This is a genomic window from Bifidobacterium magnum (assembly GCF_000741255.1).
GTDB lineage: Bacteria > Actinomycetota > Actinomycetes > Actinomycetales > Bifidobacteriaceae > Bifidobacterium > Bifidobacterium magnum.
The window spans coordinates 230,686-288,356 of record NZ_JGZB01000004.1 but is presented as its reverse complement, the minus strand read 5'-3'; the positions used below and the strand labels follow the sequence as shown (position 1 = coordinate 288,356).

Sequence of the window (57,671 nt, the reverse complement as noted above, 5' to 3'; positions counted from 1 at the left end):
CGAACAGGCCGGCCACAATCGATGGAATGCCGCTCATCACGTCTACAAGCAGGCGGATCGTTTTCGCCAGCTTGCCGTCTCCCGAATATTCCACGAGATACACGGCGCACAGCAAACCGATCGGAATGGAAATGACCATGGCGCCCAACGTGATTTCGAGCGTGCCGATAATGGCGTGCAAAATGCCGCCGTATCCGCCGCTGGCCGTTTGCTGACCGCCAATCACGTTCGTCATGTTATGGCTCAGGAAATCCCAGTTGAAACGCTGCGCGCCTTTGACCAGCGTGGTCCACAGCACGGAAATCAACGGGATCAACGCCACAATGAACGCCAGAATGATCAGCGCGTGCATCAATCCGTCTTTGCGCTTGCGCGCGGCCAACGAGGAACGTGACGGCTTGAACTTGTCCCAGTCGATCACGGGCGCGTAAGCGATACTGCCGTCGTCTTCGGCGGTTTTTCGCGGCGTACTCATTTCACACTCGCTTTCTGGGTAATCTTACGGGCCAACAAATTCACCAGGAAGGTGAGCACGAACAATACCAGGCCCGTGGCGATAAGCACGGATACGCCCAGACCGTTCGCCTCCGGGTACTGCGCGGCAATATTGGCCGCGATGGTCTGGTTCTGGGAGGCCTTGAGCAACTGGACCGAGTACGTAAGGCCGGGAGAAAGAATCATGAGCACGGCCATCGTCTCACCCAGCGCGCGGCCCAAGCCGAGCATCGAGGCGGAAATCACGCCCGACTTGCCGAACGGAATCACGGCGAGCTTGATCATTTCCCACTTCGTGGCGCCAAGTCCCAGCGCGGCTTCCTGCAACAGACGCGGCGTCTGCTGGAAAATGTCGCGCGAAATCGACGTGATAATCGGCAGGATCATAATGGCGAGCACCACGGAAACACTGGCCACCGTACGGGCCGGGTTCGCGGCGGGACCCGCGAAAATCGGGATCCATCCCAAATATTGCGCCACCCAATTCCAGAACGGATAGATTGCCGGGACCAGGACCAATCCGCCCCACAAACCGTAGATTACGGACGGGATGGCCGCCAGCAGATCCACAATGTAGTTGAGTACGGTAGCCAACTTCTTGGGCGCGTAATGAGAAATGAACAACGCGATGCCCATCGACACGAAGAACGCGACAACCAGCGCGATCGCGGCCACCAACACCGTACCGAACAACAGCGGCCCCACATATCCCCAGAAACTGGTGATCTTGCCGCCCGTAAACTTGCCGATCGTGTCCGCCACATCCTCATGGTTGCCGCCAATCGCGGGCCATGCGCGCACGAACAGGAACACCGTCACCGCCGCGAGCACCACAAGAATCAGGATGCCGCACGCGTACACGATGCCACGAAATACCGTGTCGAAACGTTTGCCGCTCACGGGTTTCGTTAACGAACTCACCTTCACTCCTTTCCCCACATGCTGGGGCGCCCGCACCGGCGCGACGCCCTCTTGTTCAGGGCTAATTCATCGCCTCGATCGAGGCTTCCACGGCGTCCGTAATATTGCTGGGCAAAGGCGCGGAGCCCGTCGCCTTTTGCGCCGCGATCTGTCCGGGCTGGGACGTGATGTAGGTCAGCCACGCCTGGGCGAACCTGCCCGTATTCTCGTCCTTGTATACGGGGCACGCGATGTCGTAGGAAATCATCACGATCGGATAGGCGTTCTCCGCCTTCGTGTTGTGGTTGATGGCCACCACTACGCGGTTGGCGCCCTGCACGGATTCGTCGATTTTGGAGTCGACCAGCGCGTTGGACGCGGATTTTGCGGAAATCGGCACGTAGTCGTCGCCGACTTTCACGGCCACGGTACCAAGTTCGCCCACCTGGGACAGATCAGCGTAGCCGATCGTGCCGTTGGCTTGCGTAATCGTGCTGACCACGCCCGACGTGCCTTTCGCGCCCTGGCCCAGTTCGTTCGGCCAGTTTTCGGAAAGATCGTATTTCCAATCATTTCCAGCGGCCGCCTTCAAATATTCCACAAAGTTGAGCGTGGTGCCCGACTTGTCGGAACGATGCACGATCGTGATCGGCAGATGCGGCAACGTCACGTCCGGATTCTGCTTGGCGATGGCCGGATCGTTCCATTGTGTGATGGAACCGTTGAAAATCTTGGCGATCGTGGAAGCGTCCATGCGCAAATGCTGACCCGTGTCGGACACGCCATTGAGGTTGAACGCCACCGCGATCGGCGTGGCGTATACGGGAACGTCGAAGGCCGTGCCTTCTTTGCACACGGATTTGGACTCGTTGACTTCCTCATGGTCCAACGGCTTGTCGGAACTTGCCCACGCCGTGGCGCCCGTAAGGAACGTCGTTACGCCCGCGCCCGAGCCGGACGGGTTGTAGGAAATCTTGGCTTGGGGATTGACACGCTGGAATCCCGAGATCCACGCTTCCACCGCGGCCTGCTGGGAAGAGGCTCCCGCGCCCGCGAAATTGCCGGAAATCTCGGTTTTCGACGACGGCACGGTATCGGGGTCGTCAATCGCCGCGTTGTCTCCGCACGCGGCCACCGAGCCGAGCAACGCGACACCGGCCACTGCGGCAACGATCCGTCGAATCGTTGATGTGCTCATAGCGTCACGTTCCTCCTACTTCTTCTTACGGTATTCATCGACGTAATGCTTGATGGCGAACACGGCCACCACCACGGCGATCACGGCCACAATACCCCATGAAGGCATGAGGTCGGTGACCATCGACATTACTTCTTCAGTGTTCATCGCTAATCCTTAGCTTGTTCCCGGTCACATGCGGCCGATTGGTCACATGCGCTTGAGAATGGCCACGGCAAGCTTAGCAGCCGTGTCCGCATATTCGGTGACATCGAAGTCCTTGAATTCCTCGTAGTCGGTGTCGGCGTTGTCGCTCATCGCGCGGATCACGAGCGACGGAACGTTGTTGCGCTCGGCGACATGGGCCACGGCGGCGCCTTCCATTTCCACGGCGTCGGCCTGCGTGGTGTCCTTGACTTCCTTGATCTTCGCGGGGCTGTCCACAAAGTAGTTGCCCGAGGCGATCGTGCCCTGCATGTGCTTGATGCCCATGTCTTCGAGCGCTTCCTCGGCCATGTGCATGAGGTTCGGATCGGAATGGAATTCTTCGGTGCCCGTCCACTGGCCCACCAGGCGCATGTCCGTGTCAAGATAGCGCAGCGTGTTGCCCAAAACAATGTCGTTCGTATGCAGTTCCTTGTTGAGGTTGCCCGCAATGCCCGAGAAGATGATCGCGTCGGGCTCCAGCAAGTCCACGAGGTACTGCGTGGTGGCGGCCGCGTTTACGAGGCCCATGCCGCCCACCGTGACGCCGACTTCAAGCGTGCGGCCGGAATCGGCCTTGTAGGTGCCGCGGATCACGTTGAGGCTGGCGGCCTTCGTGACAGTCACGTCGCTCAACGCGTCGGCGATATGCGCGGCTTCCTCGTCCATGGCGCTGATGATGGCTACCGTTGCGTAATAGGTCATAACAAGTTCCTTTGTTCCATAACAATCGTGCTAAAACCCATACTACGGCGCAGTCTCTAACGATACGTTCACTCACGCGTTGAGCGTCAACGCGCGGCTCGGCCCAAAAATCGCCACTTCACACCCACCGGCGCGACTGGACGCTTTCGGCAAGCTCGAACAGCAACTTTTCCGTTTCATCCCATCCGATGCACTTGTCGGTAATGGATTTGCCGTATACGAGCGTGTCCAACGGCCCCTCAGGCTGGTTGCCGGGTTCAATGAAGCTTTCCATCATGATGCCCGCAATACCGCGCTCGCCTTGCGCAATGCGCCCGGCGATATTGCGTACCACGCGCGCCTGCTGGACGTCGTCCTTGCCCGAATTGCCGTGCGAGCAGTCCACAATGAGACCACAGGCCGCGGCGGAATCGGCCGGCATCGTCTTGCGGATAATGGCCAGCGCGTCCGACACGGACTTGGCGTCGTAATTGGGACCATGAATCGAGCCGCGCAACACCACATGGCAGTCGGGATTGCCGAGCGTTTCCACGGCGCACGCCCTGCCCTGATGGTCGATACCGAAGAACGTGTGCTGCTGGGCGCTGGCGAAGCAGCCGTTGACGGCGGCCTTTACCGAACCGTCGGTGGCGTTCTTGAAACCGATGGGCATCGACAGGCCGCTGGCCAGTTGCCGGTGCACCTGACTTTCCGTATTGCGAGCGCCGATCGCGCCCCAGCTGACGGCGTCGGCGATGAACTGCGGACTCGTGGGTTCAAGGAATTCCGTGGCGGCGGCGATGCCGCGGTCGAGCACACCCAGCAATGTTTTGCGCGCGAGCACGAGGCCCTTGGGAATGTTGTGCGAACCGTCGATGTCCGGATCGTTGATCAGGCCTTTCCATCCGACCGTGGTGCGCGGCTTCTCGAAATACACGCGCATCACGATAAGCAGCTCCCCTTCGACCTGCTCTTTGACGCGCGCGAGACGTTCGGCATAGTCGAACGCGGCGGCCGGATCGTGCACGGAGCACGGACCTGTAATAACCAACAGGCGGTCGTCCTGCCCATACAGGCATGCGCGGATTTCGTCGCGCGAATAGAGCACCACGTCGCGCGCTTGCGGGGAAAGCGGATATTGCGACAGCATGGACGCCGGCGTGGGCAGCGGATCAAGCTCGAGCACACGGCGGTTGATAATGCGGTCGATGCCCACTTGGTCTTCCCAGCGCGGCAGGTCGGCGACCTCGGTGAACGGGTCGCCGCCTTCCTGCATCACTTGATGCACGGCATCCAATTGTTCCGCATCCAGACGCAACGAGGCTTCGCTACGCTGTGCGGAGGCTTGCGAGGCGTTGGCATTCTCACGATTCATGCTGCCCAAGCATAACAGGTATGACTATTGGGCGCCGCAAATGGCCGCATAGATCATGTTTCCGTACGCCACCTGTCCTATTGGGGACAAGTGCGTGCCGTCGTCGACGAGATATTCGGGGTGCTGTCCCGACAGTCCGTTCCAGTCGATGATGCCCATGTTCGGATATTTCGGCGCCATTGCGCGCAACGTGGCGATACCCGGATCCACCCAGGCGACAGGCGCTCGCGGAGTGACGAAATAGATGGGAAGGTTTTGCGCGCTGTCCATCATCGCCCTGACTTCGTTCTCTTCAATCAGATCGTTGGCTCCCAGCGCCACAATCACAATTTGCGGATGGTCGGCGGCAATAGAGTTGCGTACGATATCCACGCCGGCCAGGAACGAGCGCGACACTTGGCCGTCCACGATGGCGTTCGGGAAATGCTGTTGGATGGCGGGAGCCGCCCCGACCGTCACCGAATCGCCCACGATCAGCACATGCGCGTCGCATGTGGCGTCTTGCGCATTGCAATTGCGCGGCACTTGCGCCAAGTTCTGCGGAACTTTTTCGGCCTGCGGATGCGGACCGGCCTGTTGCGCGGCCTGCGATTGACCGTCCTTGGGCTGCGACTTAGGCTTGGGCTTGCTCACCGCGGGAGCCGCCAATTCCGGGCGCAACTGTATGGCGCGCGCCTGCACGATCTGGTTCCAATTCAGCGGCGCGAATGTGAGGGCCGCCACGATCACGGCGCCAATCGCACCCAGCACTATGGCGCTCGTGCGCAGGCGGTGCGCGCGGCTCGTGCCGTTGAATGTCGCCGTACGTCTGCCGTGCCACGTCCACATGTCCGGCATGCTCGGCATATTCGGCATGCGCAAACGCGACGCCCAGGCGGGCGCATGGTCACGGGCCATGCCCGCAGTCGTACGCAATTTCGGCACGACCACCGCACGCCACCATTCACGCAACGAAATATGGGACCACGGCAGCACAGGCGTTCCGCGGAACGCTTCGACAAACTGGTAGAAGATCTCCCCCACTATCAAAATCAGCAGGAATTGGAGAATCCACTCCCACCAATGGATCGGAGTCGTACGTGTGGCGGGATGCATCACTTCCAGCAACGGATAATGCACCAAATACAGCGAGAACGAGCGCGAACCCAAATACCGCAACGGTTTGATCGACAATGCGTGCGAGAACCACGAAGGCGTCGTGCAGCAATATACGACCAACGCGCCCAACAACGCGAACACCAGCAGTCCGCCACGGTATAGGCCCGCGGACTGTCCGTCGACGGTAACGAACGCGACCATATAGATCACAATGGCGGCGCAACCGAGCCACGGCAGCACGCGGTTCCATACGGGACGCATGGCGATACGCGCCGTACGCTGCACATTGACCGTCAATAACGCGAGCAGAGCGCCCACCAACAGCTCGGCGGCACGCGTGTCGAGTCCGTAATAAACGCGCGACACATTGGCACCGTTCCCGAACAATACTGCCATTTCTATGGTGGACAGCGCGATCAGCACACCCACGCCGGCAATCAGGCGTTTGCGCGAATGCAACGCGATCATGAGCGCCACAAGCACCACGGGCCACAACACATAGAACTGCATGATCAAGCTCGTGTACCACAAATGGGTTAATGGGCTCGGCAGGCCGGCCGCCGCGAAATACGAATCGTGACGGAAAATGTACACCCAATTGCTTGCGAACAGCGCGCTCGACAGCGCGTCCGACTTGATTTTGAGCAGCAGCGACGGCAACCAGCAGTACATGAGCAGCGCCGCGAACCCGATGGTCGCCAACACGGGCGGCCAAATGCGCGTCAGACGCTTGCGCAAATACGCGACATAACGGAACTTCTGGCGGCCGATCTCGCTATAGACGCTGCGCGTAACGAAAAAGCCCGACACCACGAAGAACAACGTGACGCCCAGCAAACCGCCTGGCAACATGGAAGGACGCGTATGGTAGGCGATTACGCCAATAATCGCGAGCGCACGCAATCCGTCAATGCCATTGAAATGGCGGGATTGCGTGGATCGAATCGTACGCGCCATTATATTTGTGCCCCTTCTGCGTCCCATCATGACTTGCATATCAATATTGGCCAGAAGGCATGACGAGATACGCGCTTGGCGCTCGCGTTTCTCTTGGGGCAGTCGGCACATTATGCTCGGCGCGCGACTCTACTTGCGGCGCTTTACGCGCGAACCTTACTTGCGACGAATCTTACTTGCGACGTTCGGCGACGGCCGCGGCAAGTTTGCGCAGCACACGCTCCGTTTCATCCCATGGCACACACGGATCCGTGACAGACTGGCCGTACACCAGCTGATCAAGAGGGCCGGGCTTCTGGCTGCCGCCCACGAGGAAGCTTTCCATCATGAGACCGAAAATGCCGCGCTCGCCGGCCGCGATACGGTCCGCGATATTCTCCACCACGCGCACTTCCTGCTCAGGATCTTTTCCGCAGTTGCCGTGCGCCGCGTCCACCATAAGCCCCACATTGTTCGGGCCGTCCGCCTTGGACTTGCGCAATGCTTCCAACGCTTCCTTTACGGAAGCCTCGTCATAGTTCGGGCCCTTGTTAGATCCGCGCAGCACGATATGGCAGTCCGGATTGCCCTTCGTCTCCGCGGAAATGACATGGCCGTCGAGGTTGATGGACAGGAAGTGGTGCTCGAAACCGGCAGAATAGCAGGAGTCGGCGGCGGGCTGCACGGAGCCGTCCGTCGCATTCTTGAATCCGATCGGCATGGACATGCCGCTAGCCAGCTCGCGGTGCACCTGGCTTTCCGTATTGCGGGCGCCAATCGCGCCCCAGCTGATCAAATCGCACAGATACTGCGGCGTAATCGGGTCGAGCCACTCGATGGCCGTGGGCAGTCCCTGGCTCAGCACATCGGTAAGTACCTTGCGTGCAAGCCACATGCCCTTGCGGATGTCGAACCGGCCGTCAAGATCGGGATCGTTGATCAGACCTTTCCAACCGATCGTGGTGCGCGGCTTTTCAAAATACACACGCATCACAATAAGCAGCTCGTCACGCACTTCGGCGGACAGCTTCGCCAAGCGTTGCGCGTATTCGTGCGCGGCTTTCGGATCATGAATCGAGCACGGTCCCACGACCACCAGCATGCGGTCGTCGCGGCCGCGAATGATGTCGCGGATCTCCTGGCGCGACGTGAGCACAAGATTGCTCATCTTGGGGGTAAGCGGAAGTTCGCGAATAAAATATCGCGGCGCCGGAATCGGATCGAGCTGGCGGATATTGACGTCGACGGTTTCGGGAACCACCGCGTCCGCACGCAACTGCATATCCTGTGAACTGTCTGGACCGCGCATCGCATTCATCGTCTTGTTCCTCCGCAGCTTCTGTATCCGAGCTTCCGTTTTCGTATATCGTTTTGTTGTCGGTCCGTTCACGCTCACCGTATTTCGGCACCAATCCGCTGTGCCGCCCGCGCGAAGAGACTCTCGAACGTCTAATATAGCCATACGCGGGCGCTATGGATACTCGAATTCCCAATTTCTACGCAATCTACGCGTCTTTTCTTTTTTACTTTCACTTGCGCCTGTTAGATGCAGCTGTACCATCATCGACGCAAACAGAAAATAAAAACGGACGCCCGCGCCATAATGACGCGAACGCCCGCAAATTAAGCTGGAATCAAACCAGGATTAGCCCACAATCAGGCCAAAGCGCCCATTGGATCCCAAGCCGGCAGCATGGTCGCCGGCTCGTCCAGAGCGGCCTGGTACTCGGCCGGCAGCATGGCCTTCGGCACGGCTACTTCGTACACGTACTGGCTGAACCAGTCGTCACCCATCGTGAAGTAGCCGTGGTCGGCAATCTTGCTGCCCCACGAATTCTCCACGCGCCAACGACGCGTCGTCTTGCCGTCGTCGGCCACATCCACGCCCACGAACGCCATCGCGTGGTTCATGGCGGAATCGGCGTAACGCACGCGCTCTTCCTTGTCCATGTCGAAGTCCACGCCATACACGCGGCCGTACTCGAACAGGTCGGTGGCCCACTCGCCGGACTCGCGGTCCATCATCGGGTGGCAGTCGGCGCCGAACCAAACCGGGATGCCCTGCTCCACGAGAATCTGGCGCACGCAATCCTTCATGAACTGCACCGGCACGTTGAGGTACTCGGTCGGGTCTCCACCGGCCACGTTGTTCAGGTGCTCAATGCCGATCTTCTTGCCCTTGGCGTGCTCGGAACGCGGATCGTCCACGAGGCACACGTAGCTTTCCAGATCCGCGTCGCCTACGTACTTGTTCCAGAACTCGACAGGCGTCAGCTCGCCATCGCGGTGGAACTCGCCATCGGCGTCCGTCCACTCCCAGTCAAATGACTTCGGCGGCTCGCCCAAGTGGATCGTCAGGATGCGGTGACCGGCGGCCACAGCTTCCTCAATGATCTCGTCGATGCGGTTCGGCTCCTTCTCCATGTGGGCCACGGCCGTGTGCAGCATGTGGCGCAGCTGCGTGTTGAGTTCGCCCGTGTTCTTGGAGGATTCCGTCTCCGGGTACAGGTCCTTCGGGACGGCGCCGTACTTCTTGTAGATGTTCATGGCCATCGTCCACTGGCCACCGTCGCCCATCACGTCGGACAGCATGTGCTGGAACAGGCGCGAATCGGTCGGCTCGCCCGCGCGAATCAGGTCGGCGATGTCGTGCATAAAGTAGTTCACGCGCTCCAGCTTGTCGAAGTACATGGCGTAGTTCTGCGAGAACTCGAACTCCTTGAGGTTCATGTTCTGCTTGGCCACGAAACGTGCCACGTTCAGCGAGCTGAACAGCCAGCAGCGGCCCGAACGGTCCTGGTGCGTCACTTCGCCGTTGTCCACGATCGTGGAGAAGCGGTGCTGCAGCAGGCGTTCGCGATCGTAGTTGCGCGCCACCTTCTGGATGCCGGCGGCCGTTACCGCGTTCATCACCAAACGGTCGTGCGGGGTGCTGTCGAACTTGTCGCGCAGGTCCTGCAGACGGTCACTGCTCAATGGCGTGATGTCAGACATAGTGCTCCTTGATTCATATCCTTCTCTGCCACCATACAAATCGGCACCTCGCCGTTTCCAGCGGGGTGCCGTTGTTCATGGTTGATTTCAGTGTAATCTCAGGTATGGCTTACACCGCGACGCTCACTCGTTGGGAGTGACCATCTTGAGTACCGTCGTCTCCTGTTCGTGCGAATCCGTTTCCGCAATCTGCTGAATTTCCACGGATTCACCCGTGTCGTCGCTGTCTTCCGGTTCCGGAACTTGCGCGAATTCCTCGGCCGGCTGCTCGTCGGCATGGTCGACGAGTTCCGCCTCGCCCGTGTTGTCCGCTTCCGGATCTCCGTCCACGTCGCCGACGAAGTTCGGCTCATCCTGGGAAGCCGGCGTTTCGACTACGGCCACCGACTCTTCCACTACGGCGTCCGTGTGGCGCTTGTTCGACGGCGGGAACGACACCGGCATGTCGGCGTGCAGATCCGTCGGTTCGTCGTCGTCTTCGTCGGAGGCGACGATCGGCTCGTTCGAAGCGACCGCGCCCATCGATTCCATGACGCTGCCGAGATCTTCCGTGGCGTGCACGGTGGCGGAAGCGTTGGCGTCGTTCGCAACAGCGTTCATGATCGGCAGGTTCATCGGCGTCGGTTCCGGTGCCGGAGCGCCGAATCCGAAGCCGGCGAACGCGTTGGAGAACATGGAGCGCAGTTCGGAAACGCGCTGCGTGATGCTCGCCTCGCGGGCCTGCAGCTCGTCGATGCGGTTCTGCAGTTCGTCAAGCTCGCCCTGGGCCGCCTTGCGGCGATCCTCAATCTGCTCACTAGCCTGCTGCTGCGCCTTCTCCACGATGGTCACGGCCTGATCGTCCGCGTCCTTCTTCTTCGTCTTGGCGTATTCCTCGGCTTCGTCGCGGATCGACTTGGCCTCGTTGACGAGCGACTCGGACTCTTCCTTAGCTGCGGCACGGCGCTCTTCCAAGGATTCGAGCAACTCCGCGACCTTCTTCGTGGCGTCGTCCTGCTGGGCGGCAATGTCGGAGCGGATCTGCTCGACTTCGGCCTTCACCTGGCTCATCGTGCGAGTACGGTCCACTTCGGCGTTGTCGGTGATCTCCTGGGCGTGGCTCTTGGCCGCATCCGTGATCTCACCGGCCTTGCGCTGGGCTTCCGTCATCATCTTGGACACCTGTTCGCGCACATCCGCGAGCTTCTTGTTGGCGTCCGTGAGCGCGGCCTCGATCTGGTCGTTCGTCTCGCTCTTGAGGCGCGTGATCTCCTCGTTGGCGGTCTTGCGCTGTTCGGCGATGGCCTGGGCGGCCTCGGCTTGCTGCTCGGAAAGTTCACGTTCCTGCTGCGAACGCTCGGAAGCCAAACGCTTGTTGTGCTCTTCACGCGTGTTCGTCAGTTCCAGGTCAAGCGCCTGACGCTGGTCGGCAACCATCTTCGAAGTCTGCGTGCGCATACGCTGGGCGTCATCCTGCGCCGTGCGGACGATGGAGTCGGCCTTGGCCTGCGCGTCGTTGACGAGCGTTTCCGATTTCTTCGTCGCCTCTTCCACCATACGCTGGGCGTCCAGCTTGGCGTTGTTGAGCAAGGTCTGCGCCTGGGAAGCGGCTTCCTTGCGCGTGGAAGCGGCGTCCTTCTTGGCGCGTTCGAGCAATTCACCGCTCGTCTGTTCGGCCGACGCGAGCATCTGCTGCGCGTTGGCGCCGAGCGATGCGAACGTGTTGTCCTGGTTGCCGCTGCTGTTCTTCGCCTCCTGCACCTGCGCCTGCAGTTGCAGAATCGTGTCGTCGCTGGCCTTTACTTGTTCGCGAAGGCGGGAGATCGTCGTCTGCGCGACAGACAATGCCTCGTCCACCCTCTCTTTGTCGTAACCGCGCAATACGACAGGGAACCGATCCACCATCGTCTATATCCTTTCGTTCAACCGAGCCCACCGCCCGCAACTGTTTCTATTCATACCATTTTCATGATTATGGCACGGCGCGGTAGCGCCCTCGGCGGATTTATATAAGCAATTCGCCGCCGTTGCCGTTGCGCACGTAATAGCGCACCGTTTCTCGTACCATATCTTGCACCGCCGTGACCTGCGAGCGCAGTGGCAGCCCATGTTGCGGATGCGGTTGCTCGTTAATCAACGGAAGATTCACAAATCCCGCGAGCATGTGGTCGTGGTGCGTCATCCAGTCCTGCAGCCGGTAGAACAGCGCGTTGCACACGAAGGTGCCCGCGTCCGAGCTCAGCGTGGCCGGAATATGGTCGGCCGTGAACGCTTGCAGGATGGCGCGCAACGGCAGCCCCGTCCAGTATGCGGCCGGGCCGTTCTCGTCGATTTTCGGACGCGTGGGAATGATGTTGTCCGCGTCCGGACGACTGGTGTCCTTTTTGTTTTCCGCGCACCGTTCCAGCAGAATGCCGCGCGAGGCGCGTTTGAGTCCCGTGGCGATCACGATCTGCGGTTTGACTTGTTCGATCGTCTCGCGTAACAGCGGCCACGCTTTCGTGAAGCTCACTTCCAGCATGACGCTGTGGATGTGGACGTTCACGTTGTAGAGCGGATCGTTCACATCCGTCGGATCGTAGTCGAGTCCCTGCTGCGCGAGCGTTTGCGGCACGAGTAGCGACGGGTTGTCGTCAACATCGTGGTACGGGTTGAATCCGGACACCAGTACGTTCAGTTCCTGCATAATGTCTGCTCTCCTGTGGCGCGTTCTGCGCGCGCCGTCACTTCTTGAGATTATGCGCGATGAGCTGCGCGAGCGGCAGATCGTCTTGGGTGGTGATCTTCAAGTTTGTCGGAGAGCCGCTGACGATGGCGACAGGAATGTCCGGCAGATATTCGACGACGGCACGCGTGTCGTCGGTCGGCTGGAATCCGTCGTCCAGCGCGGCCAGTTCGTAGGCGCGGCGGATCGTTTCGAAGCGGAAAGCCTGCGGCGTCTGCACGCGGAAGCATTCCTTGCGGTTGGGAACGCTTTTGATGACCTTGCGGTCGCCCAAGTCCTGCGACATCAGAATCGTGTCCGTGGACGGGCAGGCGACGGTCGCGGCCGAGAATTCGCCGAGCGTGTCGATGCAGCCGTCGATCATGCGCTGGGAGACGAACGGACGTACGGAATCGTGGAACAGCAGTTTCGCGTTGGCCGGCACATTATGGTCGGCGAGCATGGCGAGCGCCGTTTCGGTACTGTCCACGCGTTCGGCGCCACCATTGATGATGGCGCGGACTTTGGTGAAGTTGTAGTCTTCCACGAGCTGTTCCATGGCGGGGCGCACGCGTTCGTTGACAACGATCACGATATCGCTGACGCGTTCGTTGCGTTGGAAGGCGTCGATGCTCCACGCCACCACGGGCTTGCCTTCAAGCTTGATGAGCTGCTTGGGGTTGTCCGCGTCGAAGCGCACGCCATGGCCGGCGGCGAGCACAATGGCGATAACTGGTGCTGGGGTTGCTTGTTCCATGCCTGGTTCCATTCCTTATCCGTAAATGCGTGGGTTAGCGGCGCACGATCAACGCGAGCATGCGGCCTTCATGGTCCTTGTGCGCGAGCTGGGCGCGACGGTGGGAGAACCACAGCGGGTTTTCCAGCGTGCACATGCTGTGGCGGATCTTGCCGATGCGCTCGTGCAGGTTCGGATCGCCTTCATTGTCTTCCTGGCACAGTTGGGCCAGTTCTGCGTCTTCGGACAGGTATTGGGTGGCGGCGTTGACGCGTGGGCGCGAAGAGATGATGTGGTCTTCGCTAATGCCGGCCTTCGTAAGCTCTTGCAGCGCGGCGGCGGCCAAATCGATGCCGGGGCCGCCGAAGCGCGTCAGCGTGAACGTGCCCGGGAATTGCGCGTCGAAATCGTCGGCGATGTCGCTGCCCACTTCGTAGCAGTCGCCGCAAATGCACGGGCCGAGCGTGGCCACGATGCGCGCCGGGTCGGCGCCCTTTTCCTGCATCATGTCAAGCGTGGCGCGAATGACGCCCTTCTGCAGGCCGAGGCGTCCGCAATGGGCCGCGGCGATAACTCCGGCCTCATCGTCGGCCAGCAGCACGGGCAGGCAGTCCGCGGCGAACATGCCGAGCGCGATGCCCGTTTTCGTGGTGACTTGGGCGTCGCCGTCCAGCACCTGCACGTCGCCGTTCACCTTGTCCACGCTGTCGACCGTGCTGAGCTTGGGGTTGTAGGTGGCGCCGAGCATGGCGTCCACGCTGCCGGACGCGTCGAAACCGAACGGGCTGTTGTCCGTGTAGACCTCGTCCACGTCGATGGCGTCGCCGGAATGCACTTGCTTGATCAGCGAAAGCTTGGCGCCGAGTTCCTTGGCGAGCGCCTCGCGGTTGGCGCGCACCTTGGCCGGGTCGTCGCCGCCCTTGCCGCCCAGGTTGAAGTGGGCGAAGTCGCCTTCACTCACACCGCCCAAACGCGTCGTGTATACGACGGTGGTGTTCGGCGTGAGCGCCACGGGAATCGTCACGGGAATCGGGTTGCCGTCCTGGTCGGTGGGTGCGATTTCGGTGCTGTTGAGAATCTTGCTGTCTTCAGGCTTCTCTTGGGCGGGAGCCGCCATGGAATCCTGGATCTTCTGGTTCTTGGCCTTCGCGATGGCGTCGTTAATGGCCTGGCCGAGGGCCGCGCTCAAGTCCGCGGCCTTGTTGGCCTCGGACTTGGCGATCTTTTCGGCTTCCTCGTTTACCGTTTCTTCGGCTTCCTGAATGGCCTCTTCGGCCGAGAAGGCTTCAATGTTGTCATCATCGTTCTTGTTCATAATGCACACTGTAGCCTCTCGCCACGGCATGGTCATGCCGTTTTGCTGTCAGACTTAGGCGGCTTTCAGCGTCGGCTTTTTGGTGCGCGAGCGCATGGCGGCGTTGACGGGCACCTCGACCGCGCAAGGCATGGAGAACACATGCGCGGGGTTGTTGATCAGCGCCACGGGGTTGCCGTCTTCGTCCCGGATGCCGTTGTCGGGAACCGTGAATTCCAGCGGCGGCTGGCCCGGCAGCAGGAATTCGACGAGCTGGCCCGGTTCCATCTTGTTGCGGCTCATGACGGTGACACGGCCGCCGTCCTCGGGGCTCCAGGACAGCACTTCGCCCACAACAAGCCATTCGCGGAAGTAGGAGGAACGGTCCGTGTTCTGCGTGACCTTCTGGCGCGGATAGTAGAAGCCTGTGGAATAGTCGCGGTGCGCGACCTTGCCGGGCTCTTCGAGCAGCCAGTCGGGCAACGTGACGGGGGGCGCCGGCACGGTCTGGGCATGGCGGAATCCCGTGGCTTCGGTGTCCTCTTGGGCCGGAATGGATAGGTCCTCGCCGGGGCCTTCCGGATCGACCATACCGTGGAACGACTGGGCGGATTCCTGCATGATGGAATCGACGCGGTTGTCCTCGTAGTTGTCCGCCGAGCGCACCACACGGTCGCGGAACGGCTTGAGTTCGTGGCCTTCCTCGTCCTCAAAACCGCGCTGCACCATGTATTCGTTCACGGCCGTCTTGTAAGCGTTCGTCATGGCCGCGATATAGTACGCGGACTTGGAACGGCCTTCGATTTTCAGGCTCGTGGCGCCCGAATCGATCAGGTCGTCAATGTGCTCCATCATGCACATGTCCTGGGAGTTGAAAATGTAGGTGCCGTCATTCGTCTCGTTGACGGGGAACACCTGCCCCGGGCGCTTCTCTTCCACCAGCGAGTACTTCCAGCGGCACGGCTGGGCGCATTCGCCATGGTTGCCGTCACGGCCCGTCAAATAGTTGGAGATCAGGCAACGGCCCGAGAATGCCATGCACATGCTGCCATGCACAAAAGTTTCGATATCCATGTCGTCGGGAATGTTGGCGCGAATGTCTCGCACGGCCTGCAAGTCCATTTCGCGGGCGAGCACCACACGGCGCGCGCCAAGCTCGTAGAGCGCGTTGGCAGCCAGATAGTTCGTGACTCCCGCCTGCGTGGACACGTGGAGTTCAAGGTTGGGCGCCACACGGCGCGCCATCATGAGCACGCCGATGTCGGTGACAATCAGCGCGTCCACGCCCGTGTCCTTCAAATCGCCCAAATACTGCTCGATGGCTTTGACTTCATCGTTGCGCGGTAAAATATTGCAGGTCACGTATACACGCGCGCCATGCTCATGGGCATAACGGCTGCCCTCTTCAAAATCCTCCAGGCTCAGGTTCTTGGGCGCCGACCGCATACCGAACGCTTTGCCGCCGCAATAGACGGCGTCGGCGCCGTAATCCACGGCGGTGATCAGTCCGCGCAAATTGCCTGCGGGGGCAAGCACTTCCGGCTTTCTGCGATGCTTCATTGTCACGTCTCTTCGTCTCTTCTTGTCACGCTTTTCTGGAAAAACAACGCGTTCCATTCTATAGGCATGCCCGCACAGTAGCGCCTCCACGCGCCGCCCCGCTTTTTCTGCTAAACCTAGGAAGTACCGATTCCTTGAAAGAAAGCGAAACATCATGGTATTGCACCGTAATCTCGGTCCGTTCGACACGACCGCCATCGGATTGGGCGAAATGCCGCTCACCATTGAAAACAACCTTGGCCCGGCCAAAGGCGTCGAGACGATTCACGCGGCGCTTGACGCGGGTTGCCGCCAGATCGACACGGCCTGGGCATACTACTGCTCGGGCGGCGAGGAGCAGACGGGCGAAAAGCTGATCCGCGAAGCCATGAGCAGCTGGAAGGGCCCGAAGGACGAAGTGCTGATCGCCACGAAGGTGGGCCACTACCGCAACTTTACGGACGGCAAGCCCACGTGGGATGTGGACGGCAGCCCCGAGAACCTCATCAAGTGCGCCAAGGAAAGCGCATACGAGCTGGGCGTGGACACGATCGACCTGCTCTACCTCCACCGCCCGGACCCGAAGATCCCCTATGGCGAATCGATTGAGGCCATGAAGGAAATCTACGATGCGGGCATTGCGCAGACGCTGGGCGTATCCAACGCGTCGATCGAGCAGATGGACATCGCCCAGAAAATTCTGGGCGACGCGCTCGTGGCCGTGCAGAACCAGTACTCCCCCATCTATTTGGAAACGCAGGACACGTTGGAACATGCCGCGCGCATCGGCATCTCCTTCGTGTGCTGGAGCCCGTTGGGCGGTTTCCGCAAGCCCAAGGACGAAACGAAGTTCGATCCGTTCCGCAAGATCGCCGAAGCCCATGGCGTCTCCTACCAGCAGGTCGTGCTCGCATGGGAGCTCGCCAAGGACGACCACGTGTTCGTGATTCCGGGCGCCCACCGTCCCGAGACGATTCTTGATTCACTCAAGGCCGGCGATCTGAAGCTCACGCCAGAAGAGCTGCAGATGCTGCCGTAAGGCGCTTGGCGCGGCATTAGGCGTTATATAGAGATATATGAAAGGGCCCGTAATGGCATTGCCATTGCGGGCCCTTCGGTTTGCAATCCAGGAACGTTGGTCAATAAGTCTGAATCAGCGTTCTAGCGGCGCATCACTTGCTGCAGTTGCAGCCGCACTTGCCGGCTTCAGCTTCTTCGTTTTCCACAGCTTCGGCTTCTTCTTCGGCCTCTTCGTCCTCGAGACAGTCAACAGCCTTGGAATTGATCTTGGTCAGCGACATGTAGCTCTGCTCCATGGCCTTGATGGAGTGCAGCTCGCCCGGAGCCATGTAGATCACATCGCCGGCGTGCATGTACTGCACTTCGCCCTGGACGGTGAATTCGATGGAGCCGTACACGAGCGTGGCCACGACGAGCTGGTCGGAAGCGTGCTCAGCGATGCTCTGGCCGGCGTCGAGAATGACGAGGTCGTTCTGCACGAGCGGGTTCTCGATGATGGAGTGGTGCTCAACGGCGTCCTTCTCGATCGGGAACTGTTCCATAAGAGCGGTGTGTGCGGAAGTCATACGAATTGCGTCCATGACGGATCCTTTCCTTAAACGGCTAGCTTGTTGGCCACTTTATACCAACTGAGCTTGGAAAGTCCATGAAAATTCGCCAAACACGTATCTCCAGCATTTGTTCAGCAAACCATGCTTGCGCGTGAATGCGTGAGAATTTTTTGACCTTCCTCCACCCTCCCCATACGCTGGTGATGACAAACGTTAGGAAAGGCAGGAACGGGATATGGCAATGGTATGTGGCATTGTGGCGGCCGTTATCGCAGTGATTTTGATCTTGTGGCTTGTGTTGGCCTACAACAATCTGGTGTCGCTGCGCAACCGCGTCGCCAACGGATGGGCGCAAATCGACGTGGCGCTCAAACAGCGCGCCGACCTGGTTCCCAATCTCGTGGCGACCGTGCAGGGATACGCCACGCATGAATCGAAAGTATTTGAAGAGGTGACCAAGGCGCGCGCCCAGGCTGTGGAGGCGGCGGGCAACGCCAACCTGACGCGCGAGGATCGTGCGGCCATCGAGGCGCGGCTGACGCAAGCGCTTGTCCAGCTTCGCGCCGTGGCCGAAAACTATCCGCAGCTGCAGGCCAGCCAGAACTTCATGAGCTTGCAGCAGCAGCTCGCCTCGCTGGAAGACAAGATCGCCTACGCGCGCCAGTTCTACAACGATGTGACGCTCAAGTACAACAACGCGACGCAGCAGATCCCCAGCAATATTGTCGCCTCGCTGTTCCATTTCGAGGCAGCGCAATATTTCAAGGCCCCCGAGTCGGCCGCCAATGTGCCGACCGTCTCATTCTCGTAACTTCCCTGCCGTCCGGAGCGCGCATGAGGCGCGGCGGACGCGCGGCAAGAAAGGCAGTACGGTCCCATGAAATCGAAATCGCACTTTTTTAAATGTCTCGTGCTGTCCGTGGTGGTTACGGCGGTGGCGTTCAGTTTTATTCTGGGCATCACCGCCGTTATCGCCTACAACCGGCCCGATTTGTCGTACAACGCGCTTGATTATGACGTTACCGTCGAAGAGGACGGCAATTTGCGTATCGTGGAAACGGTCGACGTGCGCCTGGACAAGCGCGAGGATGACGACGAAACGGTACCGTGGCGCCAGCTGTACCAGCAGTACCGTCTGCGCGCGACCGACCTGACCAATATTTCCGACATTTCCGTCAAAGATCTGACGACGGGCGTCACGTATACGCAAATGGATCCCGTGAACGCCGAGTATGTGTCGCCTTCATCATGGGACCAGTACGAAAATCATTGGTATATCGGGGACGTAACGACCTCCGAATCGCATCCTGAGCCGTTCGACTCCGATATTGACGGACTTATTCCCGCCAATGTGGGCGACAGTAACGCCGACCCCGACAAGACGGTGGAAATCGGCTGGAACATTCCGACCACCACCTCCGCACACAGCATGAAATTCGAAATCGGCATGACTTGGCACAATGTGGGCACGTCGTATACGGATGTCGCCACATTCCAATGGGAGCCGCTCGGAGCGACAAACCGTACGCCCATCGAGGAGCTGACGGCGACCGTCAAACTGCCCGATGGCGCAACGAAAGACAATTCATGGGCGTGGCTGCACTATTCGGGACAGTCCACCACCTCACGCGACGGCGACACGTTGCATTTCAGCGCATCCGACATTCACGCGAGCAACTACGTGGATCTGGTGCTTATGGTGGACCATTCGCTCGTCCATGCGAGCCGTATGGAAAATAGCCCGCGTAAACAGTACATTCTTCAGGATGAGGACCAGCAAGAGCGGGCCTGGCGTGCGGCGCAACAGCGTCATGCGCGCCTAGTGGTAGCCATGTGGATCGTGGTACTTGTGCTCGGCGTGGTCTTGAGCGTGTTCGCGTTGCGCAACGCCATCCGTACGCGCAAGCGCGCGCAATACCAAGGCGACATGGAATATTGGCGCGAGCCGCTCGACATGAGTCCCGCGGCCGCCGCGGCGCTCTACGGCATGCTGCGCTCGGAATCGCCCACGAAACTCAGCAACCGGCAGCTGGCCGCAACGCTCATGTCGCTGATTTCCAAAGGCGCCATCGCTGTGTATCCGGGACCGTCCACGCTGTACCGCGGCATCGACATGAGCAATCCGCAGTTGGCGCTGCAGGCGAGCCAACAGTTGGCCGAGCAAAACGAGTCGCGCTCGCGCATGGCCAAGACGAGCACGATCGTGATCCAGCCCGTGGCATACCAGAACCAGCAGTCGCTGCGGCTCTGCGAATCGGAGGAGGCCGAGCTCACGCTGCTGCTCAAAGTAAGCAAACGCCTGAACAACGTTCCCGTCTTCGATTTCGAGCAGATGCAGGGCGCGCTTAAATCGTGGAAGAAAGGCATCACGTACCTGTCGGCGTTCACGGATGCGGCCGCCGACGAGTACAAGGCGCTGGATGCGACGAAACCGTCAGGCGGCGGCACGGTGATGTGCGGCATCCTGCTGTTCATTGTGGCGATTACCAGCCTCATGTTCTTCACGCTGAGCGCGCAGCAGCTCGCGCTGGCCGTGCTGTTCTCGCTGCCGTGCACCTTCATCGCCGTATTCTCGCTGTGTTACGGCAGCTATACGGTACTCACCGTGCCGCGCGGACAGGAATTGGCCGGCAAAACGTTGGGATTGTGCCGGTACCTGGAAGATTTCAGCTCGTTCAAGGACCGTTCGAGCGCCGACCTGCCCATGTGGGGCCGCTATCTCGTATACGCCACGGCCTTCGGCATTTCGGCGCAAGCGTTGCGCGAATTCAAGAAAGCGCAACTGTACGAGCCCGGTGACGGCGCTTCCATTTCTGGCATGGACGTGCTCATGTACTGGTCGATCTCGCGCGCGGTGGACGACCATTTCAGCGGCGGACACGGTGCGGGCGGTGGCGACGCGTTCATGGGCGGATTTGCCGGCGCGGGCGCCATGGACTTCGGCAGCATGTTCAGCGACAGCATGAGCTCGATCAGTTCCACGATCCATGCGGCCGCGCCCTCATCGTCCGGTTCCAGCGGCGGATCGTTCAGTTCCGGCGGATTCGGCGGCGGCGGAGGCGGCGCTGGCGGTGGTTCGTTCGGCGGACGATAGTTCGCGACCGTTCGAGGCCCATCGGTTGGGCGGCTAGCGGTCCCGAATATGACAAGGGCCGGGCTCCATCAGGAGCTCGGCCCTTTCAGTATCTGGCTATGCCGTCACGTCACCTGCGCACCGTATGCCACGCAAGATCGGTACCGGCCGTCATCGCTCAGTCGTCGTACGGATCGAAGTCGCGGCGGATACGGCGGCGCGGACGCTCGGAACGCTCTTCGCGGTCAGCGCGGTACTCGTCGTAGTGGTCGTCTTCCACGTAACGCGGGTTGCGGTCGTCGCGGCGCGAACGGCGGCGCGGACGATCATCACGGCGGTCGTCATCACGGTGCGAACGGCGGCGCGGACGGTCGTCGTAATCGCGCTCGTCACGGTCGTCGTACTCGCGACGACGGCGCGGACGATCTTCGTAGTCACGCTCATCGCGGTCGTCTTCACGACGGTGGCGACGCGGACGATCCTCATAATCGCGATCGTCGCGATCCTCATCGCGGTGGGAACGGCGACGCGGACGGTCGTCGTGACGGCGGTCCTCATGGCGGCGATCGTCATGACGACGGTCATCGTGGCGCTCGGAACGCTCGCGGCGAGCCGGAGCGGAAGATTCCTGGTTCTCGAAGCCCGGAATGGCGAGCGAGATCTTGCCGCGGTCGTCCACGGACTGCACGACTACCTCGACTTCGTCGCCTTCCTTGAGCACGTCTTCCACAGCGTCGATGCGCTCGCCGTCGGCGAGGTTGCGGATCTGGGAGATGTGCAGCAGGCCGTCGGTGCCCGGGGTCAGGTTGACGAACGCGCCGAAGCTCGTGGTCTTGACAACCTTACCCGTGTACGTTTCGCCGGCTTCCGGCACGTGCGGGTTGGCGATCTGGTCGATGATCTTCTTCGCGGCTTCGGCGGCTTCGCCACCTTCGGAAGAGATGTAGACGGTACCGTCATCCTCGATGGCGATTTCAGCGCCCGTGTCTTCCTGGATCTGGTTGATCATCTTGCCCTTCGGGCCAATGACTTCGCCGATCTTGTCCACCGGGATCGTGGTGGTGATGATGCGCGGAGCGTAGTCGCTCATGTCGGCCGGGCCGTCGATGCACTCGTTGATCAGGTCGAGGATCGTGGCGCGGGCTTCGTGGGCCTGCTTCAGGGCGGCGGCCAGCACGTCGGCCGGAATGCCGTCGAGCTTGGTGTCGAGCTGCAGGGCCGTGATGAACTCGGAGGTGCCGGCGACCTTGAAGTCCATGTCGCCGAACGCGTCTTCAGCGCCCAGAATATCGGTCAGCGTCTTGTAGACGTGCTCGCCGTCCACATCGCCCGAGACGAGGCCCATCGCGATGCCCGCCACCGGAGCCTTCAGCGGAACGCCGGCGTCCAGCAGGGACAGCGTCGAAGCGCACACGGAACCCATGGAGGTCGAACCGTTGGAGCCGATGGCTTCGGAGACCTGGCGGATGGCGTACGGGAACTCTTCGCGGCTCGGCAGTACCGGCACGAGAGCCTTCTCGGCGAGGGCGCCGTGGCCGATTTCACGGCGCTTCGGGGAGCCCACGCGGCCCGTCTCACCCGTGGAGTACGGCGGCATCTCGTAGTTGTGCATGTAGCGCTTGGACTGCGGGCCCGACAGCGCGTCAATCTGCTGCTCCATCTTGAGCATGGCGAGCGTGGTCACACCCAGGATCTGGGTTTCACCGCGCTGGAACAGTGCGGAACCGTGCACGCGCGGCACAATGCCGATTTCGGCGGACAGCGTGCGGATGTCGCGCAGGCCGCGGCCGTCGATACGGTAATCCTCGGTCAGGATGCGGCGGCGCACAATCTGGCGCTGCAGCTCCTTGAACGCGTTGCCGAGTTCCTTGTCCTTCTCAGCCTCGTCCATGTCCGTGAATTCCACGGACAGCGTCTCGCGCACCTTCTCCTTGATTTCGTGGATGCGCTCCTGGCGCGGCAGCTTCTCGGCGATGGAGAGCGCCTCGTTCAGGTCGGCGTGGGCGATTTCGTCAATGCGCGCGTACAGTTCGTCGGTGTACTCCGGGAACAGCTGGAAATCGCGCGTTTCCTTGGCGGCCATGGCCTTGAGCTCGTTCTGGGCTTCGCAAATCGTCTTGATGAACGGCTTGGCGGCCTCGAGACCACCGGCGACGACTTCCTCATCCGGCTTCTGCTGGCCTTCGTCGTAAATCAGGTGCCAGGCGTTCTTGCCGGCGCCAGCCTCGATCATGGCGATGGCGACGTCACCGTTCTCGATGACGCGGCCGGCCACGACGATTTCGAACACGGCGCGTTCGCGTTCGCTCCAACGCGGGAACGCGACCCACTGGCCGTCGATCAGGGCCATGCGCACGCCGGAGACCGGGCCGCCGAACGGCAGGCCGGAGATCAGCGTGGACGCCGAAGCGGCGTTCATGGCGATCATGTCGTAAGAGTCTTCAGGGTTGACGGCGAGAATGGTTTCCACAACCTGCACTTCGTTGCGCAGCGTGTGCGGGAACAGCGGGCGCAGCGGGCGGTCGATGATGCGGCAAGCCAGGATGGCTTCGCTGCTCGGACGGCCTTCACGACGGAAGAACGAGCCCGGGATTTTGCCGGCCGCGTACATCTTCTCTTCCACGTCCACCGTCAGCGGGAAGAAATCGTAGTTTTCCTTCGGGCTGGAGCCGGCGGTCGTAGTCGACAGCACCATGGAATCGTCATCCAGGTATGCGGCCACAGCGCCATCGGCCTGCTGGGCCAGACGGCCCGTTTCGAAACGCAACGTGCGCGTACCGAACGAACCATTGTCAATAACGGCCTCTACGGCCTTGATTTCGGGACCCTCCATAGGGTTCCTCCTTTGATTTTTCTTTATCCAACTTCCAAACAAAACGTTGATGCGTGGTCAATTCGGTTCAAGTACGTCTTGTACTGCTTTGCTTTTCCATCAACGTGCGCGGCACCTTGCCGCTTTATCCACCGCAACTGATTCTAGGAGGCGCAATATACAAAGAGCCCGAGCCGAAGCTCGGGCTAAAGCCTCAATTATCGACGCAGGCCGAGGCGTTCCACGATGGAACGGTAACGGTTGATGTCGGTCTTCTTCAGGTAGTCGAGAAGACGACGACGGTGACCAACCATGAGGAGCAGACCACGACGGGAGTGGTGATCGTGCTTGTGATCCTTCAGGTGCTCGGTCAGGTCGGAGATGCGCTTGGACAGCAGGGCGATCTGGACTTCAGGCGAACCCGTGTCACCCTCGTGAGTAGCGTACTCGGAGATAATCTGCTGCTTTTCGTTGACCGTAAGTGCCACGGTTTCCTCCTAATAGTTGCTGCGCGGTGCTGCCAGCCCTATGCTGGCGCGCTCTCTATCCGCGGGCGAAACACGCCAACAAGCAAGCATACCGGAGGGCAAGGATTTCCTGTGTTCCTCGAGCGCCGCCTTCTAGGGGCTGCAAACACTGCAAACCCTACAAATGCGGCAACGCGTTCGCTACAGGCGCGGAATGAAACCGCCGAACAGCACGACGCACAGCGCGGCCACTTCAATGATCATGTAGAACAGGAATGACACCCAAGTACGTGCGAGCACGTTAAGCGGCGAGTTCTTCTTTACTGCGATGAGCAGGCCGATCCAGAGCACGGCGAACACGGCCAGCCCCATCACGGCGGCGATAATGCCGAGATTCGCGGCGTCGGGCACATTGCTCGCCTGCCCGTACATCACATAGGTGGAGCCCCAGAAGTGGAATTTGAGCATGGAAATGCCGGCCATGAACTGTTCGGTCACCAGTCCGCACAGGAACAGTACGAACCACGGGATTTTGTGGCGATCGAGCACCGTCATGCCGAGTCCTATGAAGCCCAGCACCGTCGCGTCCCACGAAAGCATGGCCACGGCGCGCGGCTGGACCATGGAGAACAGCGAGATGAGCTGCTGCGTATAGGCGACGGCGCAGTGGCGTCCGTACCAGTACGGCCCAATGACGGCGGCCAGCACGAGCACCATGAGCACGATCCACATTGCCGGATGGGAGCGGCGGCGTTTGATGTCCGCCAGCGACATGTCCGTTACGGGAATGGACGCCTCGGGATGTTTCGACACTTCAATCTGCGGCACGCCCCGCCCCTTTCTCAAGTTCCGCATGTGCTCCGGGCGCGGGCGAGCGCCATGGAACGTCATGATTTTAGTGAACTTGAGTCAAGTCTAACGTTGTGTGGGAACAGCGGCCGCCTGCAGCACGCGCTCGTCGGCGCAACGGTTGAGCCATTCGTAGCATTGCACGGTCGTTTCCGCACGCGGCAACGCGCGCGCCACGGGAGCGTCGTTCACGGCGCAACGGTTGAGCAGATCTTGGCGCTTGTGGTCCTGGTCGAACAGGGAATGGTCGATTTTCAGAGTGTCGACCTGTTCGTTGGGCGGCATGTGCAGTCCGTTGCGTCGCGCGTTGATCTCAAGGAACGTCCGATCACGGTCGATATAAGGGGACACGAGCGGATCGCAGCCCACGAAATTAAAAAACTGGCGCAGTCCGACTCCGACTTCCGGCTGGCGTTCCAGCGTCTCTTGAGTAAGTCCGGTTTTCTTGACCACGGATTCGGGAATCTGTTGTTCTGGATTGACGAGCATGCTCATTTTGCTGACGGGACGGCCGTTGCGCATACGGACGGCACCGAATTCCATAATCTGGTTTTCCGCGGGATTGTCGCCCGTCGTGACGAGATTGATGGCCGTGTAGTCCTTGGGAAGGCCCGCAAGGTTGCGCGCGAAATGGGGCTGGTAGGAGTCGTTGCAGTGTTCGTCACGCTCATCATCGTCGAGCGGAACGGGAGTAGTCATGGCCACATACAACAGGACGATCGCCACGATCGCCCACGCGACGAACCAAATGAGCATATGCAGAAAGCTGTCTCCAAGCGCCGCCAAGCCAACAATCGATACGAACGCAGCAATGCTTGCAAGTACGTAACACACTGTTCGCTTCATAATGAATCACGCATCCCTTTCACGTGCGCCAGTATTGGGCCGGCTGTATCAGCCTCCGCAACACCTACTGTCCGGTTGTCCGTTTCCTAAACGCATTGCATCGTATGAAACGTTTCCTGAGAATTACTGGGATTTCATCGATAGATGACGCAACCTGAAAGCCCGTGTCGCAAAAATGCGACGAATCGGCGGAAATATGCCAAAAATCAAGTGATTCGAACTTAAAAACAAGCTGAATATTAGATGAATGTCAAGTAACCGTACACTGAACGCAGTGAAATCGGGATTTTCAAAAGGAGGAGAAAGAAGAAGAAAAGATAGAGAGCGGATGACGGGAATCGAAAGCGACTAATGGGTATTTATCACTCTTCACATTCCCAATGATTGCAACGTATTGCTTAACATCATCATTCTTTGATTAAGGTAATACTATTTACAGATGGTACCTTTCTGGTACCATCTAGTTTTTTAATATTAATTAATTTTTTTAATATTTATTTACTGTGGTAAGAGAGTCTAACTTTTTCATCCAGTATTACGACATGAAGAAGTATCTATATGTGTAGTGTCCACCCTGTCCACCCGTCCACCCCCTGAAATTTCAACGTTTCCGGCGTCCACCCTGACTGTCCACCCGCCCTAAAAGTGTCCACCTTCCGTTAATGCCCTTATGAGCCATGAGCCGGATAACGGGACATGAAACGCTCTGCTGCCTTGACGAAGACAAAGGGGTATCCGAAATGGATACCCCCGTAGAAAGACAAGACGTGTAACGATTCATTACACCTCTTGGCAGCAAATAGCGAATTACGACGATCCCAGCAAGGCGCAGACTAGCTCAAATGAGTTAAGGACATAAAGCGTTGCTAGCTCAAATGAGTTAAACGTGATCTCATGCCTTTTCCCGAATGGAACAAACGACGTGACGACAGTCCTCAGCTATGCAAATCTACGGAAGGCCGTCCGTGATCATGTGGGCGAAGGGGATAAGGGGGTATAGCAATTCACTACACCCCTTGGCGGTAAATGGCGGGTTATGACGACCTCAGCAAGCTGCCGGACGAAGAGACCATCAGGGCGCGAACTAACTCAAATGAGCTAGAGAACATGAAGCCTTGCTAGCTCAAATGAGTTAAAGGGGTCTCTTGGCTTGAAGCGGTTCATCGTTGTGTTCGCTCCCAACATTGCCCCTAATCGCTCTCTCCACCGCCACGGACACGGCTAATCGTAGCGCCCATATTGTTTGCCAGGTCATCGAGATCCTTGTCAAAGAGATCCGCATATGTGTCCAATGTCATTGCAGCCGACTGGTGCCCAAGCATGCGCTGCAGAACCTTCACGTTGGCTCCATTGGATACCGCCAGACTTGCGGCGGTATGCCGTAAATCATGCGCTGTAAGGCTTGGAACCGGTTCCATGGTTACTGTCCCGTCCTCATGCACGGTACGCACATGAGCCTTCTTTAACGCCCTTGCATACCATGTTCTTGGGTTTGCCCTACTGCATTCCTGTATAGGCGCACCGTACTTGTTGGTAAAAACAAGGTCATCCGGCTGTTTACGTTCGCAATGCTTTCGCAGCGCGTCCAGCAGCTGTGGCGGTACCGGCACGGTTCGTGGCTTTCCTGTTTTCGGCGTCGTGACTTCCAGCTCTCCGCTAGCAAGCCGCGTCATGCTGGCTGTAATACGGAATCTACCGTTCTCATAATCGATGTCCTTGGCTCTCAGCGCCCGCGCCTCTCCATACCGCAAGCCGCATAAGCCAAGCGTGAGAATAATGAGATGTTCGTCTTCACGGCTTGTGGCGTCTGCTAGGGCGAACAGTTGTTCCGCAGTAAGGTACACTCGCGCCTTATGCCGTTTCTTGGGTGTGACGATGTGGACGTAGGGCGACGTTTTAATAATTTTGTCCGCCACTGCCATGTCAAGCACGCCCTTCAGGATGGTGGCGGCACGCTGCACCACGCTCGCGCTACGTGCCGGTATGCCGCGTTTCTCGTCTCCAGTGCTCATGGCGCTGACCCATGTTTGAATCTCTGAAGGCATGATTGAAGACACAGCTCGTGATCCGAATGCCGGTTCCACATGCGTATGCCATGTGGACGCCAACGTATCGTAATACTTGCGTTTGGACGTGCCCCGCTTGTTCTTCAGCCATGTTGCCGCCAACGTTGAGACTGTTACGCTTTTGCCCTTGGACGGGTGTACGAAAGTGCCGTGATTGACGGCGTTTTCCGCTTCGTCCGCGTACGCCTTGGCTTCCGCTTTGGTACGGAAACCCATTTTCTTGATTTGTCGGTTGGCGTCGTTTTTATCGCGGAATTTTACCAGCCATGCGCGTTCACCGCTCTTCTTGGTATATGAAGTAATCGACGCCATTGCTCACCACTTGACAAACCAGCCGCCAAGACCATCTTTCACTTGTTTCACGATCTCTTCATTAGAGCTTCTTCCAAGAACTTCTTTTGCATGCTGAAGCTTCTCCTCAGAGACGTTATTGCTTCCTTCGGCTTCCGCCACGATTTCCGCTAGTTCATCGCGCAAATGCCTAAAATGAGCAATGTGTCTATTGAGATCGTTGTGGCTCCATTCAACAATGTTCGCTTGACGGCTGATCTTAAAATCTAATCCCGTTCCGAAAAGTTTTGGTAGATCTTCGGCTCCCATGCCCACGCATTGCATCATGGCCGCAGATTCTTCGAGCTTCAATTGGCGTTCGCCATTTTCAATCTTCGACACTGTGACCGTGTTCCAGCGGAATCCCCGATCTCGCATCTTTTCCGCAAGGTCTTCCGCCGTCATTCCGGCATTCTGCCGTAGCATTGCGACCGCCTGCCCTATTGTCTCCCTGAGTTCAGTCATGGCTTGATTCTATACAGTGCCGTTACCAAAAAGAAACTCATTTTATCGAAAACGATTTGTCAAAAACGAAACATAGTGTTACGATTCTAAATCGAATCATCAAGTTACCAATTCGACCAAGAAGGCACCATGAAGACATCAGACCTGTATCTCGAAGTAATGCAACGCATCGGCGCATCCACAGACCCCGACAACATGACCATGAGCGTGGACGAAGCCGCAGCCTACACCGGCATGAGCAAGGGCCAAATGGCCATGCAGCGCAGCCGCAACACTGGCGCGTTCTACATCAAGATCGGAAAGCGCGTCCTCTACCGCAAGGCGGATCTCGACGCCTTCCTCGCTTCGAAGGTGGTGAAAACCAGTGACGCCATTGCAGCGTGAACAAGCCCATGACATCCGAACCCTTACCGCCAAAGAAATAAGCGAAAAATACGGCATCCCCTACGCCGACGCGCTCATATGGAAAGAGCCCAAGTGGGACGGGCGTCAGGAATCCTACATGCGATACCGCTACCGCTGGCAACGCTGGCGCGTGAAGCTCGCGGAAGAGGAAAACGCCGGACGACCACCACACGGCTACTTCATCGGCGACGGCATCCCCCGCGACTTCAGCGGAAACCCATACGACCCGTTCAAAGAAAAAAATCTGGAACCTTCCACTTTCTGACCCTTGGAAAGTTCCAGACCTTACCTTCCTATCGAAAGGACAAGTCATAATGACCCCCAACCGCGCAGACAGCGACTTCTTCGAATCCAGAAAATGGCTTCGATACGTGAAACAGTACGCTGATGCGGCATGGCTAGCCCAATGGGGACTAGTGGCAACCATCCTAGCACGATTCAGCGGATTAATCCCGCCCAACATCGTAGGAAAGATGGCTCCATCCATGGTGGATCTCTCTCTAAACCTCAACGTTGCTCTTGTTGGCACCACTGGCAGCGGCAAGAGCCTCTCCATGAAAATCGCGCGAAAGCTGCTTCCCACCCCGTTCGGAAATCCTCTAAAAGAAATCAACCCCAAGACGGGCGAAGCAATCGCGTCCTACTTCATCGACACTCAACCCAAAATCGGTGAAAACGGCAAACCCGTCAAAGGCGAATACGAGTATAAAGTGCTCACCGACCGTCTTTTCGCCTACGTGCCGGAGATTACCGGCCTTGGCGCTTCCATGAACCGTCAAGGCTCATCAATGATCTCGAAGCTGCTGGCGGCATTCAGCGGCGAAGATATAGGCGACAGCACAAAAGGCAAAGAGTTCCGAATCGCATTGCCCGAAGACGTCTACAGGTACTCCAGCGTTATCGGCATGCAACCGGCAAAGTCCAATATCATCTTCAACGAGACTTCAGCCGGACTTACGGCAAGATTCCTGTACCTTCCCGTAAACGATTCGGACGCCGAGTTTTCTGATACCCCGTTGCCGGAAACCCCGTTCCCCTACAATACGGCCGAATTGCCCAAGGGCAACGGCTTGGAAGCCATGCAAGCCGCCATTGAAGCCGGAAGCCTCAATAGCCTCATGCAGCGCGTTAACACGGCTACAGGCGTGCGCAACCCGTACCCCCTCAGACGCATCACCTTCCCAGCAAGCGTGAAAAAGGAAGTGCTCCAAGCAAGGCAGAACGGCGTTCGGGGGCTTATCGCCGAAGAGGATTCCCATCAGATCGAACTCTACGGGAGAACGGCGGCGCTGCTCGCACTGCTTGAAAACCGGTATGAAGTGAACGAAGAAGACTGCCAGCTCGCGAAAGTTATCCTCGCCAAGAGCCGCGAAACACGCAAGATGTGCGAAGAAACAGTCCGTGCGAAACGTGTCGAACGGAAAACACAGGCGCTGACCGACATGGACGAAGCGCAAGAACGGCTAGAGGACACCCACCGAGAACGGGCAGAAAACTCGATACTCAAACAACTCCACAAAGGTTTCGACTGCACCGAGAACGAACTAAAGCGTGCCGTACGCAGCAACTACCGCAACCAGTTCGATGCCGCGTTTAACGGGCTTCTTGACGATGGACAAATCAGGAAGCTAGACAACGGACGCTACACGCTCGCATAACCAAAGAACAGGAAACCAATGAATCTAAAAGATCCCGTAACCCCGAAGACGCTCGAAGAAGCCTTAGCGCACATCCAGTATCTTTACAAACTCATTCGAAGGCTCAATCGGGAAGCCAGAGAATACCGTCAGGGAAAACGGTATTGGAAGCAGATCGCACTCGAACGAGAACAAGCCGACACCAACTCGCACACCCCCGATAAAGCCAGCGGACACTAGAAAAATCAACAAAAATGAGATAGAATAAACTTGGCAATCTATGCAGTCATGACAGCCAGTCGGCGTCGATACCCCTGAACAGTCCAATCCCGCCGGCTGCAGTCATGAGAGAGTTTCTTTTCTTACCATATCCTCTAATGGCCGCTTCCCCGCGCGGGAGACGGCCATTAACCATATAGAAGGAAACAATAGTATGAGTGGAATCTCCACAACCCAGACGGGCGCAGCCGGTAGCCAAACCGTTGAATACCATCCGAACGACCTCATCCCAACCGCGCTCATCAACACCCAGACCACGTTCGGCGCTGTAATCGTAGGCGACGCGCCAGCCATGAACATCCCCTACGTGGACACCCCGCCAGCAAGCCAAGTCGTGGCCGAAGGCGAAGAGATCCCCGACGGCGGCGCAACCATGAACACGCTCGTAGCCCATACGCGCAAGATCGCCAACATTCAGGCATTCAGCAACGAGATTGCAAACATGGGAAACAACGTGCAAGAACAGATCGTGGACGCCATGGCACGCAGCCTCACCGACAAGGCGGACGCCTTCTTCCTTCAGAACAACCCGACCAACGACCCCAACGCGCCAACCGGCCTGTTCAACACGAAGGGCACCGTAACCGCCGACCCGATCGACACCAATCTCGACCCGATCGTAAGCGCAATGGCGAAAGTCACCATCAACGGCGGCAAACCGTCTTCCATCATCCTCAGTCCGGCAACGTGGGCGAAGCTCTTACAGCTCAAATACACGGACGGACGCCCCATGATCGACCCCACGGCGGCAAACAGCGCTAACCCCGTGCTCTACGGCCTTCCAGTCGTGCTCAACAACCAAGCGCCAGCAAACAAGATCCTCATCAACTCCATTAGCGAAGTCATGTCCGCATACGGTACCGTGGTATGTTCCAGCACCGAAGACCGCTACTTCGATTACGACAGCATGGCCATCCGCCAGACGTTCCGCATCGGATGGGGTGTCATCCACCCGAACCGTCTCGCCATCATCACGCTCAAGGAAGCACAGGCATGATGGACGAACACACCGAACAGGACGCGCCAGAAGCCGCAGAACAGGCGGACGCAGCCCAACAGATAGCGGAACTACAGGCGAAGCTACAGGCATACGAAACAGCCGAACAGAACAACAAGCTACGCCAGCAGATCTCCAAAGAAACAGGCGTCCCCGAAAACGTCCTCTACGGCAACAATGAGAAAGAAATGCGACAGTACGCCGCCGAACTGAAACCCCTACTGCGGACAGTACACGCCCCCGTGTTGGACGGAGTAGACCGCCAGCCGGAAGACGGAGACCTACCCCCATTAACCCACCAGCAGACCATCAAACAACTCACGGCGAAGATCTTCCACCATCCTCACGCCGACATGTAACCCAAAGAAGGAAAACAAGATGCACACCAAGTCACTTATTGAACTGCTCGAAAAGTCCTACGAAAACCCAGACGGCACCATGGAAGGCCGCATCATCCAAGCCAAGCGCTGCAAGGAATACAACGTAGAAGAGCTACAGCTCGAAGCACTCGCACGCATCGCCGATTCAATCGAAATGATCGAAGTCTACGTCAAGCACCTCACGAAGGACGCAGCCAAAGCGCTTACGGAAACGCTCGTGAACGAAGCAACCGAAATGATGTCCAACGCGCAACAGGCCATGCACAACTCAATCAAGGGTGGGGAGTAGACCCCGCCAAGCCTGTCAATGACCACCACGGCATAGGGCTTTTTTTCACACGGACAATTTTCCACAGGGCGCTCAACTTTTTGGGTGCCCTGTTTTTGTATGTTTCCACTGCCCTTCATGCTCGCAACGGCGGCAGCGTCCACGTTCATTGCTCTTAAAGGTGGACAGGTGGACGCTTGGGGTGGACGCTCGAAACCCAATGATTGCAAGGGGTGGACGGGTGGACGGGTGGACACGCAAGTATATGTGTCTCTCTATCTTGCATGCATAATTATTTTTTAATATCTTTTTAAACTGAATTAAGTTTATTAAAAGAAGGATTTAGGCTTGGTACCTTTTTGGTACCTTTTTAAAGCTCTTAGTAGTGAGAATCGTTGGAATTTCAACGTTTTATAGAGAGCGGATGACGGGAATCGAACCCGCGTAATCAGTTTGGAAGACTGAGGCTCTACCATTGAGCTACATCCGCGTGCTGCATTGTGATGGTGCTTAACCCATGATACGTATCCGTACAACGCAACGTGAGCCATTATACACAAGTTCGAAACTTATGCAAATGCATTGGCCGCAAGACACGCCAATCCATTGGCCGTGGCCCACGTTGCGCAGGCTTCAGGCGGCAAATCCCACGTCATAGGTACGCAGGCACATGCAACCTTCGGCGGTGAGCAGTGTCAGGGAGGCGTCTTGGTTGAGGCTGGAGACGCATCCCGTCACCTCGCCGCCGTTTTGCAAATGGAACGTGTACTCCCATCCGTTCATATGGCAGACCACGTTCATTTGCGCGAACAGTTCGCTGACCGTATTGTCCGGGCGCTGCACGAGTTTCATGAGGCGCGAGCCGAGGTCGAATATCGTTTCGGCGATCACGCCGTCGCGCAGTTCCTCGAATTCGGGCAGGCCGGCCGGCGCGTGCAGTCCCAAGGAGGTAGCGCCCACCATCGGCAGGAATTCGGCGCGCACCGACAAGTTGAGGCCCAGCGAATATATGAGCGCCACATAATCGGGCTCGTCCGGCACGTTCGCAATATCCAGATGGACGCTGCCAAGCTTCATGCCGCGGCAGTACAGGTCGTTGGGCCATTTGAGCGTCAGTTCCAACGATTCAGCGTCCACATTGTTGGCGCGCAGCACGGCGTTGAGGCCGCGCAACAGCGAAAGGCTGCCCAAAGGGGTAAGCCAGCCTTGCACGGTGGAATCCTCAACCACCACGCGCGGTACCAGCACGGTAAGCGCCGCGACAAGCGATCCTCCGGGAACGGAATGCCAATGGCGGCCGAACCTGCCCTGCGACTGGAATTCCATGTCCGCGACCACGGCGCCCACGCTCAATTTTGTGGCGCCGCCCGACTTGAGGGCGCCCACCACATCACGGCGTTCCAGCAGCTGCGCGGCGCGCAGCCCCGTGGCGTCCACCGACTCGTACGCTTCCATGAAACATGTGCACGCACTGGTGCGCTCGAGACGCGGCATGCGCGCAGGAGTCGACGCCCCAAAGAAATCAGTCATACCTTATGCTCCAAAGTCCGCGCTTCCATGCGACGGCAATAGTCCTGTGGTTTCGTTGCCTCGCAATGGTTCCCGCCCATCTGGGAGGCACGGTAGAATCGCGAGTTATGACCAAAGCCCCAACACAATCCGATTCTGCTGCAAGCGAGCTTAGCAAAGACGAACAGTCTGCTGAAGCCCCTGTCTCACATAAAGTGTCAAGATTTGGTGCAGGTGTGCACTGGCTTATCGCGGCGCTGGCCTGCACATGGATCTCGTGGTGCACGGCCATCGGGCCGCTGATGCGCGCAGACATTGGACTCGTGGCCTTCGGATGGGGCAATGCGGTGCGATTTGTGATCACGTTCGCCATTACGTTCGGCATCGTATGGGCGCTCGTTTCCTATGGCAAACATAAGATGCACCGCCGCGCCTACACACGCCTGACCACGAATTCAAGCCCAAGCAGCCTGCATTCGTGGCTGTCGCGATTCCGCCTGACTTCCGTGGGCCAGCGCCTGGCGCGCATCAGCTCCGCCATTGGCCGCGTGGCCGTGCGCTGTACGGATCGATGGTGGAAAATCTTCCTGATCTTCATTGTCGGATGGCTCTGGGTGCCGTTAACGCTGCTGAGCGCCTACGGCGCCGACGTCAACTCGCAGGCTCGTGAATTCAGTTGGGCATGGAACCAGTGGACGGGCCTGCAGCAGCCCTATATCGGTTTCTTCTCGTTCGTACCGATGGACATCTACCCCACCGCGCATTATTTATGGCCGCACAATCCCGTCTATCTGACCGACCAGCACAATATTGTGCTTACAGTGTTGTATGGCGCAGCCACGGCCATTTCGCGATACTTCACGGGATCCAACGACGCGGGTCTCGTCACGCTTTCGGCCTTGCAATGGCTGTTCTCGGCCTTCGTATGCTCGGCCACGGCGAACCGGTTCTTCAATCTGCCTTGGCTGCACGATACGTCCCGAACGCACGATTTTAGCCATCCCGAACGCCCACAGATGATGAAACCGCTTGATTTCCTGCGCCCCTCGCGCGGCATGGGAGCTCCCGGCGCGCGACTTGTTTCACGTGGAACAAGTCGTTTCTGGATTGTCATATTTTATCTGTGCTGCCCGCTTGTCCTGTTCTCGGCGATCTCGCTGACCAAGTCGCCACTGTTCGCGTTCGCGTTCGTATGGTGGTTCGGCTGCCTCTACGAACTGTTCATGACATACCGAAAAACGGGCGCCGTTCATACGCGACCGAAGACGGTAGCCGCGCTCGTATTGTCGAGCGTCGTCATGCTGATCAGTGCGAAATACGGATGGTACATCATCGTCATCCAAGTCGTGTGCAGTCTTATTGCGGACCGCAAACGCTGGAAAATATATGTGCTCGCGCTGCTGCTGCCCGTCATTCTCATCCATGGCGGCACGCAATATTTGATTAATTCCGGAAAAATAATCGGCGGCGACCCGATCGAAAGTCGCGGAGTACAGATTCAGATGATCGCGCGCGTCGCAAAAATGGATCCGACTTCGATTCCGCAAAGCGCACGTGAGAAACTCGCGCCGATTTTCAATCTCGACCAGATGGCGGCCGCATACAACCGGCAGGACGCGGACCCCGTCAAATCAAGCGGCATCCAATCGAAAAAAGTGAGCTACAAGTGGCGCACCGTAACGCAAGCGGACATGAAACAGTTCAATGCGGCGTGGCTGGAAATTGTGAAAGCCAATCCGCGCATCGCCATGGACGCGTTCTTTGCGGAATGCTACGGCTATTTTGACGTGTTCGATCCGCCGTACGTGACGATGTCGTACTACATCAACAACGGATATGTACAGGATTCCAGCACCTGGATCAAGGATTGGAACCATAATTGGCGCGACCATGTAGTGCATATCGCCAACACGTGGAGCAAGATTCCCGTGCTAGGCTGGCTTGTGCACGGCAATACCTATGTGGTGGCCACGCTGTTGATCGGCGCCGCCGAGCTCGTGCTGCGCCGCTGGAGGGCGCTGAGCTGGCACTTGCCGCTGCTCGTGCTCATGGGCGTCATGGTGCTTGCCCCGGCCAACAATTTCGCGCGGCACATGCTGCCGCTCGTGTTCTGCCTCGGATTCCTGATTCTCGAATTCTGGAGGGATTCGCGCAGGCCTGCAAAGGCGGTGTAACTGGCGCCGAACGGCTGCCCGTGCTGGAACGGGCGGCCGAAACGCGGCGCTGGGAACTGCACGCACATACAAGAAACCCCGCAAGATTGTCGATTATCTTGCGGGGTTTTATTGTAGCGGGAACCACTCTTGCGGCTATCCGCGGCCCAGAAACCAGTGAGGCCGCGGAGTTCGCAAGGTGCTGTGGTTCACAGCTAGTGATGCGCACGAGGCGCAATCAGCCTTGTCAGCCTATCAGAGGGAGGCCAGGTCCACCGGAACGCCCGGGTTCATGGTGGAGGAGATCGTAGCCTTCGTGATGTAACGGCCCTTGACGGTGGAAGGCTTCTGACGCTTCACATCGTCGAGCACGGCGCGCAGGTTCTGATCCAGGGCTTCCGGCGTGAACGACATCTTGCCGAACAGGAAGCTCAGGTTGCCGTTCTTGTCGACACGGTAGTCAACCTTGCCGCCCTTGATGTCCTTGATCGCCTTCGTGACGTCCATGGTCACGGTGCCGGTCTTCGGGTTCGGCATGAGGCCACGCGGACCGAGGATACGACCGAGGCGGCCGACCTTGCCCATCATGTCCGGGGTGGCGACGACGGCGTCGAAGTCGAGGAAGCCGTCGGCGACCTTCTGCACGAGCTCGTCATCACCGACGATATCAGCGCCGGCTTCCTGAGCTTCGGTGGCCTTCGGGCCACGTGCGAACACGAGGACCTTGGCGGTCTTACCGGTGCCGTTCGGCAGGTTCACGGAGCCGCGAACGAGCTGGTCGGCTTTGCGCGGATCCACGTTCAGACGCAGAACAGCTTCAAGAGACTGGTCGAAGTTGTACTTCGGCATGCTTTCCAGCAGCGCGATAGCCTCTTCCGGGGTGTACAGATTGTTGCGATCCACGAGCTCTTCGGCTGCGCGGTACTTCTTGGAGTGCTTAGCCATCTGTCCTTCTCCTCTCAGTCGGTAACCGTAATACCCATCGAACGGGCGGTGCCCTCGATGATCTTCATGCCGGCTTCGATGTCGCGAGCGGAGAGGTCAGCCATCTTCGTTTCAGCGATTTCGCGGACCTGATCCTTGGTAACGGAACCAACCTTGTGCGTCAGCGGGTTCTCGGTACCCTTCTTGATGCCAGCCGCCTTCTTCAGCAGGTCTGCTGCCGGCGGGGTCTTCAGGATGAAGTCGAAAGAACGGTCTTCGTAAACGGTGATCTCGACAGGGATGACCTGACCCATCTTGTCCTGCGTCTTGGCATTGTATGCCTTGCAGAAGTCCATGATGTTCACGCCATGGGAACCCAGAGCCGGGCCCAGCGGCGGGGCCGGGTTGGCCTTGCCAGCCTCAATCTGGAGCTTGATCAGCGCCGAGACTTTCTTCTTCTTAGCCATAGTAATGGTCTACTTTCTATCAAGCGGTCAAACGGTACCCGAAGGTACCTTCCGCATCGATTGTTTGCTGTGCTGTGCTAGCGGTGGTTCGCACCGTTTCCGGAGCGAATTACCTCCAGACACAACTTTTCTAGTATGCCATTCGTTCCGGACGATTTCCAATACCCCCGACACGCGGGACGGAAGGTAGCAAAAAGGCGGTCCGAAGACCGCCTTCATACTCAAGTTTTTCCCGAATGGATAGCTTGGCCGGCTTTGATCAGTCGAGCTTCTCCACCTGGTTGAAGCCCAGCTCCACCGGCGTATCGCGGCCGAAGATGGAGACGAGCACGGTGAGCTTCTGCGTGGTCGGCTCGATGTCCGAAACCACGGCTTCCATCGACGTGAACGGGCCGTCCGTAACGGTGACCTGGTCGCCCACGGCGTAGGAGACTTCGAGCGTGCGCTTCTTGGCGGCGGCCGGCTTATCGCCAGCAGCCTTGAGAGCCTCGGAAGCGATCATCGGGGCCAGCATCTGCACAACTTCCTTGCGCGTCAGCGGAGCCGGTTCACGCGTCGGGCCGACGAAGCCCGTCACGCCTTCGGTTTCGCGCACAATACGGCGGGCGTTCTCGTCCGGCCACATGCGGATCAGCACATAGCCCGGAATACGCACGCGCGTAATGACCTTCTTGCCCTTTTCGGTGTGCTTCTCGACTTCTTCCATCGGCACTTCCACCTGGAAGATCGTGTCTTCGAGACCGAAGCTGGCCACACGGGATTCGATGTTGCTCTTCACGCGCTTCTCATAGCCCGAATACGTGTGCAGCACGTACCACTTGCCATCGAGCGTGCGCAGGGACTTGGAAAACTCGCGCACGGCCTGTTCGCCGGCGTCAAGCGGCTGTTCCTCTTCAGCTGCCTGCGCGGTTTCCTCGGCCTGTTCGGCGGCTTCTTCGGAAGCTTCCGCGTCCTCCTCGGCCAGACGGACTTCATCCTCGGCCAAGGTGTCACCGGCCACTGCCGCTACGGCATCTTCAGCCAGCATTTCCGCGCGATCGTCGGTTTCTTGATCCAGCTCGTCGGCGTCGCCGGTTTCCTCGGACTTGATGTCTTCGGCCACTTCGGAAGCGAGCTCGCCGGCTTCTTCCATATCGTGCGCCACGCCTTCGGCGGCGTCCTCGCTCAACGACTCAGCCTCAATATCGTCGATTTGAGCCTGAGCCTGCTCAAGATTCTCTTCGTCAGTCATGCACGTTCACCTTTATGTGAGATTAAGTGGAAAAACGGATTACGTATGAATTCAATATTCCAGTGTACGTTCCGGTTGCGATTTATTGGATCGACGGCCAAATTTGTATACTTTCGCCGCCCCTATAACGCAAATCGCGGTCGGAATCATATGATCCCAACCGCGAAACGCAATATAAGCAGTACTAATCAGCCGAAAATAAGGAACGCCAGATTTCCCAGGCCGAAGTCCATGGCCGTCACCACAACCATGAGCAGTAGCACGAAAATGAATACCGCGAGCGCCCACATGAACAGCTGCTTGCGCGTCGGCGTCACAATCTTGCGCATTTCCGCAATGATCTGCTTAATGAACAAGCCGATTCGCATGAAAATATTTGGTTTCTTCGCCACATTCGCTTCGTTACCGCGTGACATAGGTCCCTCCAATAGATCGATCGATGCCACACTCGCGCGTAGCTGCTTACCCGGACCCTTTGCAGGGAAGGCGGGACTCGAACCCACAACCTACGGTTTTGGAGACCGTTGCGCTACCAATTGCGCCACTTCCCTAGGTTAGTTTTGCGGGGCTCCGGAATCGGGGCTTCGTAAAACCGCCAAGACATGATAGTAGCGGTTTTATGCGACTTCGTCCAATCGGCGTTACCAAATGTTCACTTTTAGGGCTAAATAACGCGATTTTATTCGGAGTGTCTATTTTCTCGATTTTCCAACGATTACCCCCCCCCCGTTCCCGCGATTTTTATGACGACAGCCGTTTCATCATGGCGAAACGAATATGCATTCCTCTGCATACTTGCGGCTACCATAAGCCGTATGATTATGCCTCTTTCTGAACGCGTGGACCGCGTGGCTCCCAGCGCCACGCTTGCCGTCGACGCACAAGCAAAAGCCATGAAGGCCGCTGGGATTGATGTGATCGGATTTGGCGCGGGCGAACCGAACTTCCCTACCCCCAAGCCGATTGTGGACGCAGCGTTGCTTGCCACTCAAGATCCCGCGAACTACCGCTACACGCCGACCGCAGGACTGCCGGAATTGCGTGCCGCCATCGCAAACAAAGTCCTACGTGATTCCGGATTCGAAGTCGCTCCGGAACAGGTTGTCGTCACGAACGGCGGCAAGCAGGCCGTCTACGAAACCTTCCAGCTGCTGCTCAATGATGGCGACGAAGTCATCATCCCCACGCCGTATTGGACGAGCTATCCGGAAGCCGTCAAGCTTGCCGGCGGCGTCCCCGTCACGGTGTTCGCTGGCGCGGATCGCAATTTCGAGCCCGACATGGACGCCATTGAAGCCGCCCGCAGCGAGCGCACGAAGGCGATCATCATCACGTCCCCAAACAATCCGACGGGCGCCGTGTGGAGCGAGGAAACCATCACGAAGCTCGGCAAGTGGGCCGTGGAGCACAACATTTGGGTGATCAGCGACGAAATTTACGAGCACTTGACGTATGACGGCGTGAAGACCACCTATGTGGGCGCCGTGGTGCCCGAAGTGCGCGACCAGCTTATTGTGCTCAATGGCGTGGCGAAGACGTACGCGATGCCGGGCTGGCGCGTCGGCTGGATGGTGGCGCCCGCTCCCGTGGCAGCCGCCGCAACAAAGTTGCAGAGCCATATGACCTCGAACGTGAACAATATCGCGCAGCGTGCGGCGCTGGAAGCCGTGGCAGGTCCGCTTGACGAGGTGGCGCGCATGCGCACGTCCTTCGACGAGCGACGCGAAGTGATTGTGCGCATGCTCAACGAGATTGACGGCGTCAACTGCCCGCGCCCGTGCGGAGCGTTTTACGCGTTCGCCGAGGTGACGGGCCTGCTCAACCGCGCGATCGGCAAGAACGGCGCAGTATGCGCAACGTCCGCCGATCTGGCCGCCCTACTGCTCGAAGAGGCCCATGTGGCCGCCGTTCCGGGCGAGGCGTTTGGCGCGCCAGGCTACTTGCGCTTCTCGTATGCGCTGGATCCGGACGCGCTTGTGGAAGGCATGAAGCGCTTCCAGGAGTGGGCCAAGTAAGGAATACCTGCGGGGCGCCCGCTAACGCCGTTAATGCCGGCTAACGCTACTAACGTCCCCAGAGCCGCCCTAACGCACCTGACGCCTCTAACGCAAACGGGCTTGTTCAAACCGTGCAACCGGTTTGGACAAGCCCGTTTCTCTTAAGTTCTCTTAAGTGTTCCGCTTTTTAGACGAGCATTACACCAGCACCAAATTGTCCCTGTGAACCAGCGGATGGGCGTACTCCTCGCCCAGAATCCGGTGGAGCTGATCGGTGTTGCGACCCAGCATGTTCGGAATTTCTTCCGAATCGAAGCTCACCAGACCGCGCGCAATATGCTCGCCGGCCTCATTGTCAATCCAAACGGGGTCTCCCGCGGAGAAATCGCCAGACACTTCAAAGACACCGGCCGCCAGCAGGCTCGCGCGACCGCCGCGCACGGCTTTGGCCGCGCCGTCGTCCGCCACCAGCGTGCCGCGCGGCTGGGACGCGAATTTGATCCACAGCCGACGTGCGGAACCGCGGTGTTTGATTGGCGCGAACGCCGTGCCCACAGGATCGCCCATAAGCGCGGGACCCGCATTCTGCGCGGCCGTCAGCACGCACGGAATACCGGAGACGGCGGCAATACGCGCCGCTTCCAGTTTCGTGACCATGCCGCCTGTGCCCACGCCCGAGCCCGAACCTCCCACGCGCACGCTTTCCAAAGCGGTACGAATGTCGGGAACGAAACTCACACGACGGGCGCCCGGTTCCTTCGGGGGCGCCGTATACAGGCCGTCCACGTCGGTGAGCAGCACGAGCGCGTCCGCGCGCACCATATTGGCCATGAGCGCGGAAAGGCGGTCGTTGTCGCCAAAACGGATCTCGTTGCTGGCCAGCGCGTCATTCTCGTTGACAATCGGCACCACGCCCAAGTCGAGCAGCGTTTCCAGCGTGCGCCGCGCATTGCGGTACTGCTGCGATTGGATCGTATCGGTGGCAGTGATGAGGATCTGGCCCACGCGCAGCCCATAGCGCGCGAACGCCATTTCATACTGTGCCATGAGCAGGCCCTGGCCCACGGAGGCCGTAGCCTGCTGCGTGGCCACGTCAGTGGGGCGCGATTCGAATCCGAGAGGTCCGAATCCCGCCGCGACCGCGCCCGAAGAAATGAGCACGACGCGCGCGCCGGACAGGCGCGCTTCCGCCACGGCGCCTACCAGCCGCGTCAGTTTCTGCACATCCAGATGGCCCGACGGTTGTGTCAGCGAGCTTGAGCCCACTTTCACCACTACGGTTTTGGCTGCCGCGACGCGGCCTCGGATCTCATCTTCGCGAGTCATTATGCGCGGTCACCGTCTTCGTAGTTCGCTGCGTCGAGGTCGGCCTCCTCGGCCACACCCTCTTCCAAGACGTCCTCACCACGGCCGAACAGCGAGTGCTCGTCATGGCGGTCGTCGTCCACGGACGGATCGGCCCAGTGGCCGACCTTGCGCTCCTCGTTCATGGCGGCGCGCACGGCTGCGCGGGCGTCCATCATCTCGTGGTACTGCGCACGGCGTTCCGTGTTCGTACGACGGTGCGAACGGCCCGATTCATCTTCAAGTCGCAGATCCTTGCCGCGCTGGCCGAGCGTGGTGCCGTCCAGATTTTCGGCGCCGGCCGCGATGGTCGGATCCCAGTCGAAGGCCACAGCACGCTCGCCCTTGCCGATGCGCACTTCGTCGCCCGGATGCGCGCCCGCACGACGCAGGCCGTCTTCCACACCGAGTCGCGCCAGTCGATCGGCCAGGTAGCCGACGGCTTCGTCATTGTCGAAGTTCGTCTGCATGACCCAGCGCTGCGGCTTCTCGCCGATCACTTCATAGAACGTGACGCCGTGGTCGTCCTTCTTTTCAATCGTGAATTCGACGGGCTTGCGGCGTCCCATCGGACGCTTCACCGGCTGTTCCAGCGGCTTGATGACGACGCGCGCTTCCTCTTCGGCCGCCTCGCGCTTGCGGACGTCCTCACGCATTTCCGTAACGAGCTTGGCGAGCGCGAAATTGAGTTCCTTCAATCCCTCGTGCGACGCCGTCGAAATAATGAACACGGGCAGGTCGAGCTTTTCAAATTCCGGCTTCACGAACTCGGCGAGTTCCTTGGCTTCCGGCATATCGGCCTTGTTCAAAATGATCACGCGCGGACGTTCCGGAATCGGAATCGCGCCGAGCGGCAGTTCCAATTCGGCCGCGTACTCTCCGAGCTCCTTTTCGAGAGCCAGATAGTCGCTCATCGGATCGCGGTCCGGTTCCAGCGTCGCGCAATCGATAACGTGCGCAATGATTTCGGTACGTTCAATATGACGCAGGAATTCGAGTCCGAGGCCCTTGCCTTGGGAAGCGCCCGGAATCAGTCCCGGCACGTCCGCGATCGTATAGCGCATGTCGCCGGCCTTGACGACACCCAAATTCGGAATGAGCGTCGTGAACGGATAGTCGGCGATCTTCGGCTTGGCGGCGCTCATGGCCGCGATCAAACTCGACTTTCCGGCGGACGGGAAGCCCACCAACGCAACGTCGGCGATGGACTTGAGTTCCAGAATAACGTCACGTTCCTCACCGAACTCGCCAAGCAGAGCGAAGCCCGGCGCACGACGCGTCTTATTGGCCAACGCAACGTTGCCAAGACCGCCCGCGCCGCCCGCGGCCGCCACGAATTTGTCGCCCGCGTGACGCAAATCAGCCAGCAGCTCTCCCGGACGCTTCGGCTCGCCCTGCGCGCCCTTCGCCTTGAAAATGATCGTACCGACGGGCACGGGCAGGATCAAATCGGCACCCTGCGAACCGTCCTTGACGTCGCCCAGGCCCATGGTGCCGCTTTCCGCGGTACGATGCGGCATGAAACGATAATCAAGCAAGCTGTTGGCGTTCGGATCCGCCACAAAAATCACCGAACCGCCACGACCGCCGTTGCCGCCGTTCGGGCCGGCCATCGGCTTGTACTTTTCCCTACGAATACCGGCGGAACCGTTGCCGCCATCGCCACCTTTTACATGTACTGTTACGCGATCTACAAAGTCACTCATAATCTTTCAGACTACTAGAATGGCTCGAAGGTGGCTAGAGGCCCCCGTTGGAGGGGCATTACGTGCCGTTTAGCACAGTTCTACGCTGCCGTTCACGGTTTAACCCAGGATTCCGCACCTTTCTACAAACTCTTGTGTTTTTGTTCACGCATTTCGCCAGATTCCCGAACCTTTTAGCATGCTCCCATGCATCCGTTCACGGATTTCGCCTGATTTCCGCACCTTTTAGCACGGCCATCTGCTCATATTCACGGTTTTCGGCTGATTTCTGCACCTTTTAGCATGATCAGCTGCTCACGTTCACGACATACCCGTCTTTCCACACGTCCCTCCCCAGCTAGACAGCCACAAAGAGCGCAATTTAGCGTGGAATTATGCCTGAATCGGACCAGCTGGAAGATTTACTCAATCAAGACGAGCGGCACGCACGCTGCACCGTCATAGAACGCGGCAAATATCGCAGCACCATCTACCGCCGCGTCCGCAACGGTTACCTCACGCGGCCGATGACCGGATTGATCGCGCGCACGGAGCAATGGGCGCGGCTCAGTCCGCCCGAAAGGATGCTGCATATTGCGCGGGCGCTAAATCGCAAACATCCGGACTGGATTTTTACCGGAGTCGCCGCCGCAGCAGCGTACGAGTTGTATCTGCCGTGGTCCGCCTGCCGGCTGCCACTGCAAGTCGTCCGCGCATGCAAGGACCGCCACGATACCCGCTGCATTCAGTACGTGGTCTCCAAGAGCGCAACAGTCAAGAGCGTTAACGGCATTCGCGTGTGCTCGCCCAGTCGAATATTGCAAGATTGCGCGGGACTGCCGTTCCATCACGCGCTTCCGATATTCGACTCCGCACTGCAGCATAATTTGGATATTTTTTCGGATCCGCTCGAAATTCACGAGCGCGAGTTCCTTCGGCTGCTACAGCATGCGGATGCGGCGAGCGGTAGCGGCGGAGAGTCCTGTTTGCGCGCGTTCATTATTGAGTTCGGTTTTGAGCCGCCCATTTTGCAGCATCATTTTTATGATTCCCAGACCAATATTTCCAGCTACGCCGACTTCATGTGGGTAGATGAGGCCGGCCATATCATTGTGGTGGAGTTCGACGGCGCGCAAAAGTACGTGGATCCCGCGATGGCCGGCAGTCGGGATATTTTGGAAGTGGTCAGGGATCAGGAAGCACGTACGCAGCGGTTGATGCGGTGCGGCGTGGATGAAATACATCGATTCAAGTCCGACATCTTACGAAATCCGTCACAGATCAAAGAAAGACTAATGGAGTGGGGCGTACCCATGCGGGTGCGTAGATAATTTCCGCGCTTTTTAGCATGCTTCCGTGCGTCTGTTCACGGATTTCGCCCGATTCCCGCGCCTTTCAGCATACGCCCCTGCGTCTGTTCACGGATTTCGCCCGATTCCCGCGCCTTTCAGCACACGCCCCTGCATCCATTCACGATAGTAAACATCCGCCCTCTCCCCTCCCGCGCGGGAATACCATTGACGGTACAACTACCCACTTTTCATAACGCCTAGCGCAACGGAGCGCGGAATATATCAGCTATAGAGAAGGGGCAACATGTTTACACACAAATCTCGGGGCGAGAACAAACACCATGCGCCCGCAACCACTTCAGCCGCGATACAGCCGTGGTACGCCAATGGAAACTTGCGATGACCTGTCGTGATCTGGGCTGTTATCACTATCGCGTTGTGCACCATGGGAATCGGCGCGGTGGCCGCCCTAGTGCTAGCCATCGTTGGCATGATGCTGGTAACGGTCTATGAACTTGTGAAAATGCGCCATATCACGAGCAAGGCCGAGCGCAAGGCCGCATGGCGCAAAGATCTGAGCCTGCTCATCTGTGCAACACTGCTGCTCGTAGCCTCGCTTATTTCGAGCGCGGCATATGGCATTGATCAGATTACCCACCAGCAACATGTCGTCGTCGCGCAAAATGAAGTGCGCGAGGCCGTGGAGACTACCAAGCCAACTAAAGAAAACGAGGTGGACTCCGCGATTGCCGAGGCGGAAGCGACCGATCCAGAAAGTGCGTCGGATACGGAAATCCTTGATTCCCTAGATGAATCGGGCACCGTTTCGAATGTGGATTTGGAAGTCCATCAGTAGCACAAGTACGCCAAAGAAGTGCTGGCTACGTTGGAGATAAAGGGCCGCGCTCCCAAAACGGGGTATGCGCGCGACCAATTTGGGCCCGCATGGTCGGACGTGGACCATAACGGCTGCGATACGCGCAACGACATTCTCAAGCGTGATTTGACCGATACGACGTTCAAAAGCGGCACTCATGATTGCGTGGTACTGACTGGCACGCTGGCCGACCCGTATACGGGCGGCAATATTGCGTTCCAGCGTGGTCAAAAACGTCGAAAGCCGTACAGATTGATCATGTGGTAGCCTGTCGAACGCTTGGCAGACTGGTGCCCAACAGTTGACTGTGGAGACGCGCAAGCAGCTCGCTAATGATCCGTACAATCTGTTGGCCGTGGATGGTCCGACAAATCAGCAGAAATCGGATGGTGACGCCGCGACCTGGCTCCCGTCAAATAAAGGCTTCCGTTGCCAGTATGTGGCGCGTCAGATTGGTGTGAAAGCGCGCTATGGATTGTGGGTTACGCAGGCCGAACATGATGCGATGGATTCCGTATTGACCAGTTGCCCGACTCAAATGATTCCGGAAAACGACGGTTTCATTATGCAGGACCAGGAGACTGCGGCGCGCAAGACCCGCGCCGATGCGGACGCTGCCGAAGCGGCCAAGAAGAAGGCCGAGGCTGAAAAGAAAGCCAAAGAAGAAGCCGAACGGAAAGCGGCAGAAGAAGCGGCTCGCAAGAAAGCAGAAGAGGAAGCAGCCCGCAAGCAGGCGGAAGAGGAAGCCCGTCGCCAAGCGGAAGAAGCCGCGCGGCAGGCTGAGGAAGGAGCCCGCAGGCAAGCCGAGGAGGCCGCGCGTGCCCAGCAGCAACAGTTGCAACAGCAGCAGTTGCAGCAACACCAGCTGGATTCCGGTTCCGCATATTACAAGAACTGCTCAGCTGTCAGAGCCGCAGGCAAGGCGCCGTTATATGCGGGCCAGCCTGGCTATGGACGCCACCTTGATCGAGATGGAGACGGCATCGCCTGCGAATGGCGCTAACGACCACTGGCGAGCTCCAACGCGCGTCGACGGCCCCAACGTGCACTAACGAGCACCAGCGCCCCAAACGAGCCTAGAAAGCACTGGCGCGCCTAGCACCTGCCAGCCCGTGCCAACCTATACAAAAACACAAAACCCATACAAAAAGGGCTGCGAGCCATAAGCCCGCAGCCCTTTTAACGCTTTAAAAGCTTCACTCAGCTTCGACGACGTCCACAACCTTGCGGTCGCGGCGCACACCGAACTTCACGTTGCCGTCAACGAGGGCGAACAGCGTGTGATCCTTGCCCATGCCGACGTTGTGGCCAGCGTGGAACTTGGTGCCGCGCTGACGCACAATAATGTTTCCTGCTACTACAGCTTCGCCGCCGAACTTCTTCACACCAAGGTATTGCGGGTTCGAATCGCGACCGTTACGAGAGCTGGACGCACCCTTCTTATGTGCCATGTCTGTTCCTTTCTCAGGCGATCGCCGTGATCTTAACGGCGGTCAGCTTCTGACGATGACCCTTGCGGCGAGCAACGCCCGTCTTGTTCTTGAACTTCATGATGTTGATCTTCGGGCCCTTAGCTTCGTCGTTCACGACTTCAGCCTTGACCGTCATGCCTGCGAGATCCTTCGCAGCCATAACAACCTTAGAACCGTCTACCACGAGAGCGACCGGGAATTCCACGGTTTCGCCCTTCTTAGCAGCGAGGCGGTTGACGAGAATCACGTCACCGACCTCGACCTTTTCCTGATGGCCGCCGGCCTTCACAATTGCGTACATATTCATCCTTTATTCTGTTTGGAACATTCGCGCCGCATGTACTCGCGCCAACATTCAAAAGCTACACACTTCCGGCAGCGCCAAAGAAATTACGATTCGTACCGCAAATTTCCTCGCTGAATTCTGCGGCCGTCTCCAGCGTCATCTAGCAGCCCGCCCGCACAATTCCGGCACATTTCACAGGAAATGCCCAGTAGTTCCTACAGCCCGTGGAACCATCACAGAATATTGCCGCACCCCCTCGACAATTGTTGGCGAAGGGGTGCGGCGCGTGTCTATATGAAGCCTAGACGAGGCCTTTATGAAATTATTGGGGAAAGCGGCGAGTTATTCGCGCTCGGCCTTCCTCATTTTCCTGACTTCCACCATCAGAATGACACCCAGTCCCAGCGCTCCTGCCGCAATGAATACGATCAGCGCAATATTGGAGCCTGTGAACGCGGGATTTACGGGGTTCGACTGCGAACTCGGCTTGCCCGGAGTTCCCGGCGTGCCCGGCTTATCCTGATCGTCGGCCGTGTTCGTGAACGTCCAGTAGCTCGTGGTGTCAGAAACGCGGTCCACCGTCATCGACATGGAATAGCCTTCCGGAACATTCGTTTCCCGGACCACATAATCTATGGATTCCGGCAGTCGCGTCCACTCGTACGACCAGTTGTTCGCAGCGTTCAGCGTCACCGTTTCATACGGTTCAAACGATTCGTCCTCGTCGTACTGGTAGTACAGCGTCACCTCAATCGACTTCGGACGGTTCGCGGAATCGCCGTCTTCCCAGACCTTTTTCACATGGATCGGATCTTCACCGCTCCATGCGTTGCCCTTCGCGGTAATCTCCACATCACGATTCTCGGCCGTTGTCGGATTGGTCTTGGACGGTATCGAAATCAGCTGTGCTGAATACACGGCCTTCGGCAGCGCGGAAAGCGGAGAAATCGCCAAATACACGCCATCCGTCAACTTGTCGAACCGAACCACGCCATCGGAATCGGTAGAACCGTCCGCAACGGGATCGACAATGTCGAATTCGTGCAACTTAAGGTCGTTGAATAAAGTGGCGGTCAGATCACGCCAATCTTCCGCACTTTCTGAATCCAACAATTTCCAGTTGACGTCGGCGAGTTCCGGAATTGAGAATCCGCTGGTAACGGATTCCGACAACGGCACATCCGGCTCGTTCTCATCCCAGTTCGCGACTTTATACAAATAGAATGCGGAATCCGCAACCGACTGTCCCCCATACTGGTAGCGGATCGTGATGGAACCGTCCCCAGATTCCGTCGCATTGGCAGGCACCGCCATGAACCCGCTGCATACAAACAGCACAGCCATGATGCCAGCCAAGAACAGTCGTACTCGACTCATGGTCCTGGTCATGACTCATTATCCTTCCTATACTTCACACCAGTTAACCTTGCCCTCGCTTTCGCCCTGCGACGGATAAGCCACACGACAAGTAGCACCAGCAGAATAAATACCAGCGCGATGGCGGCAATCGTAATCGCCATCATTGTTTTCGGATTGTCGTATTTCGTCTCATCTACCGTCTGCGGTGCCGGTATCGCATGCCCGCGGACGAGCAGTCGGTGACTGTTCACTCCGTACGGCGTGCAAGTAACGAGCGTCATGTAATCTTTTCCGTTTTCAATATCCAACTTACTCATTTCAGTCGGAAGTACCACATTAATCTCACTTACTTGATACCAATGTTGTTCATCGAGGACGGTGACGTAAAAATTGTCGCCGACTTCCAGCTGATCGAGTCCCGTAAGCAGTCGAGCGGACGGCAGACCCGTATGACCGGATGCGACGGCATGCGTATTCTCGCCGCCCACGGGAAGCGAACTTCCCGTAAGATGCCCGATCGCGATCTGCATCACCGTTTCCGACGTGCCGTGATATACGGGCAGCTGCACCTTGATTTTCGGAATACTGACGTAGCCCATGATGCCCGTTCCCGTCACGTCCAACGTGTTGTTGTAGGTGGCGAGCTGGTCGTCGGTAAGGTGCCAGCGGTCGGAGACGTTCAGTAAGTCCTGGTTGTATTGGTGCGCCTGTTCCAGCATCGCCGCTTTCTTTTCCTTGGAAAGATTCTCAGTCGACTCCACATAGGTTGCGACCGCGCGCGACTGGTGCATACGGTTCCACCAGTCCGCGAACGTGGGATAACAGAGCACACCGATTCCGGCAAGCAGTACCAGCGAAAAGAACGCGATCATGATGTTCACGCCGACGTTGCTTTTCTTTTTGTGTACGGCTGTGGTCTTGTTGGCAGGAGTCTGACTAGACCCTGCCGGAGTGTGCTCACTCATCAGACTTCCTTTCATTATGGTTGCGCATAAGTTTCGTTGAATACGAATGCGGGCCCGGGCTCTATTCCAGGAAGGGGAAAGGATGGCGCCGAGCCCGCGTTCGCTGAGCCTATGCAGGCTCAGGTATTAGGTTGATAGTGACTAGCTCTGGCGACGCTTGAGCGCGATCGTCAGGCCAGCGGCGGCGATCAGAACCACGAGGCCACCGACGGTGTAGAGCAGGACAGTGCCCATGCCACCAGTGGACGGCAGTTCGGAGCCGGCCACGTTGATAACGGTGGTGCCGACGATGCCGTCAGTAATGTTGCCGTTTTCGGCGTCACCGGTCGCGGTGAACGTGCCGTTCTCGTCCACGGTGCCGAGCTGGACGGTCAGGCTCTTGATGTCGCCTACCTTCTTATCTGCTGGAATGGTGTCGGTCGCCACGTAGTAGGTAGCCACCACCTGAAGGAACTGGTCGTCGGCCTTGTTGTAGCCGGCCGGGACCGTGGTTTCTTCAAGCTTGTAGATGCCTGCGCTCAGCTGCGGGAATTTGGCGACGTACTTATCCCCTACCTGGGAGGTCCTCACTTCCTTGGCCACATCGTTACCCTCATTATCGGTGTACCACGGATGCCATTCCTTATCTTCACCTTGACGGTACAGCGTGAAGCCGGCGCCGGCAAGCGGATCCTCATTACCGTCAGTCTTGTTCACGTCCAGCTGGAAGCTGTAGGCTGTAACAATGTCTTTTGGCGTTTCGCTATCGGTGTCGCTGTTCGGATTGTTCGAGAACGTGATCTTCGCCTCGTTCTTGTTACCGGCAGCACCCATTTTGGCGAGAGCGTTCACCGTCGCGGAATACGTAACGGTAATGACCGAAGCCTTCGTCACGTCAGGATTCGTGTAGTTCACCAAGTTACCCATGGCAACACTCAAGGTAGGATCAGTACCAAAGGTAACTTCCGGCACGCCTTCGTCCTCAGGCGCCCCCTTACTATATACCTTAATTGGATCTTTCTCTCCGCCTTCACCATCAGGATCAACCGTTACCTCTACGGAATCCTCATTCAGCGTCAGGCCCTCGGAGAGGGTATCGCTGAAGGTGTAGTTGAACGTCGAGAAATCAGCGAAGTTGTCCGGCAAGGTGCCGACGAGCTTGTATTCCACCACGTCGCCAACCTTGTAGCTGGCGGCATCTTCCGTGCCGTTTACATCCTGAGCATTCGGGTTGGTGATCGTCTTATCCAGCGTCACCGTGCCGTTCTTCAGGTTGATGACATTATTTCCCCCATTCAGGGACGAAATGTTCATCGCCATGTACTTGGACGTGGTGTAGGTCGTCAGGTCGCCAGTATTGTCATCGCCCACCGAAGTATGCTCGATGAGGTAGAAACCAACCGGAACGTTAGACACTTCCACTGAAGTTGCACCCTCGGCCGCAGTCGCAGTAAACGCCGGATTATCTGGGCTTGCGCCCATGAACCCTGCGGTGAACTTGTCGATGTTCGTGGTATCATCCATGGTGACCGTACCATCATCATTCAACGTGCCACCAGTCAAGTTGGTAGTCAGCCAGCTGATGATCTTGGCGTCCGTATCAAAATTAGTATCTTGGTAGCTAGTACCCAATACAGCCTTAATACCAGCCTTAATGGCATCCCTATACACATCGTTGACGAGATACACCTTGCCGGCATCGGATTCGGAATCCAAGAACAGCAGCTGGTAACCCTTGAATGCGTCACCCTGAACCACATTGTTGATGGTCAGCGTCGCATTTACATTGTAAATCTTGTTGTCGGTCACGTTGGTGGTTGGTGACTCGATATTGGCGGCATCTGTGCCATTAATGGCCAGAGCACTCGACACCCCCCACCATGCCACTCATAGCAAGGGCGCCGCCCGCGGTCAACGCGACAAGCGACTTCCATGTCTTATTCATCACTTCTCCTTGTTATTCATTTACCCTTTAAGCGCATCAAGCGATGCGCCTCCAAAACCGTGCCTGTTGGGAGAAACTAGGAAATAAACACAGTTTCGCTATAAGTATCATCCTAACGGAAGTAGGGGGTACATTGAAGGCTCTTCTCAATACTTCCCCAACATCCACAACCCTTGGAAAATAAGGGATTTAAGGCCATCTACAAGCCGCGGACCAGACCTTCACAGGATCTTCAAAAACTAGCCATTCTATAGAAGCCTATCTAGTGAAGCTATATGCGTGAACGGAAGCAGAAGGTTGTGCTCAAAGGTGCGGAAATCGAAGAAAAATCGTGAACGGGAGCAGAGCACCCTGCTAAAACTTGCAAAAAACAGCCCAAAACCGTGAACCGGAGCAGAGCACCCTGCTAAAACTTGCAGATTCCGGTCAAAAAATGTAAGCACAGACAGGTATCAGTGCTAAAACTTGCGGTTTTCGGGCGAAAAGCGCAAGCGCAAGCAAGCATCCGTGCTGCAACTTGCGAAATTCAGCGGAAAAACGCAAGCGCGAACGCAAAATCCCGCTCGCCCTTACGCCCACTTCAAGCAATACAACAAAAGGCTGCCTGAAGACAGCCTTTTGTTACACGAGGACTACCTCACATCCGCTACCTGCCTAGTTGCTTGCGCTGGCGGTAAGCAAATCCGAGCGCAATACCTACAAGCAGCAGGCCCACCATGAGCAGCCACCAAAGCAAGCCCTTGCCGCCCGAAGCAGGTAGCTCGTATCCGGCCTTGTTCTCGACATAGAGAGTCGTACCGTCCAATGAAAGCCTCAGGCCTTCCTGGCCGGTTATTTCAATAAGGCTTTCCGCATTCAGCGAGAACTCAATCGGACTTGTGGCGACGAGCGCATAGCCGTTAGGGGCGGCTATTTCGGTGAGCTTATATTGGTCGCCGGCTGTGCCGTCCTTCAGGGCAATGACTAGGCCGCTGCTCGCGGATACCAGATCCGCCGCGGAATCCCCCCAAATTGGAGTTCCGTCTTCCGCGGTACCGCTGTAGTGCGTAGTCACACCATTAGAGGTTTTCTCCAACTGGAACTTCGCGCCCTGCAGGTTGTTCGAATATCCGACGAAGCAGTTCTCGAGCAGCTTGCCACTCGCTTTGAACTCTTCAATTTGAGTATCGGTAAGGCCGCTGACATCCGTGGTGCCGAATGAGGTGTACTTTTCCATACCGTCCGCGGCGATATCCGTGCAATTCACGCTGCCGACATACTGGTCGTCCAGCAGGACCGATACGTATTTCGCTGTCCCCTGCTCAACTTTCACAATCGACGGGATAGGGGCATTCTCCACGTAGAGAATGGTGCCATCGTCCGAAATATTCGTACCGTCCGCGTCAGCCTCGAAAGTCAGGGATCCACCGTTGCCCGCCACACGGAAACGGATTCCATCCGAATCCGGATTTACCAGACGATACGCCTCCGGGGAACCGATTTCCTTCAGCACATAGTCGCCAGCGCCAAGACGCGGGCTGACTATGACGCCGAACTCCTTGGATGTGAACGTACCGCCGTCCGTCGGGCTTTCCGTCCATTTGACCTGTACCCTGCCATCCTCGGTGGTCTGGGAATAGTATTCGGTATTGCCGGATTCGGTCCTGCTCAGTATGAATGTCGCATCATTCACCGGCTTGGTATAGCCAGTAAAATACTTCTCGACATTCGGCTGGGCCCCATTCGATTCCGGCACAACCGTATATTTCCTCTGGTCTTCCGGAAGCTCTTGGTCCGCGTACACCTCGGCGAGCGAGGGCCTGTTGGCGCCGGTTTCGTTTTCAGGAACCTGAACATACATATATGTATCGGTTCCTGTGGCCACCTTCACGATCGACAGGCTCGGCTCGTTCTCGATGTACAGCGTCTGGCCGCTTTCGGAAACCGTGACACCCGGGGTTCCAGGCTCGACAGCAATATAGGTTTCCGCTGGATCCATGTCCTTGTTGTATAGCCAGAACGTGATCTGCGGATTCGTCACCGAGTATCCGGCGGGCGCGCTAACTTCTTCGATGGTGTAGCGAGGCGCAGTGCCCGAGTCCGTGGCGTAAATCGCTCCAGCGGCCCATGCCAGCGCCTCTTCAAGAACGCCTTCCACATTAGAGGTGTAGATTTTCGCGTTCTCTTTATTGCCCCATCCGGTTGCCGTCCGGTACAGTCCATCCGTATTGCGCTTCACCGTGAACTGTGCGTTGCGAATTTCCGTACTGTAATCGGAACGGCAATACCAGACACCTTCTTCTTCACGGCTGTTGTTGATGCCCGTGCATTCGGGCCTCCCCGTGGCGTCAAGGGAAGCCTGTGTCCAGTTCTTCGCGACAAACTCGGTTTCCGCGGCGACTTTCTTGATCTGCGGAATCGTAGACGGCGAGCTATAGAAAGCCACAAACGTGGAATTCGAATACAGCGGCGTGATCTCGCGTTCCAGCAAGCTTGTATAGCCGGCATGCTGGTTCCTGACGAGATTGCCGAACGTATTGTCCTGGTACACGTTAACCGTGCTCCAACCCTCATCCGTATAGAGGCGGAGTTTGCCTTCACCTTCGCCTAGGGACGGATCGTCATCATTCGTCTGCTTGTAGGCGCCTCGAGCCTTCTGGCCTTCATAGGTTTGGCCGTCCACCTCGGCATCCTCCGTAGCCTTATAGTCGAAGAATGCCACACGCCTGCCATCCTCCAGATCGTTCTGTTTGCTTGCGTCAGGATCGTACTGCAGATACGTTGTCATCGCTTGGGACAGATCCTCAGTCTGATACCGGGAGATCGCATACTCCATATTATTCGGCTTGATATAGCCGTCTTGGTCATCATCAATGCGGCCTTCGGAGTCGACATGCGATGCGGTGCCGAACAGTGCGGATTGGCTCCACTGGTTGTCCACGCCAGACAGGAATTCATCAAAATATGTGAAATTGCGCGCATAGTTGGTACGCAGGAACAAGGCAATCCATGTCAGTGTTTCATCGATAACGCCCTGTGACGCAAACTGGTTCAGTGTCTTCACCAGATATCCTGCGCCGTTGCCTACTGTCACATGGTCGCGATTACTACCGGCGTTCGCGTAGATATTGGCATCAGCCGTCACAATCACCGGCACTTCCGTGATGTTCAGACTATAAGTGATCTCCTCCGCGGAATTCTCGTCATAGCGGACCTCGGTATTGTTCTCCAGCCTGTAGGGAACGTTCTGCGAAGGCGTGATCATGCGCAGCACATAGCGTCCTTCTTTCAGGCGGCTGAAATAGTTTTTGGCATCATCGACACCGGTTGTCTTCCCGATACACCTTGTGCCACCGGCATTTTCCGCCGGAGCGATGGTGAACTTCTTGTCTCCGATCTCGACTTTGATGACGCCTCGCTCCGGGTCTTCCACACCAGGATCAGGATTCCCCTGATCAATGATGTATTTGCCGGGCTCGTCATCGGGATATAGCGGTGACCCGTCTTCCTTCACGTAGTAAGCGATATCGGCGAGCACACCGTCTCGTTTCGGATCCGGATGCAGGTAGATTCCCGCAGCGCCTTCAGGAAGGGCATCTCCTCCGGTAGGGATGTAGTACAGCGTTGAAGTGTCTTCGGCGCTTTTTACGCCCACGCCTTCGCCTACCGCATAGAGCGCGAAATACACATTAGGCCACGGACGGTTGTCATCCTGCCCATCCGTATCCTTCGGATCGTACTCATAGATGAAGTTCTGGTAATACAGCGTGTTCATCACGTTCGGCACCAGCACCTCGGAGCCCCAGACGATGTCGAAGCCGGTCGACAAGGCCGGGTTTAGGCCTGAATGCGAATGCACGCGTACGGTATTGTTCACATCCGCGGCCTCCAGTGACCCTGGAGTCCAGTAGTATGTCACCACGAAACGCACCTTATCAAGCGCTTCAAGCTGCTCGGCGGTATAGTCCGCATTCTTTGCCGCCTGGCAATTGGCGAAACGCCCGGTCTGGTCAATGGCGCCATCGCCCGTCCTTGAAGCCGGGCACATGCCGAGCAGTTCCTCGATCTTATCGCTTTTGCCATCAAAGTACTGTTGCTCCACGAAGGTGTAGTACTGTTCGGGATCGCCCGGAAGGTTATGCAACGTAGCTTTCGATTCATTGCCATTGGTGGAAAACACGTTATATCCGTATTTCGCCTGCTTACGGGCAGCCTCGATACTCTGTTGCTTGCCGCCTTCTTCCATCTCATGGTAGCCTTCATCATCGCTACCGTATAGGGCATACCAGCCGTTGGTATCGCTAAGCGAGTCCCAAGCCTTATCTAAATGACGATGCTGCACCACGGCAAAGAGCGTGCCCTTGTAGTCCTTCGTCGCAGTATCGTAATACTCGATTTCGGGATATGTCATCGCCGCGTTCACCCCGTGCATATCCTCAACAGGATACAGCGTACGGCCGGAGATCACCGTTCCCGAAAGAGACGCCCATACGCCGGTCCCATAGGGATCCTTGGAGACCAGCACGAGATCGTCATACATCGGTGTCCCATCAGGATTCTCCTTGACCTCGCCGGCGAATTCCAACACGAAATCGTCGGAAACCGTGCGGTAGCCTTCAGGGACACGGATCTCCCTCATAATAAACGACTTGTCGCCACCATTCTTTTGGAGGAACTCGTCGACCTCGTAATAGTCCCCCCTCTCGTTGAGGAAGTACATAACGCCTTCGCTGTCGGTTTCACCGAAGAACAATGGCGTCGCCCACTGCTCACCATTCACTATGAGATTGTTGGCCGTGTCAACGGCGACTTTGGCATTATCGGGAATCTTCTGATACTTGCCATTCGCCCAGTACAGATGCTCCTTGGTCTGTTCGTCAAACTTGCCGCGGTATCCGGCAAAAGCGGATCCTTTCACCGCCTCGCCGTACTGGTCGGTTTTCCGCAGCGAGTATTCCGGAAGCTCCTTAAAGTTGTACTTAATCTTCAGATTCGACTGGCCGGATCCACGTTCCAGATAGAAGAAGCTGAACGTATGCTCGGTACCGTCGGCGAAAGTGTTACCATTCCATTGGTCGGGATCAAAGGCATTCCCTTGGGCCGCTTCAAAATGGCTGCGTAGCGTGGTCTTTTCAGCCGCAGTATTGTATGCGATGGTACTTGTGGCGTCGGCCGCCCCATAGTAGGGGGAAACCGTACCGCTTTCATACACACGCTTGATATTGACGGAGCCGTCCGAAAAATCGATTTTCACCGAAGCCGGCTGGTGTACGCCGCCAAGATCGGCGACAAGTACGCCGTCGATGAAAACCCACACATCATCGTCTCCCGAGAATTCGAAAACAGTCGGGTCTCCACCACTCGACACATGTCCACCGTAGCGCTGCGTAAACGACGACGTCAGGCTCATACCGAAGAAATGGTTCAGCGAACCAGACTGGCAACCGTCTTTATCGGGGTATTCCTTAGCGAGATTGGCAAGGTCCTCAGGATGGTCGAACGGGAAGAACTGGCCGTTCTCGCCAGTATTGCAGGCTCCGGAATAGTTGTATAGTGTGAATGAATTCGACTGTTCATTGAATTCCGCAAAATTCTTAACGGCATCGTAGATGTAGTAGCCGTCAATATATTGCAACAACCCTGTGGT

Annotated in this window: 49 protein-coding genes and 2 tRNA genes (2 of these 51 only partly in view); 15 read left to right on the top strand and 36 right to left on the bottom strand. The window is 57.8% G+C overall.

The genetic code is table 11. From position 1 onward, the window contains the following. The 14 genes from pstA to BMAGN_RS04720 form a co-directional block, all read right to left on the bottom strand. Positions 1-475: the 5' end (the start) of a phosphate ABC transporter permease PstA gene (gene pstA / locus BMAGN_RS04780; RefSeq protein WP_022860042.1), read on the bottom strand. 530 nt of this gene lie to the left of the window's left edge; only the first 475 of its 1,005 coding nucleotides appear in the window; the start codon lies at positions 473-475; the stop codon falls past the left edge of the window. Further along, positions 472-1,416: a phosphate ABC transporter permease subunit PstC gene (gene pstC, locus BMAGN_RS04775; RefSeq protein ID WP_022860041.1), complete on the bottom strand. Its 945-nt coding sequence runs from the start codon at positions 1,414-1,416 to the stop codon at positions 472-474. The genes pstA and pstC overlap by 4 nt, the downstream gene beginning before the upstream one ends. Before the next feature lie 61 nt (positions 1,417-1,477). Beyond that, positions 1,478-2,593: a phosphate ABC transporter substrate-binding protein PstS gene (gene pstS, locus BMAGN_RS04770; RefSeq protein WP_026502072.1), complete on the bottom strand. Its 1,116-nt coding sequence runs from the start codon at positions 2,591-2,593 to the stop codon at positions 1,478-1,480. A gap of 15 nt (positions 2,594-2,608) precedes the next feature. After that, a complete protein-coding gene (locus BMAGN_RS08610) occupies positions 2,609-2,740 on the bottom strand; it encodes a hypothetical protein (protein ID WP_022860039.1) in 132 nt (43 codons plus the stop codon). A gap of 42 nt (positions 2,741-2,782) precedes the next feature. After that, complete coding sequence (gene mtnN / locus BMAGN_RS04765; RefSeq protein ID WP_022860038.1) at positions 2,783-3,481, bottom strand: 5'-methylthioadenosine/S-adenosylhomocysteine nucleosidase; 699 nt, start codon at positions 3,479-3,481, stop codon at positions 2,783-2,785. Between the two features lie 118 nt (positions 3,482-3,599). Beyond that, on the bottom strand, positions 3,600-4,736 hold the full coding sequence (locus BMAGN_RS04760; RefSeq protein ID WP_162151498.1) for a 3-deoxy-7-phosphoheptulonate synthase: 1,137 nt from the start codon (positions 4,734-4,736) through the stop codon (positions 3,600-3,602). A 123-nt stretch (positions 4,737-4,859) separates the two neighbouring features. After that, positions 4,860-6,890, bottom strand: a complete 2,031-nt coding sequence (locus BMAGN_RS04755; RefSeq protein ID WP_022860036.1) for an acyltransferase family protein — start codon at positions 6,888-6,890, stop codon at positions 4,860-4,862. 172 nt (positions 6,891-7,062) lie between these two features. Further along, on the bottom strand, positions 7,063-8,187 hold the full coding sequence (locus BMAGN_RS04750) for a 3-deoxy-7-phosphoheptulonate synthase (protein WP_022860035.1): 1,125 nt from the start codon (positions 8,185-8,187) through the stop codon (positions 7,063-7,065). Positions 8,188-8,525: 338 nt separating this feature from the next. Next, positions 8,526-9,863: a C1 family peptidase gene (locus BMAGN_RS04745; RefSeq protein ID WP_022860034.1), complete on the bottom strand. Its 1,338-nt coding sequence runs from the start codon at positions 9,861-9,863 to the stop codon at positions 8,526-8,528. A gap of 123 nt (positions 9,864-9,986) precedes the next feature. Then, on the bottom strand, positions 9,987-11,747 hold the full coding sequence (locus BMAGN_RS04740; RefSeq protein ID WP_022860033.1) for a DivIVA domain-containing protein: 1,761 nt from the start codon (positions 11,745-11,747) through the stop codon (positions 9,987-9,989). 100 nt (positions 11,748-11,847) lie between these two features. Then, positions 11,848-12,528, bottom strand: a complete 681-nt coding sequence (locus BMAGN_RS04735; protein ID WP_022860032.1) for a pyroglutamyl-peptidase I — start codon at positions 12,526-12,528, stop codon at positions 11,848-11,850. 37 nt (positions 12,529-12,565) lie between these two features. Then, complete coding sequence (locus BMAGN_RS04730) at positions 12,566-13,303, bottom strand: IspD/TarI family cytidylyltransferase (RefSeq protein ID WP_022860031.1); 738 nt, start codon at positions 13,301-13,303, stop codon at positions 12,566-12,568. A gap of 34 nt (positions 13,304-13,337) precedes the next feature. Next, on the bottom strand, positions 13,338-14,399 hold the full coding sequence (locus tag BMAGN_RS04725; RefSeq protein ID WP_033510678.1) for a purine nucleoside phosphorylase YfiH/LACC1 family protein: 1,062 nt from the start codon (positions 14,397-14,399) through the stop codon (positions 13,338-13,340). A gap of 252 nt (positions 14,400-14,651) precedes the next feature. Further along, on the bottom strand, positions 14,652-16,136 hold the full coding sequence (locus BMAGN_RS04720; protein ID WP_026502070.1) for a peptidase U32 family protein: 1,485 nt from the start codon (positions 16,134-16,136) through the stop codon (positions 14,652-14,654). Between the two features lie 154 nt (positions 16,137-16,290). Between BMAGN_RS04720 and BMAGN_RS04715 the strand changes: the two genes are divergently transcribed. Further along, the gene (locus tag BMAGN_RS04715; protein WP_022860028.1) at positions 16,291-17,154 is read left to right on the top strand and encodes an aldo/keto reductase; all 864 of its coding nucleotides are present in this window, start codon (positions 16,291-16,293) and stop codon (positions 17,152-17,154) included. A gap of 133 nt (positions 17,155-17,287) precedes the next feature. On the opposite strand, the gene BMAGN_RS07880 is transcribed toward BMAGN_RS04715, so the two are convergent. Continuing rightward, positions 17,288-17,716, bottom strand: coding sequence for a cupin domain-containing protein (locus BMAGN_RS07880; RefSeq protein WP_022860027.1), 429 nt, complete (start codon positions 17,714-17,716; stop codon positions 17,288-17,290). Positions 17,717-17,927: 211 nt separating this feature from the next. Here BMAGN_RS07880 and BMAGN_RS04705 point away from each other — a divergent pair, with 211 nt between their 5' ends. Beyond that, on the top strand, positions 17,928-18,497 hold the full coding sequence (locus tag BMAGN_RS04705) for a LemA family protein (RefSeq protein WP_026502069.1): 570 nt from the start codon (positions 17,928-17,930) through the stop codon (positions 18,495-18,497). 66 nt (positions 18,498-18,563) lie between these two features. Next, the gene (locus BMAGN_RS04700) at positions 18,564-20,780 is read left to right on the top strand and encodes a DUF2207 domain-containing protein (protein ID WP_022860025.1); all 2,217 of its coding nucleotides are present in this window, start codon (positions 18,564-18,566) and stop codon (positions 20,778-20,780) included. Between the two features lie 157 nt (positions 20,781-20,937). Here BMAGN_RS04700 and BMAGN_RS04695 read toward each other — a convergent pair whose 3' ends face one another. From BMAGN_RS04695 to BMAGN_RS04670, 6 genes are all read right to left on the bottom strand, one after another. After that, on the bottom strand, positions 20,938-23,592 hold the full coding sequence (locus BMAGN_RS04695; RefSeq protein ID WP_022860024.1) for a polyribonucleotide nucleotidyltransferase: 2,655 nt from the start codon (positions 23,590-23,592) through the stop codon (positions 20,938-20,940). A 197-nt stretch (positions 23,593-23,789) separates the two neighbouring features. Continuing rightward, positions 23,790-24,059 (bottom strand): 30S ribosomal protein S15, encoded by a 270-nt coding sequence (gene rpsO / locus BMAGN_RS04690; RefSeq protein WP_022860023.1) that lies wholly within the window; start codon positions 24,057-24,059, stop codon positions 23,790-23,792. A 180-nt stretch (positions 24,060-24,239) separates the two neighbouring features. After that, a complete protein-coding gene (locus tag BMAGN_RS04685) occupies positions 24,240-24,893 on the bottom strand; it encodes a hypothetical protein (RefSeq protein WP_051126642.1) in 654 nt (217 codons plus the stop codon). Between the two features lie 60 nt (positions 24,894-24,953). After that, entirely contained in the window at positions 24,954-25,643 is a 690-nt protein-coding gene (locus BMAGN_RS04680) for a 3'-5' exonuclease (RefSeq protein WP_022860021.1), read from the bottom strand. Between the two features lie 1,280 nt (positions 25,644-26,923). Further along, positions 26,924-28,111, bottom strand: coding sequence for a tyrosine-type recombinase/integrase (locus BMAGN_RS04675; protein ID WP_022860020.1), 1,188 nt, complete (start codon positions 28,109-28,111; stop codon positions 26,924-26,926). Between the two features lie 3 nt (positions 28,112-28,114). Continuing rightward, the gene (locus BMAGN_RS04670) at positions 28,115-28,594 is read right to left on the bottom strand and encodes a helix-turn-helix domain-containing protein (protein ID WP_022860019.1); all 480 of its coding nucleotides are present in this window, start codon (positions 28,592-28,594) and stop codon (positions 28,115-28,117) included. 129 nt (positions 28,595-28,723) lie between these two features. Here BMAGN_RS04670 and BMAGN_RS04665 point away from each other — a divergent pair, with 129 nt between their 5' ends. From BMAGN_RS04665 to BMAGN_RS04635, 6 genes are all read left to right on the top strand, one after another. Continuing rightward, positions 28,724-28,978 (top strand): helix-turn-helix domain-containing protein, encoded by a 255-nt coding sequence (locus tag BMAGN_RS04665; RefSeq protein WP_022860018.1) that lies wholly within the window; start codon positions 28,724-28,726, stop codon positions 28,976-28,978. After that, on the top strand, positions 28,959-29,264 hold the full coding sequence (locus tag BMAGN_RS04660) for a hypothetical protein (protein WP_022860017.1): 306 nt from the start codon (positions 28,959-28,961) through the stop codon (positions 29,262-29,264). The genes BMAGN_RS04665 and BMAGN_RS04660 overlap by 20 nt, the downstream gene beginning before the upstream one ends. Before the next feature lie 49 nt (positions 29,265-29,313). After that, positions 29,314-30,657, top strand: coding sequence for a YfjI family protein (locus BMAGN_RS04655; RefSeq protein WP_022860016.1), 1,344 nt, complete (start codon positions 29,314-29,316; stop codon positions 30,655-30,657). A 412-nt stretch (positions 30,658-31,069) separates the two neighbouring features. Next, positions 31,070-31,912: a phage major capsid protein gene (locus tag BMAGN_RS04645; RefSeq protein ID WP_022860014.1), complete on the top strand. Its 843-nt coding sequence runs from the start codon at positions 31,070-31,072 to the stop codon at positions 31,910-31,912. Beyond that, positions 31,909-32,271, top strand: coding sequence for a hypothetical protein (locus BMAGN_RS07875; RefSeq protein ID WP_022860013.1), 363 nt, complete (start codon positions 31,909-31,911; stop codon positions 32,269-32,271). The genes BMAGN_RS04645 and BMAGN_RS07875 overlap by 4 nt, the downstream gene beginning before the upstream one ends. A 19-nt stretch (positions 32,272-32,290) precedes the next feature. Continuing rightward, positions 32,291-32,581: a hypothetical protein gene (locus tag BMAGN_RS04635; protein WP_022860012.1), complete on the top strand. Its 291-nt coding sequence runs from the start codon at positions 32,291-32,293 to the stop codon at positions 32,579-32,581. Between the two features lie 398 nt (positions 32,582-32,979). Here BMAGN_RS04635 and BMAGN_RS04630 read toward each other — a convergent pair. Together BMAGN_RS04630 and BMAGN_RS04625 are read right to left on the bottom strand one after the other, a co-directional pair. After that, positions 32,980-33,050: transfer RNA gene (locus BMAGN_RS04630), tRNA-Gly, on the bottom strand. Positions 33,051-33,193: 143 nt separating this feature from the next. Further along, on the bottom strand, positions 33,194-34,090 hold the full coding sequence (locus tag BMAGN_RS04625; protein WP_022860011.1) for a hypothetical protein: 897 nt from the start codon (positions 34,088-34,090) through the stop codon (positions 33,194-33,196). 65 nt (positions 34,091-34,155) lie between these two features. Here BMAGN_RS04625 and BMAGN_RS04620 point away from each other — a divergent pair, with 65 nt between their 5' ends. Further along, positions 34,156-36,243, top strand: a complete 2,088-nt coding sequence (locus tag BMAGN_RS04620; RefSeq protein WP_051126641.1) for a DUF6020 family protein — start codon at positions 34,156-34,158, stop codon at positions 36,241-36,243. 234 nt (positions 36,244-36,477) lie between these two features. Here BMAGN_RS04620 and rplA read toward each other — a convergent pair whose 3' ends face one another. From rplA to BMAGN_RS04595, 5 genes are all read right to left on the bottom strand, one after another. Next, on the bottom strand, positions 36,478-37,167 hold the full coding sequence (gene rplA / locus BMAGN_RS04615; protein ID WP_022860009.1) for a 50S ribosomal protein L1: 690 nt from the start codon (positions 37,165-37,167) through the stop codon (positions 36,478-36,480). Between the two features lie 14 nt (positions 37,168-37,181). Beyond that, positions 37,182-37,613: a 50S ribosomal protein L11 gene (gene rplK, locus BMAGN_RS04610; RefSeq protein ID WP_026502065.1), complete on the bottom strand. Its 432-nt coding sequence runs from the start codon at positions 37,611-37,613 to the stop codon at positions 37,182-37,184. 259 nt (positions 37,614-37,872) lie between these two features. Beyond that, positions 37,873-38,844 carry a transcription termination/antitermination protein NusG gene (gene nusG, locus BMAGN_RS04605; protein ID WP_022860007.1) on the bottom strand — a complete coding sequence of 324 codons (972 nt, stop codon included), beginning with the start codon at positions 38,842-38,844 and terminating at the stop codon, positions 37,873-37,875. A 188-nt stretch (positions 38,845-39,032) separates the two neighbouring features. Further along, complete coding sequence (secE, locus tag BMAGN_RS04600) at positions 39,033-39,260, bottom strand: preprotein translocase subunit SecE (RefSeq protein WP_022860006.1); 228 nt, start codon at positions 39,258-39,260, stop codon at positions 39,033-39,035. 62 nt (positions 39,261-39,322) lie between these two features. After that, positions 39,323-39,395, bottom strand: a tRNA-Trp gene (locus BMAGN_RS04595). 270 nt (positions 39,396-39,665) lie between these two features. Here BMAGN_RS04595 and BMAGN_RS04590 point away from each other — a divergent pair. Then, a complete protein-coding gene (locus tag BMAGN_RS04590; RefSeq protein ID WP_238548760.1) occupies positions 39,666-40,859 on the top strand; it encodes a pyridoxal phosphate-dependent aminotransferase in 1,194 nt (397 codons plus the stop codon). 180 nt (positions 40,860-41,039) lie between these two features. On the opposite strand, the gene proB is transcribed toward BMAGN_RS04590, so the two are convergent. Beyond that, positions 41,040-42,167, bottom strand: coding sequence for a glutamate 5-kinase (proB, locus tag BMAGN_RS04585; protein WP_022860004.1), 1,128 nt, complete (start codon positions 42,165-42,167; stop codon positions 41,040-41,042). Then, on the bottom strand, positions 42,167-43,891 hold the full coding sequence (gene obgE / locus BMAGN_RS04580) for a GTPase ObgE (RefSeq protein WP_022860003.1): 1,725 nt from the start codon (positions 43,889-43,891) through the stop codon (positions 42,167-42,169). Before obgE ends, proB begins: the two co-directional genes overlap by 1 nt. A gap of 374 nt (positions 43,892-44,265) precedes the next feature. On the opposite strand from obgE, the gene BMAGN_RS04575 reads away from it, so the two are divergent. From BMAGN_RS04575 to BMAGN_RS08085, 4 genes are all read left to right on the top strand, one after another. Beyond that, on the top strand, positions 44,266-45,201 hold the full coding sequence (locus tag BMAGN_RS04575) for a hypothetical protein (RefSeq protein ID WP_022860002.1): 936 nt from the start codon (positions 44,266-44,268) through the stop codon (positions 45,199-45,201). Between the two features lie 370 nt (positions 45,202-45,571). Further along, entirely contained in the window at positions 45,572-46,018 is a 447-nt protein-coding gene (locus BMAGN_RS04570) for a hypothetical protein (RefSeq protein WP_022860001.1), read from the top strand. 18 nt (positions 46,019-46,036) lie between these two features. Then, complete coding sequence (locus BMAGN_RS08745; RefSeq protein WP_420796433.1) at positions 46,037-46,306, top strand: hypothetical protein; 270 nt, start codon at positions 46,037-46,039, stop codon at positions 46,304-46,306. 40 nt (positions 46,307-46,346) lie between these two features. Further along, positions 46,347-47,042 carry an excalibur calcium-binding domain-containing protein gene (locus tag BMAGN_RS08085; RefSeq protein WP_420796434.1) on the top strand — a complete coding sequence of 232 codons (696 nt, stop codon included), beginning with the start codon at positions 46,347-46,349 and terminating at the stop codon, positions 47,040-47,042. A gap of 193 nt (positions 47,043-47,235) precedes the next feature. Here BMAGN_RS08085 and rpmA read toward each other — a convergent pair whose 3' ends face one another. From rpmA to BMAGN_RS04535, 6 genes are all read right to left on the bottom strand, one after another. Next, positions 47,236-47,490, bottom strand: coding sequence for a 50S ribosomal protein L27 (gene rpmA / locus BMAGN_RS04560; protein WP_022860000.1), 255 nt, complete (start codon positions 47,488-47,490; stop codon positions 47,236-47,238). 13 nt (positions 47,491-47,503) lie between these two features. Next, positions 47,504-47,812 (bottom strand): 50S ribosomal protein L21, encoded by a 309-nt coding sequence (gene rplU / locus BMAGN_RS04555; protein ID WP_026502063.1) that lies wholly within the window; start codon positions 47,810-47,812, stop codon positions 47,504-47,506. Between the two features lie 327 nt (positions 47,813-48,139). Next, entirely contained in the window at positions 48,140-49,174 is a 1,035-nt protein-coding gene (locus BMAGN_RS04550; protein WP_160257204.1) for a Cna B-type domain-containing protein, read from the bottom strand. A gap of 8 nt (positions 49,175-49,182) precedes the next feature. After that, a complete protein-coding gene (locus tag BMAGN_RS04545) occupies positions 49,183-50,121 on the bottom strand; it encodes a class C sortase (RefSeq protein ID WP_022859997.1) in 939 nt (312 codons plus the stop codon). 141 nt (positions 50,122-50,262) lie between these two features. Beyond that, positions 50,263-51,972, bottom strand: coding sequence for an isopeptide-forming domain-containing fimbrial protein (locus BMAGN_RS04540; protein ID WP_162176171.1), 1,710 nt, complete (start codon positions 51,970-51,972; stop codon positions 50,263-50,265). Positions 51,973-52,691: 719 nt separating this feature from the next. Then, positions 52,692-57,671: the 3' portion of a SpaA isopeptide-forming pilin-related protein gene (locus BMAGN_RS04535; protein ID WP_152593265.1), read on the bottom strand. 1,281 nt of this gene lie beyond the right edge of the window; 4,980 of the gene's 6,261 nt are visible here — the last part of the coding sequence; its start codon lies off the right edge, out of view; the stop codon is at positions 52,692-52,694.

Excerpts from the sequence above, each read along its gene's own strand:
- pstS (WP_026502072.1), bottom strand. The coding sequence starts at position 2,593 with ATGAGCACATCAACGATTCGACGGATCGTTGCCGCAGTGGCCGGTGTC.
- BMAGN_RS08610 (WP_022860039.1), bottom strand. The coding sequence starts at position 2,740 with ATGAACACTGAAGAAGTAATGTCGATGGTCACCGACCTCATGCCTTCA.
- mtnN (WP_022860038.1), bottom strand. The coding sequence starts at position 3,481 with ATGACCTATTACGCAACGGTAGCCATCATCAGCGCCATGGACGAGGAA.
- BMAGN_RS04760 (WP_162151498.1), bottom strand. The coding sequence starts at position 4,736 with ATGCAGGAAGGCGGCGACCCGTTCACCGAGGTCGCCGACCTGCCGCGC.
- BMAGN_RS04755 (WP_022860036.1), bottom strand. The coding sequence starts at position 6,890 with ATGGCGCGTACGATTCGATCCACGCAATCCCGCCATTTCAATGGCATT.
- BMAGN_RS04750 (WP_022860035.1), bottom strand. The coding sequence starts at position 8,187 with ATGAATGCGATGCGCGGTCCAGACAGTTCACAGGATATGCAGTTGCGT.
- BMAGN_RS04745 (WP_022860034.1), bottom strand. The coding sequence starts at position 9,863 with ATGTCTGACATCACGCCATTGAGCAGTGACCGTCTGCAGGACCTGCGC.
- BMAGN_RS04740 (WP_022860033.1), bottom strand. The coding sequence starts at position 11,747 with ATGGTGGATCGGTTCCCTGTCGTATTGCGCGGTTACGACAAAGAGAGG.
- BMAGN_RS04735 (WP_022860032.1), bottom strand. The coding sequence starts at position 12,528 with ATGCAGGAACTGAACGTACTGGTGTCCGGATTCAACCCGTACCACGAT.
- BMAGN_RS04730 (WP_022860031.1), bottom strand. The coding sequence starts at position 13,303 with ATGGAACAAGCAACCCCAGCACCAGTTATCGCCATTGTGCTCGCCGCC.
- BMAGN_RS04725 (WP_033510678.1), bottom strand. The coding sequence starts at position 14,399 with ATGGCGGCTCCCGCCCAAGAGAAGCCTGAAGACAGCAAGATTCTCAAC.
- BMAGN_RS04720 (WP_026502070.1), bottom strand. The coding sequence starts at position 16,136 with ATGAAGCATCGCAGAAAGCCGGAAGTGCTTGCCCCCGCAGGCAATTTG.
- BMAGN_RS04715 (WP_022860028.1), top strand. The coding sequence starts at position 16,291 with ATGGTATTGCACCGTAATCTCGGTCCGTTCGACACGACCGCCATCGGA.
- BMAGN_RS07880 (WP_022860027.1), bottom strand. The coding sequence starts at position 17,716 with ATGGACGCAATTCGTATGACTTCCGCACACACCGCTCTTATGGAACAG.
- BMAGN_RS04705 (WP_026502069.1), top strand. The coding sequence starts at position 17,928 with ATGGTATGTGGCATTGTGGCGGCCGTTATCGCAGTGATTTTGATCTTG.
- BMAGN_RS04700 (WP_022860025.1), top strand. The coding sequence starts at position 18,564 with ATGAAATCGAAATCGCACTTTTTTAAATGTCTCGTGCTGTCCGTGGTG.
- BMAGN_RS04695 (WP_022860024.1), bottom strand. The coding sequence starts at position 23,592 with ATGGAGGGTCCCGAAATCAAGGCCGTAGAGGCCGTTATTGACAATGGT.
- BMAGN_RS04685 (WP_051126642.1), bottom strand. The coding sequence starts at position 24,893 with ATGCGGAACTTGAGAAAGGGGCGGGGCGTGCCGCAGATTGAAGTGTCG.
- BMAGN_RS04680 (WP_022860021.1), bottom strand. The coding sequence starts at position 25,643 with ATGCTCATTTGGTTCGTCGCGTGGGCGATCGTGGCGATCGTCCTGTTG.
- BMAGN_RS04675 (WP_022860020.1), bottom strand. The coding sequence starts at position 28,111 with ATGGCGTCGATTACTTCATATACCAAGAAGAGCGGTGAACGCGCATGG.
- BMAGN_RS04670 (WP_022860019.1), bottom strand. The coding sequence starts at position 28,594 with ATGACTGAACTCAGGGAGACAATAGGGCAGGCGGTCGCAATGCTACGG.
- BMAGN_RS04665 (WP_022860018.1), top strand. The coding sequence starts at position 28,724 with ATGAAGACATCAGACCTGTATCTCGAAGTAATGCAACGCATCGGCGCA.
- BMAGN_RS04655 (WP_022860016.1), top strand. The coding sequence starts at position 29,314 with ATGACCCCCAACCGCGCAGACAGCGACTTCTTCGAATCCAGAAAATGG.
- BMAGN_RS04645 (WP_022860014.1), top strand. The coding sequence starts at position 31,070 with ATGAGTGGAATCTCCACAACCCAGACGGGCGCAGCCGGTAGCCAAACC.
- BMAGN_RS07875 (WP_022860013.1), top strand. The coding sequence starts at position 31,909 with ATGATGGACGAACACACCGAACAGGACGCGCCAGAAGCCGCAGAACAG.
- BMAGN_RS04635 (WP_022860012.1), top strand. The coding sequence starts at position 32,291 with ATGCACACCAAGTCACTTATTGAACTGCTCGAAAAGTCCTACGAAAAC.
- BMAGN_RS04625 (WP_022860011.1), bottom strand. The coding sequence starts at position 34,090 with ATGACTGATTTCTTTGGGGCGTCGACTCCTGCGCGCATGCCGCGTCTC.
- BMAGN_RS04620 (WP_051126641.1), top strand. The coding sequence starts at position 34,156 with ATGGTTCCCGCCCATCTGGGAGGCACGGTAGAATCGCGAGTTATGACC.
- rplA (WP_022860009.1), bottom strand. The coding sequence starts at position 37,167 with ATGGCTAAGCACTCCAAGAAGTACCGCGCAGCCGAAGAGCTCGTGGAT.
- rplK (WP_026502065.1), bottom strand. The coding sequence starts at position 37,613 with ATGGCTAAGAAGAAGAAAGTCTCGGCGCTGATCAAGCTCCAGATTGAG.
- nusG (WP_022860007.1), bottom strand. The coding sequence starts at position 38,844 with ATGACTGACGAAGAGAATCTTGAGCAGGCTCAGGCTCAAATCGACGAT.
- secE (WP_022860006.1), bottom strand. The coding sequence starts at position 39,260 with ATGTCACGCGGTAACGAAGCGAATGTGGCGAAGAAACCAAATATTTTC.
- BMAGN_RS04590 (WP_238548760.1), top strand. The coding sequence starts at position 39,666 with ATGCCTCTTTCTGAACGCGTGGACCGCGTGGCTCCCAGCGCCACGCTT.
- proB (WP_022860004.1), bottom strand. The coding sequence starts at position 42,167 with ATGACTCGCGAAGATGAGATCCGAGGCCGCGTCGCGGCAGCCAAAACC.
- obgE (WP_022860003.1), bottom strand. The coding sequence starts at position 43,891 with ATGAGTGACTTTGTAGATCGCGTAACAGTACATGTAAAAGGTGGCGAT.
- BMAGN_RS04575 (WP_022860002.1), top strand. The coding sequence starts at position 44,266 with ATGCCTGAATCGGACCAGCTGGAAGATTTACTCAATCAAGACGAGCGG.
- rpmA (WP_022860000.1), bottom strand. The coding sequence starts at position 47,490 with ATGGCACATAAGAAGGGTGCGTCCAGCTCTCGTAACGGTCGCGATTCG.
- rplU (WP_026502063.1), bottom strand. The coding sequence starts at position 47,812 with ATGTACGCAATTGTGAAGGCCGGCGGCCATCAGGAAAAGGTCGAGGTC.
- BMAGN_RS04550 (WP_160257204.1), bottom strand. The coding sequence starts at position 49,174 with ATGAGTCGAGTACGACTGTTCTTGGCTGGCATCATGGCTGTGCTGTTT.
- BMAGN_RS04545 (WP_022859997.1), bottom strand. The coding sequence starts at position 50,121 with ATGAGTGAGCACACTCCGGCAGGGTCTAGTCAGACTCCTGCCAACAAG.